We start from the raw sequence: 53,682 nt of genomic DNA, 5'->3' as shown, positions 1-53,682 counted from the left end.
TCGGTTCCGGCGAAGGACTGCTTCGTCTTGCCGATTCGCTGGTTTGTACTGCACTATCGATCCGGCGTTCCCTGAGACTTGTTTGAGCCTCGCAAGCGCTGATTGCTCAGCCTTCAGATCGTAGCTGTCAGTGGCGGGATCCGCAAAATACAGGTTCATGGCGGTCGCAAGGTCGCGGTCCATGTACCAGTCCGTGTCTCCCAACTGATGATTTCTCTCCCAAAGAGCCTTCTTACGGTACGTTCCCGTTTCGGGATCGTGCTGACTCGGGCGCAGTTTTGCGGGGACTGACTTTCACCACACAACAGCCGGTTATCAATCCTGCAATACCGCTTTTGCCCAAACTCTTGCCGTATCCGGCTCTCTGAAATGCTTTGTATGAGTTCTTCTCCACGATGACGGTGCCGGCCCTGCCGAACACCTGGTTAATCACTTCGCCGTGCAGGCAACGGCGGGTTTGCGCCTGGCGGCGATACAGATCCGCAAGTTTTGCCTTTGTTGCCTTATAGGTCTTGGATTCCTTCCAGACAATCTTTTTTCCAGCGGCTTTAACGGTGCCGTCCGCGTTGTAGCACTCCCGATTTGTGTCTCTGCGGGAGCGGTCCATGGCACGTAAAAGACGCGCAATCTCCTTTTCCTGAGAGACAGTGCCCGCGCTCACCAAAATCTTCTGCTGCCACTCGGGGCTGTAAAAAGTCAGTTGCCAAGGCGCTGGGGCTCTCGCTTGAGGCTCTCAACGAGTTTGCCGCCAAGCAGACGCACTAACAGTCGACGGGCCGAAACAGGATGCGTTTTCAGTGCTTTCTGTTTCGGCTGCTGTCTGACTGCGGGCGGATTTCGCTTTTACGGGTGACTTCCGCAATTTCCTGGACACAGGCCTGAAGATCGGCCAGTGCTTCATCGAGATTTGCAAAGGCAACATCGGTTTCAATATCGCGGAGGATGGTTTCCGTCTCGTTTTCTTCGGCGGACTCGTCCTCCGCGTTGTCTTTGCTGCTGTAGCGCATGATGCCGACAAGGGCCGCCTGCACAGCCTTATTCTTGCTGCGGACTAGTTCCGGCCACAGAGCGCAGGCTGTGGCAAAGCCGTCGGCAAAGGGGCTTAAAGCGGCAAGGGACTCTTCTCCTTCAAGAGGTTCTCCCGTCAACTCATCGGTATCGTACAAAATGGGATCGATCGGCTTTTCGGACAGTACCGTTTCCTCAATTTCCCGGCCCCGCCGCAGAATCAGTTTCTGAAGCTGTGCCTGCTCATGCTGACTAAGACGGGCGCGGGGGTTACCGTCGATATCAAAGACGTAGTTCATCCAGTCCGGCTGTGCAGGAGGGTTTTTCATGAGCGTGAGCGCCGTGAGAAACCCATCGAGTTTGTCCGGTTCCATCGGGGTAAACGCTTCAGGAATGCGCGCAAGCAGCTCTCCGAGCTGTTCAATTTCTTCAAGCGACAGGCTGACTTTGCTCATTTTGTTTGGTCTCTTTGTTGCTTTTTCCGACGGGATAATCATTTTGCAGCGCGGTGTAGGACACGACCTGCGTCGAGCTGTTGACGGCTTCGTGGATACTGATCGGATTGTGCATGCGGTGAATGCGCTGCAGAAGTTTTTCGGCTTCGGCGCATGACATCGCAAGGATCATTTCCTTGAGTTCGGGAATACGGCCGCTTTCCATGGAAAGCCTGCGGGCACCCATGCCGATCAGCAGCCGGGCCAGAGTCGGGTCGCCTGCGATTTCACCGCAGATACTCACCGGTTTTTTTGCTTTGACGGCGGTCTTAATGACGCTGTACAGAAGCGAGAGAACGGCCGGATGCAGGGGATCGTAGAGTTCGCTCACAGCCGGATCGTGACGGTCTACGGCAAGTGTGTATTGAATCAGATCGTTGGTGCCGAGGCTGATGAAGTCAAGGTCCTTTAAAAAAGAGGGCAACGCAATGGCTGCGGCTGGTACTTCAATCATGCCGCCCAAGGCGATTTTGTCAGCGCAGGCTATGCCGCGGTCGGTGAGCTGCTCACGGGCCTTGCGGATAAAACCACGGGTAATGGCAATTTCCGAGGGGCGGGACAAAAGCGGCAGCATGATCTGCACGTTACTGTCAACGGCGGCGCGCAAAATCGCTCTGAGCTGCGTGAGAAAGAGCTCGGGCTGATGGATGCTGAAGCGGATGGCCCGGCGGCCGAGAGCGGGATTGGGGACTTCTTCTCCGTCATCAAGATTGAGGCTTTCTAAGGCCTCATGCGAGGGCAGTTTGTCGCCGCCCAAATCCATGGTGCGGATCGTGACGGGCTTACCCTTCATTGCGCGTATCACGCGCAGATACGTTTCGTACTGCTCATCTTCGCTCGGCAGCGTCGGGCGGTTCATGAACAGAAATTCGGAACGGAAAAGACCGATACCGTCAGCGCCCGTGCGTTCGGCATCCCGGACGTCTTCGGGAAGGGCGATGTTGGCACAAAGGCTGATTTTCACACCGTCCTTGGTTTCAGCCGGACGGGAGTTAAGGCGCTTTTGCCGGATTCGGGCATTGTTGAGATCACGGATTCTCTGCGCAACCTGCGGCAGCAGGGACGGATCAGGATGCACGGTGAGAACACCGTGATCCGCGTCCAGAAGCACCACATCGTCACTGCTGATGTTTTCGGTAGCCCCTTCCACGCTCACCAGGGTCGGAATTTCAAGTGACCGGGCAAGAATCGCAGCGTGCGAAGTGGGAGAGCCGGAAGCGGTGACAAGGCCTGCGATGGAAACATCCCTGCGGCGCTTCAGAATCAGAATATCGGCGGGATTGAGGTCATCGGCAATGAGGATGATTTTTTCATCACTCATGGTCAGCCGTACGGTGTCGGCCGGGCGCCGCCTGCCGCTTAAGACCCGCTGAATACGCTCCACGACGAGCGCGACATCGTCGCCGCGTTCGGCAAGGTACTCGTTGTCAATTGCATCAAAGGCCTTGCGGAGCTCTTCCATACGAAGCGACAGAGCCCATTCGGCGTTGACGAGGCGTTCGCGGATGATGGCCTGCGTGTCGGTTACAAGAGATTCATCGGCCAAAATCTGCCGGTGCAGATCAATAAAGGCGATGGCTTCGGGCGGCGTATCTTCGTTTTGCGCGAGTGTCTCGGAGAGCTCTTCAAGCTCTTTGGCAACGGTCGTGACTGCTGCTCTCAGACGCGTGGATTCCGCACGGGTCTGTGAGCCATCAATGGGGAAGCGGGGAATCTCGAGGTCGCCCTCGGAAAGAATCTGAGCCTGCCCCAGGGCAACACCGGAAAATACGGCGATACCCTTCATGGCAATGGAAGACAGTTCCGGCTCACGGGAGCTCTCGGCCACAGTCTCCTGGGCCTGCGGCAGCGCTACGGGGACTTCCCCGGGAAGCTCTTTTTCTCTGCCGGCGGCTTTGTCCGTTACGTTCGGCGGGGTATTGGCCATGATCTTTATTCCTCTTCACCGAAGCCGGACTCAATCAGTGAAACCATGGACTCCATGGCGGCGGCTTCACCGGGGCCGTCGGCGGTGACGGTAAGTTCTGTGTCGCATTTGGCAGCAAGCGTCATGACCGAAAGAATGGATTTGGCGTCAATGGTTTTGTCGCCCTTACGGATCGTGATGCGACAGTCAAAAAGATTGGCGGTCTTGGTAAGAAGCGCCGCCGGCCGGGCGTGCAGTCCGAGTTTGTTAACGATGGTCACATTGCGCGTCAGCATGGTGCAAAACCCGATGAAAAGAGGCTTCGGTTCTGATGCGCAGGAGCGCACCGCCTCTACTGTTGGAGTGTTTCCTGCATGATACTGCCGGAACCGGCTTCTTTCACAAGAGCCGTCACTTTTTCAAGCGAATCATCCCAGTGACAGAGCGCCGTGAGAACCATCGGCAGGTTGACGCCGGCAATCACGGCGGTGTTGCTGAGCGAAAGCAGTTTGACGGCAATGTTTGAGGGCGTTGCTCCGACCACATCGGTGAGGATGAGCGCTCCGTCATGATCGCTGTCGGCACTGACGGCCGCCTTGGCAAGATCGGCTACGGCATCGGCATCGGCATCAGGCAGTACGTCAATGGCCCGGATACGCTCAGCCGTTCTTTTGTCGAAGCTGTAGACATGCGCTGCACAGGATTTGAGTGCGCTCGCAAGCGGGGCATGAGCAATAATGAAGACGGAGACGGACACGATGCGGATAATTAGCGCTCCGGACAGGAGCCTTTTTTCAGACAGGCGTAAGTCTACCTGAGCAAGCGATCGGCTGCCCGCACCGCTAAAATCGCTGAAAATGCAGTGAAGATGGTGTTTGTTTTGAGGGTAAACTGAAGAAGATGGTTTGATTTTTATTTAAAACTATATAAAAACATCGTAATTTACGTTATCTCTCGTTAATTTTGTTGAGTGGAAACATGGCGTTAATCGAGTTTCGTTCAAAGGCTGCCGCTGGCTTTTACATGATGCCGGCAAGTTTTTCTCAGGTCTGCAAAGTCTGGGGACGGGGGTATTCGGAGCAGGGCAGTATTCCGCCGGAAGACCTGCCGGATCTCATTACCAGGCTTGAAGCTGCCGTCAAGCTTGAAAAAGAGCGTCTAGCCGAGGAAAAGCGTCAGCAGGAACTCGAAGAGAAACAAAGCAGCCGTTATCTGAGCTACGCCGAAGAAGACGAACGCGAGAAAAAACGCACCGAGGCCGCGCAGCGGGTGCCCTTTTCCGTACGGGTGTACCCTCTGCTGGAAATGATGAAAAAGTCGCAGGATGCGGGCGTGAGCATCATGTGGGGTGTGCCCTAGCCGGGAAACAACGGCAGTGAAACAGCGCAAGGCTCATCTCTTAACACAGAGATGAGCTTTTATCCGAGGGATGAACTCTGCGCCGGTTCCCCGTCTTCTGCGCTTTCGGACAGTTTTGCGAGAGGCTCGTTGGCGGCATGGCGCGGAATAGGAATATTGAGCGCCTTGAGTTTACGGTACAGATGCGTTCTTTCCAGACCGGCTCTGCGGGCAACACGCGTCATCTGGTTGTTTTCGTAGTTCATCAGAGCCTTCAGATAGGCTCGTTCCGTGGTTTCACGGACTTCCCGCAGTGAGTTATTAAAGTCAATGACGATGCCCGTGCCCTTGATTTCAAAAATCGGGAGCTCTTCCGGAATCGGCATCACGGGTTCTTCAGGGAGCTTCACTTCCGGGGCTTTCTTCTCTTCGGGACGGTAGCGGGCCATGGACTGAATCCGCTCGTGTACCTGAAGGCCGTGCTCCACGCTTTGCAACAGTTTCTGCATGGAGATGGGCTTTTCAAGACAGTTGAGCGCCCCGAACTTCGTTGCTTCAACCGCTGTTTCAATCGTTGCGTGGCCGCTCATCATCAGCACCGGGCAGTGCAACAGGTGCCGGACATTGAGCTCTTTCAGAAGCGACACGCCGTCCGTATCCGGCATCCAGATGTCCAGAAGGATCAGATCAAACGGTTCAGTCGTAATCAAACGACGTGCCGTTTCGGCATTTTCTGCGGTCTCTACGGTGTATCCCTCGTCGGAGAGAATATCCGACAGAAGTTCGCGGATACCAATTTCATCGTCCACGACCAGAATCTTTGCCATTGTTCTAGAAATCCTCGAAATCAGACGGTTTAAGCGAACAGTGTTTGATTTTAACTGTAAAAAACGGAAGCGCATACGTTGTGACAACAACGGTTCTGCGCAAAAGGTCCGGTTCTTTTCTGTGCTTATGCCGGCCGGTTCTCAGTATGCGGCATCGGACGTTCGTGATGCCGCGGACTGCAGGCCGGGAAAGATCATTGTAATCGAAGCCCCGCAGACATGACCGTCCTTATCCGTACGGTTCATGACGGTGACTTTGGCGTGATGCTCCTCAATAATTTTTTTCACCATAGGAAGACCGAGCCCGGTACCGGTGGCCTTGGTCGTGATGTAGGGCTCAAAAGCCCGAGACAGGATATCCGGTGAAAAACCCGGGCCGTTGTCTTCCAGAACGACACGGACGGATCCGGTTGTCTCCACAATCCCCGTGGAGATGCGGATTTCCGGTTCCTTCGTTTCAACCGTTGCGTCAAGCGCATTGCCCACCAGGTTGTGGATGACCTGCCGCAGCTGGTTGCTGTCGGCATTGACGGCCGGAAGGGACTCGGTCAGGTTGAGTTCAATCGGTGTGCCTGCAGCGCTGTAAAGTGCTTCAAGCTCCTTTAAAAAGGCATTGATGTCAAGGGGAGCAAGCACGGCCGCAGGGAGCCTTGCATAGTCACGGAAGTCGTTAACCATCTGCTTCATCGCATCGACCTGGCTCACGATGGTGCTGCAGGCTCTGTGAAGCAGAGTCTCGTCTTTTGCATCGAGCTTACCCGTGAGTTTGATGTTGAGGCGCTCGGCGGCCAGCCGGATCGGTGTGAGCGGATTTTTAATTTCATGCGCAAGGCGTCTTGCCACTTCACCCCAAGCAAGCGCCTTCTGCGCGTCAATCATGGCCGACATGTCGTCAAAAACAATCACCCAGCCTTCACCGTTATCAAGGTCAATCCGGGCGCCTCTTAAGAAGATGACAAGAGGCTCGGCCGTTTCTCCCTTATGCAGCTCGAGTTCAGTGTGAATGCTGTCTTTGTCGGCAAGCCGGATTTGATTGCGGATGGCTTCGGCCAGTTCCGGTTCGATGTCGGGGAGGACCGCGCCCACGCCGATCCGTTTGTTTTTAAGAATGGTGCTTGCCGCGACGTTGGCGGTACTGATATGCAGTTTTGAGTCGACCACCAGAACGCCGGAAGAAATATTGCTCAGAATCCGTTCAAGCGAAGCACGGGCCTGCTCTGCCTGCAGTCTCTGATTTTCCACGAGGGTTCTTGCCTCGGCAATCTGGAAAATCATGGAGTTAAAGGACTGCGTGAGCTCATTGATTTCATCGTTGCCCGGGTACTCGCGGATCGGCCGCAAGTCGCCTTCAGCGACTTTTCGTGTGCCTTTGGCAAGCTGTAAAACGGGAGCGGCCATATTGCCGGCAAAGCGCAGTGCCGCGGTGACGGCGCCGAGAATTGCCATGAGCATGGCCAGTGTAAGCGTTACGCCGTAAATGTCTCTGAGTGCGCCGCGGGTGAGCACAAGCTCCTGGTAGTCTCGAAAACCGTTGACGAGATCGGAGACGTTGGAGGCAAGGCCTGGGGGCACCTGTTGAGTGAGCTGCAGGTATAGCCGGGTCGTTCCCTGCGGCGTACGGACAGTGCCTGCCGGAACCAGGGCCCGGATTCTCAGAGGTTCATCCCCTTCGGCGGAGTCGCCCTCAAGCGAGGTGATGCCTCTTTGCTCCCGGGCTTTGGCGAGTTCATCTTTTGACGGAACCAGGCCGCTTTGTGGGGCATCATCGGCCGTGGTGAAAAGCCGTTTGGCATTGCCGTCAAAGAGTTCGGCCGTCGTAATGTCAGCGGTTTCCTTAAGCCGTGTGAGCTCAGACGTGAGGTCCGCGTAGGGAACAGAGGAAAGACTTTTTGCCATCCGCAGCGCCGTCAGTTTCACGAGCTGCTGCTCGCGCTCGATGATTTCGCCGGAAAGTGCTACGCCGGAATCTAGAGCGTGTTCGACACGGACATCAAACCAGGAGTCAATCGAGCGGCCGATAAACTGGCTTGACACGAGGTAAATAAGAAGACAGGGAAAAACCGTGATGAGCGAAATCACCAGGGCGAGTTTCCCGGTCATGCGTGAGCCGAAGAGCTTTTCCCGGTAGCGTTTGACCAGACGCCAGATCACGGCGGAAACGAAAATAAAAAGCGTTACCGCGGCAAAAATGTTGCAGACCAGAAGGATGGGAAACCACTGGTCAAAGAGAACGGAATTGGCGCCGCCCGCAGCAACCAGAAAGAGCAGAACCGCGGCTATGCAGATCAGTGAGCCGACACAGTAGCGAAACCAGCGCGGCATAAAAGACTCCTAGCGTCTCGTAAGCGCAGCCGTAAGAGGGATTTCTTCCCAGCTGCTTTCAACAGCCCAGTCGGAATTGCCGCCGATACTGACCTGAAGCGGCTTTGGCAGACGGGAGACATCAAGGCTCATTTTCGTTTCGGCAATGAATTTGTCTGTGTCGTCAACGGCATTGGCATCAGCCACCCGCCAGTCGCCGATGTGTTTTAAGAGCGGAAGGACTTCTTCAAGCGTCCCGAACGACTGCGTGAGACCGCCCCGGGAGAAGCGGTACTGACGTGAGAGCGGGCTGTAGCCGATACGCTGCACGAGCTGGGAGGACGTAACCGTTTTGTCCATCCAGTACCAGCGGGGCTTCTCCAGTCTGAATTCGTAGAGAAAATAAAGGGCGATGCCGCGTCGAAGACTGTCGACAAGACCGTCAGGAAGATCAAACTCCCAGTCGGCCGTCAGGTAAAGTCCGGGCGTTGTATCCCGCACGATGCGCTCAAGCCCTGCCTGCATCAGCTGTACTTCTGCCGTTGCTGCGCGCACGGACGTGCCTGCCGACAACAGAATCGGCGACAGGGCAATACCGGTACAGAGCGCACGGCGCGAAATCATGGCGGCAGTCAGTCAAGCTTTGTTATGAGGGCATAGAAGAAGCCGTCATGCGGACCGGCAAAGCCGTAGGAATCCTTTCCGGATTCGTGCGGCATGAGCGTCAGCAGTTCAGCCCCGCAGGCCGTTTTGACGATGTCTGCATCAGCGTGCCGGGAAAGAAAGGATCTGACCTGGCCGCGGCCTTCTTCCTCAAATACTGAGCATACGGCATAGAGCAGCTTTCCGCCAACCTTTAGGCACGGCCACAGTGCTTCAAGAAGCCGATACTGTTGCTTTGCCAACGAAGCGATGTCTTTCGGGGTTCTCGAAAGCACAATGTCGGGGTGACGCCGGACGATGCCGCTTGCGGTGCACGGGGCATCAAGCAATATGCGGTCAAAGGGGCGCTTATCCCACCAGGAGGCGGTGTCAGCGGCGTCAGCGGTGCGGACTTCGGCCGTAAGACCGAGTCTGTCCAGATTTTCCGTGATTCTGCCGGCGCGCAGGGGATCGACTTCAAGCGCCGTTACTGAGCAATCAGCCAGTTCCAGAAGATGTGCTGTTTTGCCGCCGGGTGCAGCGCACGCGTCCAGTATCCGGTCTCCGTTTTCAGGCGCCAGAAGATGCGCGGCAAGCTGTGCGCCGGCATCCTGAATGCTGACGAGCCCTTCGTTAAAGCCCGGAATTTTTCCGACAGGCACGGCCTCATTAATGACCACGGCTTCATTTTCCACGGCAGCGACCGTAAGCCCCTGACTGCGGGCTGTTTCACACCAGGCGGAAACGGTCGTTCTGCGGCGGTTCACCCGGACCGTGAGCGGCGGTTTTTTCTTCTGTACGGCCAAAATTTCATCGGCAGCCGCACGGCCGAATTCCCGGTCAAGACGCTCAATCCACCAGCGCGGCGCATTAAAACGCACGCAGGGATCGCGGTTTACAAAGTCCGTGAGTTTTTCGGCCTCGCGGGTAAAGCGCCGCAGACAGGCATTGATGAAGCCCGCGGCAGGCGCCGTTTCCGGATCGGCTTTGGCTGCCGTCACAGCCTCGTTGAGAATGGCATAACTTTTCTGCGGAAAATCGCAGAGCGCGCATAAGCCCGCAGAAAGGAGATTACGCACCGCGGGAAGCGGAGGTCTCTGCGCGAGCTGATCAATCAGGGCTTCACACAGGTAGGCGCGGCGGGCACAGGAGTAAAGCATGGACTGAACGGCTGCTTTTTCTTCAGGCCTGGCCTGAGCGCACGCAGCTGACAGGGCTTTTTCAAGTGTTGAGCCGGTGCGCATCAGCTGCAGTGCATCGGCCGTGAGCTTCAGAGAGCGCCGAAAGGCAATGCTTGTCATGAGAGCACCTCACCGGGCTGAATGCCTGAACTCTGAATAAAGGCCTGGGCGGCAACGGCGGGTTTACCCGGTCGCTGAAGCCGGGTGCAGCAGACTGCACCGCTGCCGCAGGCAATCACGACGCCGTCGGCAGAGCAGCTGAGGACTTCCCCGGGATGTCCCTGACCGCTGCAGACGCCGGCAAACCAGATTTTGAACGTTTCACCGTTACGCTGTGCGGTCGAGCCGGGGAAGGGGCAGAAAGCCCGGATACGGGCGGCGATTTCTTCCGCACTTTTTGTCCAGTCAACCGGGCTTTCGGACTTAAGGATCTTGTGAGCGTAGGTCACGCCTTCAGCGGGCTGAGCCGCTGCCATCAGCCCGGCCGGACGCGAAAGGGCGTCAGTGATCATCCGGGCGCCGAGTTGCGTGAGCTTTTCCGTCAGAGTCTCTGAGGTATCCGTTGCCGTAATTTCCACGGCGCGGCTTTCAATCATGTCGCCGGTGTCAAGCCCCGCATCCATCTTCATAAGCGTGATGCCGGTCTGCGCGTCCTGCGATTCAATGGCCCGGGTGATGGGCGCGGCGCCCCGCCAACGCGGCAGAAGCGAAGCATGAATGTTGATGCTGCGGATCGTGCCGTCGGCGCCGATGCCCTTGGCAGCGTCTAAAGCCCGCTGCGGCAGGATCAGTCCGTAGGCAGCCACAACAAACACGTCGCAGCCGCAGTTTTCCAGCGCTTTAAGGGCTTCTTCGGCTTCTTCGGGCGACTTTTTCACCGACAGCGTCACCGGAGTGAGAACCGGAAGTCCCAAGGACACGGCAACAGTTTTGACGGCACTCGGATGCAGCTTCATGCCGCGTCCGCTCGGTCTGTCCGGCTGTGTGAGCACCAACACGATTTCGTGACCGGCCTCATGCAGTGCGGATAAAGCGGCGGCGGCAAAAGCAGGCGTTCCAGCAAAGGCAATGCGCATACGTGAACTCTCTGAGAAGAACCGGCAGAAAATGCCGGTGTCCGGGGACTTCCGGGGAAAGAAACTTCAGCGGGAAATTGTACCTGCACAACCGTCACAATACGGACGTTTCTGCTAGTCTCGCAGGCAACAGTATTGTTCGTTTATCCGGTGGACAAAAGTGTCAGAGCAGAATCAGATTGTGGATTTGGCCTATAAAACTTACGGTGACCCGCATCTGCCGCCGATCATTCTTCTGATGGGGCTCGGTACGCCTGCGGCAGCCTGGCCGCGGCAGTTTATTGCTGATCTGGTGCAGGGCGGCCTGTATGTGATCGTTCCGGATAACCGTGACAGCGGGGCAAGCCCCGCCGCAGAAGGAGACGTGAGCCGCCGGCAGGTTGTGTGCGCCATTGCCCGTTATCTGATCGGCTGCCGGGTTAAGGCGCCTTATCGGCTCGAAGACATGGCCGCCGATGTGTTTGCACTGATGGATAGGCTCGGACTGGAAAAGGCGGCCGTGGCAGGAATTTCCATGGGCGGCATGATCGCTCAGTGTATGGCCATTGAGGCGCCGCAGCGCGTGAGGTCTCTTGTCTGTATGTCAACGGCTTGCGGAAATCCGAGAACAGGCCTGGGAAAACTTAAGGCCGTGGCAGCGGTTTTGCCTGCGTCAAAGCCGCCCGCTGACGCGGCCGAAGCCAGAGAGGCACTGAGAAAACTTTTTGCCGTGATCGGAACGAAGGGAAATACGTACCCGGACGATTATCTGGATGCGGTCCTCAGGGCGGCGGCTCAGCAAAAAGATCCGGAAAAAGCCACGGCCCGGCAGCTCATGGCGATTCTTGCCTCCGGTAACCGCGTAAAGGCCCTGCGGCAGCTTTTTGTTCCTGCGCTCGTGGTGCACGGACTGGCGGATCCGCTGCTGCCGAAGGCTGCCGGTATGGAAATTGCCAAAAACATCCGGGGTGCCCGGTTTTTAGGCATTGAAGGCATGGGGCACGACCTGCCCCCTGCTCATATCGATGAGATTGCCCGTGCTGTCGCGGCCCACTGTTACGGAGCGGGACCGGACTTTTCCGCCAAGTAAAAAGCGCACGCCGGCTACGGGTGCGCTTTTGTAACGGTTAGCAGAGTAAGGCCTGATGCATTACTGTCTTTTTTCCTTGGCTTCGCGGGCTTTCTCACGCCGCAGTTTGGCAAGCTTAGCGACGGTGCGGCTCTTTTTCAGGCGGCTTAAGTGGTCCACGAATACGATGCCGTTTAAGTGGTCTGTTTCGTGCTGAACGCAGACACTCATCAGTTCATCGCATTCCATCTCAAAGGGTTTACCGTCGAGGTCCTGTGCCTTGATGAGGACGCGGGCGGGGCGCTCTACTTTCTCATAGACGCCGGGCAGCGACAGACAGCCTTCCTCACAGTCAACGACTTCATCGGAAAGCGGCTCAATTACCGGGTTAACGAAAACTCTCAGGTCGTTTTTGTCTTCACTGATATCCACGACCATCATACGGATGAGTTTGCCGATCTGGGGGGCGGCAAGCCCCACGCCCGGTGCGGCGTACATCGTCTCGGCCATGTCGGCGGCCAATTGTTTTAATTCATCATTGAACTCGGTCACCGGCTGCGCCTTTTCGGCCAACCGGGGATCGGGGTACTGTACGATAGGCAGTAAAGCCACGGAGTTGTCTCCAGAAAAAATTCGCGTTGGCTGACAGAATACAGCAAATACAGTGTTCTACAGGTATAAAACCGCTGATGGAAACCATAGATAAAGCAGAAAAAGGCGGCAAAAGCCGAGAGGAGATTCTTGCCTGGCTCAAAATTGCCTGTGTTTTCGGAGGCAATGTGCGCGCCGTGACGGCGCTGATCCGGTCTTTCGGCACGCCGGAGGATGTTTTTGACGCGCCGAAACGGCTGCTTGCAAAAGTGATCGGGATGGACGATGCCGCCGCACTGCTTTCGATGCAGACTGAGGAAACGGCGCAGAAAAGTTTTAACTGGCTTGAAAGTGCGCCTTCAGCCGATATCGTGGTTCTTACCGATGACGATTATCCGCAGGCACTGATTCATGCGGGGGAACCGCCGGCGCTGCTTTTTATCCGCGGGCAAAGAGCGCTTCTGAGAAAAGAACGAGTGCTCCTTGCCGTTACCGCAGCGGCCGACAAAGAGGGACAGGAGAATGCGGCTGATTTTGCTGCGGCACTGTCGGCTTCAGGCGTGGTGCCCGTTTCATTTCTTGAGACGGCTGCTGAAAAGGTACTGGTGAGTGCTGCCGCCCGTCCGGGGCTCGGCATCATCGTGTGTTCGGCAGGCGGCCCTGACAGGGTTTCAGCTCAAAGGCTGCGGGCCTATGAAGCCGTCGAGAGCAACGGACTCATCGTGACGGCGGAATTCCCCGGAACCGGTGCAACAGACGTAAGCCGCGGACGCTGCCGGTGGCTTGCCGCGGCTCTGAGCCGCGCTCTTTTGGTGATTCAGGCTGAGCGCCGCAGCACAATCCTCGGACTGGCCCGTGAGGCAGGTAACCTCGGACGGGATGTGGCGGCCCTGCCAGGGTCGGTTCACTCGCCGCTGTATAAGGGTAATCATCAGCTCATCCGGGAGGGCGCGCGCCTGGTCGAAAATATTGATGATCTGAAGGCAGATCTGCGCCTGGACTGAGGTAAATAAGCACTTTTACGCTCTGTTGCGGTTATCACGCGGCGGCAAAAGTTGATATCCTGAAAAAAGGAGCAGCGCCGAAAAAGGCAGTCAGGAGGGCAAGGAAAGACCCCGGCAGCCGGTGTGCTGCCGTTCTTTTTTCGGCCGGTGCCTTTGGCCCAGAATCATTGACATGAAAACACTCATTATTGCGGAAAAGCCCTCGGTTGCCACGGACATCGCCCGTGTGATCGGGGGAATGAAGAAAAACGGCGACTATTACGAAGGCGATGAATACATCGTCGGCAATGCCCTCGGGCACCTTCTGGAGCTTGCCTGCCCGGAAAAGTATGAAGTCAAGCGCGGCAAGTGGACTTTTGCACATCTGCCCGTGCTGCCGCCGGAATTTGATCTCAAGCCCATCGCCAAGTCGGCAGAAAAACTGAAAAACCTCGGCAAACTCATCCGCCGCAGTGATGTCGGCACCATCGTCAACGCATGCGATGCGGGGCGTGAAGGGGAGCTGATTTTCCGCTACATCATGCAGGCAACGAAGGCAAAAAAGCCGATTAAGCGCCTGTGGTTGCAGTCAATGACGCCGGGCGCCATCCGTGAGGCCATGCATAACCTTCGCAGTGATGAAGAAATGCAGCCTCTGGCGGAAGCCGCAAAATCCCGTTCGGAAGCTGACTGGCTTGTCGGCATCAACGGTACGCGCGCGATGACTGCCTTTAACAGTCAGGGCGGCGGCTTTTTCCTGACAACGGTCGGTCGCGTGCAGACGCCGACGCTTGCGATCGTGGTGCAGAGAGAAAATGAAATCCGCGCGTTTAAGCCGAAGGATTACTGGGAGGTTAATGCCGACTTTTCCTTTGCGGGCGGCTCTTACAGCGGCCGTTGGTTTGACGCAGAATTTAAGAAGGATCCGAAGTATCCGGAATTAAAGGCCGAGCGTCTTTTTTCCCGGGATGCGGCTGAGGCTGTTGTGGCACGCTGCCGCGGGAAAAAGGGGACGGTAACGGAGTCCAGTAAGCGCACAACGCAGCTTTCTCCACAGCTTTTTGACCTCACAAGTCTGCAGCGTGAAGCCAACAATAAGTTCGGATTTTCCGCAAAGACCACGCTTTCTATTGCCCAGGCGCTTTACGAAAAGCACAAGGCACTTACCTACCCGAGAACCGACAGCCGGGCATTGCCGGAGGACTATCTCGGCACGGTGCGCGACACGCTTGCGGTCGTGGCGCACTCACCGGCTTTTGCGCCTTACGCTCAGGGCATTTTGCAGAATAACTGGGTGAAGCCCTCCCGCCGTATTTTTGATAATTCAAAAATCAGCGATCACTTTGCCATTATTCCGACCCTGCAGCCGCCGGCTTCGGCGCTCACGGAAGCTGAACAGAAGGTCTATGACCTTGTTGTCCGCCGTTTCATGGCGGTGTTTTATCCGGCTGCCGAGTATGACGTCACAACCCGCATCACAAAGGTGGGTGAGGACAGCTTTAAGACCGAAGGTAAAGTTCTCGTCAAAGCCGGCTGGCTTGAGATTTACGGCAAGGCCGGGGGAGGGGAAGACCTCGCCGCGCTGCAGGGCGCCGCGGAGGTTCTGACGGACCATATTCAGTCGGACGCGTTTCAGACGAAACCTCCGGCCCGCTATACCGAAGCAACGCTTTTGTCCGCAATGGAAGGCGCAGGAAAACTTGTCTCCGAGGGTGAACTGCGTGACGCCATGGCTGAAAAAGGGCTCGGTACGCCGGCCACGCGGGCTGCCATCATTGAAAACCTGATTGATCAGAACTACATGCTGCGCGAAGGCCGTGAACTGCGGCCCACCGCCAAGGCCCAGCAGCTCTTTTCGCTTTTAAAGGGCCTGGGAATTTCCGCGCTTTCGGATCCGAAACTCACCGGTGAGTGGGAGTACAAGCTCTCGCAGATTGAAAAGGGCCGTCTCTCGCGCGAAGAGTTCATGAATGAAATCCGCCGGATGACCACGGGCATTGTGGATTCGGCCAAACAGTACAAGGGGGACGATGTGCCGGTCGAGCATCCCGTGCACATCAAGCATCCGTGTCCGAAGTGCGGCGGTGCCGTGGTGGAAAACTACCGCGGCTTTGCCTGCACGAATCCGGACTGCGATTTCCATATCAGCAAGCACCCGGCCGGACGTACATTCGAGCCGGCTGAAGTTGAGGAGCTGCTTGAAAAGCGTCAGATCGGACCTTTAAACGGTTTTATCAGCAAGATGGGGCGGCCCTTTTCCGCCCTGCTGCGCCTTAATGCCGACAACGCGCTTGAGTTTGACTTCGGCGACCGTGAAAAAGAAGACGACGGCACGGATGTGTCCGAGCTGCCGGTCGTGGGGGTCTGTCCCAAGTGCGGAGGTCGCGTGCGCGCGGGTGCTGCCTCTTACTTCTGTGAAAACACACTCGGCGCCAAGACCTGTGACTTCCGCTGCGGGCGTGTGATTCTGCAGCAGCCGTTGGAGCCCGCAGAGCTCGAAAAGATCCTGACGGAAGGAAAATCAAGCCTTCTGACGGGCTTTGTCTCCAACCGCAGCCACCGTAAGTTCAAGGCCTATCTGGTGCTCGATAAAAAGACCGGCAAGATCGGGTTTGAGTTTGAGGAGCGCCCGGCGGCCGGAAAAGCCGCAGGCAAAACTGCAGGAAAAACCACGCGCAGAAAAACGGCGGCAAAAAGCTGAAAAACGGCCGTCTGACACCCGGTCCTCAACGGATAAGTACTCAGTCGTGTTGACGCAGGCCAATACGACCGCACACAAAAAGTTATAAAAATATCCCGGACGGGCAGCGGTTGTTAAACTCAGAAACCGTCTGATTTGCCGGAGACTTACTCCGGCGGATCCAGTTGTGTTTTTTGCGCTCAATGCGGGCGGGACAATGCCTGCCGCGGGCAGGATTTATGGAGATGAACAATGCAGGTTAAGTCTGTTTGTTTGGCTGTTGCCTTGGCCGGTGCCGCACTGTCAGTGCAGGCTGGCCCCGTTTTGGACGCGGTCCGCGCCCGAGGCCAGGTGATTTGCGGTGTCAACACCGCTGCTCCCGGTTTTTCCAGTGTGGACAGCCGCGGCAACTGGAGCGGTCTTGATGTCGATACGTGCCGTGCGGTGGCGGCTGCGGTTCTGGGGGATGCTTCCAAAGTAAAGGCCGTGCCTTTGTCGTCTCCGCAGCGCTTTACGGCCCTGCAGTCCGGTGAAGTTGACATGCTCGCGCGCAACACGACCTGGACGCTGACGCGTGATGCGAGCATGGGTGCCGTTTTTGCCGCCATCAATTACTACGACGGTCAGGGCTTTATGGTCCCGAAAAAGCTGGGCGTGAAAAGCGCCAAGCAGTTAAACGGCGCTACGGTGTGTCTGCAGGCCGGCACGAGTTCCGTGCAGGCTTTGGCTGACTACTTTGCCGCCAACCGCATGAAGTTTAAGCCGGTGATGTTTGATACGACGGAAGCCACGCAAAGCGCGTTTCTGTCCGGCCGCTGCCAGGTTTATACGACGGACATGAGTGACCTTGCGGGCGCCCGTACGCGTGCCCGCAATCCGGGTGACTTCGTGATCCTTCCGGAGACGATTTCCAAGGAGCCGCTCGGGCCCTCCGTGCGCCGCGGCGATGATGAGTGGTTCCAGATTGTGCGTTGGTCTTTCTACACGATGGTGGAAGCTGAGGAAAACGGTCTTACCTCTGCCAACGTCGATGAAAAGCGCAAGACAAGCAAGGTGCCCCAGGTGATGCGTCTGACCGGCACCGGTGACGATACCGGCAAGCTTCTCGGCCTTGACAAGGACTGGTCCTACCGCATCATCAAACAGGTCGGAAACTACGGAGAAAGCTGGACGAAGAATTTCGGACCGCAGACGCCTCTGAACCTGCCCCGCGGTTTGAACAACCTTTGGACCAACGGCGGTATTCTGTACGCGCCTCCGATCCGGTAAGCATTGTTTGAGCTTCTGACTGCGGCACGGGTTTGTACGCTTGCCGCAGTAAAAAGGCGGGGCATCTTTTTTTTAAGGTGTGCCCGCTTTTGCGTATGGCGCACGGAGGCGCTTTTTTATAATCCTCATTTTTCAGGAGCTGCCGCAGTACCGGCAGCCGGCGTTCTCAGACGGATCAGCAGATGCAGACAGATGAGCTACAGACAATCGGTGATGAGGCCTACAGAAAAAGAGCTGCGCACGAAAAACGAAAAAACCGGAGTCTGCAGCTTTTGGTGCTTGTGATCGTGGCGGCTGTTGTCTGGTGGCTTGCCGGTAACGTGGCCGACAATCTCGAGCAGCGCAATATCCGCAGCGGCTTTGAGTTTCTGAAAAATGCCGCCGGTTTTGAAATCGGCGAGGCAGTGTTGCCTTTTGCGTCGTCTGACTCCGTTGCGCGGGCGTTTTTCATCGGTTTGCTCAACACTCTGAGAGTGTCCTTTTTCGCAGTGATTTCCGCGACGGTTCTGGGGGTTGTTGTCGGTCTGATGCGGCTTACGGCCCATCCCGTGATCCGCATGCTCGGTACCGCGCATGTTGAGTTTTACCGCAATATTCCCCTCATCATTCAGCTTTTTGCCATTTACCTGCTCATTACCGAACTGCTGCCGATGAGCACCGAAGCGCTGCACGCCGGATCTTGGGCCCTTTTGTCCAAGGCCGGGCTTCAGGTGGCCGTTCCCAATCAGGAAATGCTTTCGCTTTTGGCAGCTTTGGTGGCGGCTCTGCTGACGCTATTTCTGGTTCGCCTTTACTGCCGGCAGACGATGACCGATCTTGCGGCGAATTTGGCTGGGCTCGGTGCGGCTGTGCTGATGGGCATTGTCATATGGGTTCTTTTCGGCTTTGTGGGCGGCTGGAGTAAGCCCGTGATCAACGGCTTTGCCATTGAAGGCGGTGCGGCTTTGTCCCCTGAATTTCTCGCGCTCTGGCTCGGGCTCACGCTCTTTACGTCGGCCGCGATTGCCGAAATTGTCCGTGCCGGCATTCTGGCGGTGCCCGTCGGACAGTGGAATGCGGGCAGGGCGCTCGGCATGAGCAAAATGCAGGTGGTGAGTTATGTCATCTTCCCGCAGTCCATGCGTCTGGCACTGCCGCCCCTGGCAAGCCAGTACATGAATCTCACGAAGAACTCGTCGCTGGCGGTGGTGATCGGCTATCCCGATCTTGTGGCGGTGGGTAATTCTTCCATCAATATTACCGGACAGGCGCTTGAAATCATCGTCATCATCATGGCGGTGTATCTGTGCATCAACCTTGTGATCAGTGTGCTGATGAATGCTTTAAACGCCCGCGTTGTCGGCGTCTCACGTTAGGAGCGGCAGACATGTTTGACAGCACTCAGACCTTAAGCCCTGACTTTCGGCCGACCCTCACCGACCGGATCAAAAACCGGTTTTTCTATTCGAAAACGGCCACGGGCGTCACCATCGTCGCCGGTTTTTTCCTGGCGGTGGTTTTTGTGTATCTCGTCCGCTGGGGCATTGTTGACGCTGTTTTCCGGGCCGATGCCAAGGCCTGCTATGAAGCGGGCGGGGCCTGCTGGGGCTTTATCACTGAAAAGTGGCGGCTGATTCTGTTTGGCCGCTACAACTACGATGAGCAGTGGCGCCCGGCACTGGCAACACTTCTGATCCTTGTCATGCTCGTTGTGACGGCGTGGCCCGTCACATGGAAAAAACCGTATGTGAAGTGGCTCATTGCCGGATGGGTTGTTGTCATGGCGGCGTTTTTCACCCTGATGGCGGGCGGCGTTTTCGGGCTTAAACCCGCTGACAGCGACAGCTGGGGCGGTCTGCCTCTGACGGTCATTCTCACGCTTCTCGGAATGACGGTGTCGGTGCCCATCGGCATTGTGCTGGCTTTGGGAAGGCGCAGCTCTCTGCCGCTCGTGAGAATGGTTTCGGCAGGTTACATTGAGATCGTCCGCGGGGTGCCCCTCATCACAGTCCTTTTTGTGGCTAGTTTCGTGTTTCCGCTGCTTCTGCCCTCTGACGTACGCATTGATCCGTTCTGGCGCGTGGCCTGGGGCATTATTCTTTTTCAGGCTGCTTATATGGCTGAGACCGTCAGAGGTGGCCTGCAGACCATTCCCAAGGGGCAGTTTCTGGCCGCGGATTCGCTCGGGCTTAAAGCCTGGCAGAGTCAGCTTTATGTGATCCTTCCGCAGGCGCTTGCCGCGGTGATTCCGGCCTTTGTGAATTCGCTGCTTTCAACCTTTATGGATACGTCGCTTGTGACCGTGGTTTCCATGTTTGATCTCACGGGCAGCCTTGCGCTTGCGCTCGGCGACGCTCAGTGGCGGGATTTCTTCCGGGAAGGCTACATTTTCATTGCCGCTATTTATTTTTCCGCGAGCTTTGTGATGAGCCGCTACAGTCAGTGGCTCGAAGTGCGTCTGCGCGGCAGCCGCAGAAATGCCTCTTTTTCGCTGTAGGAAGTGAGTGTTTTTATGACAGAGGATCTGCAGCCTGTTTTTGAGCATGAAGTCCTTTTGGGCAGCGTGGTCTGCGCGGATGCCGGAGCTTCTGAGGCACTGCGTTCACGTGTGATTGACGGGCTTGTCCGTTTTGTGAAAAACCCCGAGATGCACGCCGAAGGGCTTCAGATGAATGCTCTGACGCAGGACAGCTCTGAACCGGAAAAAATCGTCTTTCACCGGTCGCTGCAGGCCGGGAAAGTCAGTTTTGAGGATCGGGTGACCGTGACGCAGGACGCCGTCATCTTTGACGTAAGCCGTCAGCAGGCGCTACCGGCCTCCCGTCTGACAGTGCGTCTGATTGAAAGAGAGGGTGTTTTTCTGCTGAGGTTCTCCTATGAAGGAGAACCCGGACAAAAATATCCGGAATATGTGGAAGTGCTGCGGAAGAAGGCATGGGTTGCAAAAGACCAGGCACTTGCCTCTGCCGTTGCGCACGACGCAGGTTTTTAGTTTTGTTTTTTATTCAGCATGACAGAAATTGATTTGGCGGCTCAGGCCCGCATTACCCGTCATATTGCCGAAACGATCGGGGCCCGCACGGCGCAGGTAAGCGCTGCGGTGGCGTTGCTCGATGAAGGTGCAACGGTTCCGTTTATCGCCCGTTACCGTAAGGAAGTCACGGGCGGACTTGATGATACACAGCTCAGAAACCTGCAGGAACTTCTCATTTACGGACGTGAGCTTGAAGAGCGCCGTGCCGCCGTGATTGCTTCGGTTGAGGAGCAGGGCAAGATGACGGAAGAACTGCGGCAGGCCTTTGAGGCAGCCGACACCAAGCAGCGTCTAGAAGACCTTTACCTCCCCTACAAGCCCAAGCGTAAGACGCGTGCGCAGGCTGCCGTCGCGGCCGGCCTTGAGCCGCTTGCCGATAAGCTCTGGAAGAACCCCGGGCTTGATCCTCAGGCCGAAGCGCAGGCCTTTGTTTCGGCCGATAAAGGTGTGGCCGACACCAAGGCGGCGCTTGACGGTGCGCGCGATATTCTGGCCGAGCGTTTTGCGGAAAACGCCGACATGCTTGAGATGCTGCGGGCCTGGCTCTGGAAGCATGCCTTTATTGTTTCTTCGGTCGATGAAGCAAAGAAAGCGACGCCCGAAGCGGCCAATTTCCGTGATTATTTTGATTACAGCGAAGCCTTAAATGAGGTTGCTTCCCACCGTGCCCTGGCCCTTTTCCGAGGCCGTCAGGAGGGGGTTCTCACGCTCAAGATGCTTCTGACGGAAGAAGAGGAAGCGCTGCCGGTACATCCCTGTCAGAAATTGATTGCGGATTTTCTCGGCTGGCATGACGAGGGGCGTGCGGCAGATCAGTGGATTGCGTCCGTGATCCGCTGGACGTGGCGCGTGAAGTGCCTTACAACCCTGGAAACAGAGCTTTTTTCGCGGCTTCGGGATGAAGCTCAGGAAAAAGCGATCAGCGTTTTCGGCACAAACCTCAAGGATCTGCTGCTTGCCGCACCCGCGGGGCACAAGGGCGTGATTGGTCTTGATCCCGGTATCCGTACCGGTGTGAAAGTGGCCGTGATTTCTGAAACGGGCGCCGTGCTGGAAACCGGTGTGATGTTTCCGCATGAGCCGCGCCGTGAGTGGGATAAGTCCATCAAGATGCTCGCGCTTTACGCAAAGCATCACGGCAGCAAACTCATTTCCATCGGTAACGGCACAGCAAGCCGCGAAACCGACAAACTGGCCGGGGACTTTTTGGCTCACTATCCCGAGCTCGGGCTCACAAAGGTAGTGGTCAGCGAAGCCGGGGCCTCCGTTTATTCGGCTTCTGCCGAAGCGGCGGCGGAACTGCCGGAACTCGATGTCAGTTACCGCGGTGCCGTTTCCATTGCCCGGCGCCTGCAGGATCCCTTGGCCGAACTGGTGAAGATCGATCCCAAGGCAATCGGCGTGGGGCAGTATCAACACGACGTGAATCAGACGGAACTTGCACGCAAGCTTGACGCGGTGGTCGAAGACTGCGTCAATGCCGTCGGGGTTGACGTCAACACTGCGTCAGCCGCTCTTTTGGGGCGTGTTGCCGGATTGAGCGCCTCGCAAGCCAAAGCCATTGTTGCCTACCGTGACGCCAACGGCGCTTTTGCCGACCGTCAGTCGCTGATGAACGTGCCAAGGCTCGGCGCCAAGACGTTTGAGCAGGCCGCGGGCTTTCTGAGAATTCCGGGCGGGACAAATCCGCTGGACGCCTCGGCCGTACACCCCGAATCGTATCCTGTGGTTGAAAAAATCGTTGAAAAGACGGGACTTTCCGTGACTTCTCTGATCGGCAACACGAAAGTGCTTCACGGTCTTAATGCCGCAGACTTCACGGATGACCGTTTTGGGCTTCCGACAGTGACCGACATCATTGTCGAACTGGAAAAGCCGGGGCGCGATCCGCGTCCTGAATTTAAAACGGCCAAGTTTGCCGAAGGTGTGCACGAACTTAAGGATCTCACCCCGGGCATGCAGCTTGAGGGCGTCGTCACGAACGTGGCGGCTTTCGGAGCCTTTGTTGACATCGGTGTGCATCAGGACGGCCTGGTGCATGTTTCGGAGCTTGCCGACCGCTTCGTGAAAGACCCCCGGGATGTGGTGAAGGTGGGTGACATTGTGCATGTGCGCGTGCTTGATGTGGATACGGTAAGAAAGCGTATTGCCCTCAGCATGAAAACCGGTAAGGGCGCACCGGTGAAACACCACAAGCCGGCCGCCAAACATGAGCTTCACATCAAGCTTCCTGCGAAGATGCCGGCAGGCGCCATGGCTGCGGCTTTTGCCGGTCTGAAACTGAAACACTGATTCTGCCGGCTTAGGTAATAGTGTGTAGTATCATGCGGTGAGTTATTTTTGGAGAATGACGTATGACAAAACCTTCCGAACTCGCCGCAGTGCATGCGGATGTGGCGGCAGCGGCCGCCAAGCTGAAGGCGGATCAGCGTATTGCCGACTGTCTGGAGGCAGTAAAGCGCGATGCCGATCTGACCCTGAAGGACCAGATTGCACTCACCGAGATTGAGTCGCCCCCCTTTCATGAGACTGTTCGCGGTCAGGATCTGATGCGCCGCCTGAAGGAGCTGGGCCTTACCGAAGTGTCCATGGACAGTGAAGGCAATGTCATCGGCATCCGCCGCGGCACCTTAAAGGGCGAAGGCCCGCATCTGGTGCTTGCAGCGCACCAGGATACGGTTTTCCCGGCCGGCACCGACGTCAAGGTCCGTATCGACGAAAACGGTGTCTGCCATGCCCCCGGCATCAGCGACGATGCCCGCGGTCTTGCGGTCATTCTTCAGGTGCTGCGCACCCTGCAGGAAAAGAAAATTGAGACCGTCGGCGACATCTATTTCACCTGTACGGTCGGTGAAGAAGGCAACGGGGATCTGAGAGGTTCCAAGTTCCTTTTCCACAAGTCCGGCATCAGAATCGACGGCTTTATTTCCGTTGACGGTGTGGACGTGGGGCGTCTGCTCTGCGCAGCCACCGGTTCCAAGCGCTACCGTATTCACTTTGACGGCCCGGGCGGACACTCCTGGAAGGATTTCGGTACGCCCTCAGCGATTCATGCCATGGGTCGGGCCATTGCCAAGGTGGCCGATGTGCAGCCCTGCCCCGATCCGAGATCGACCTTTACCTGCGGCACCATCGCGGGCGGCACCACGGTGAATTCCATTGCGGCGCACTGCGAGATGGAACTTGATATGCGCAGCGCCGGCAGCAAGGAACTCGATGAACTTGAAGCGAAGATCCTGCCGCTTTTTGAACAGGCCTGCAAGGAAGAAAATGCACGCTGGAACGCCGAAGGCGAGAAGGCGGTGAAGCTGCGTCTTGAGCCGATCGGACACCGTCCCGGCGGCCAGCAGTCCGATGATTCGCCCGTGCTGCAGGCAGCGCGGGCGGCCATGCAGGAACTCGGCCTTGAACTCAAGCGCTATGACGCGGCCTCCACGGATCATAATATCGCCATTAACTGCGGTGTTCCCGCCACCACGATCGGCGGGGGCGGCGCTGAAGGCAACAACCATAACGTGAAGGAATGGTATGACCCGAAGGACGGATGGCAGGGTCCGCAGCTTGCGCTGCTGATGTCGCTCGTTCTCACCGGTGTTGCCGGTCTCACGGAGCCGCTGCTGCCCAGACGCTCCTGACAGCCTGAAAAATGAGGCCGGGTTTATTTCCGGTCTCCGGCATGACGCCGTTTCGGCGCAGAGATGCTCATCGGCTCTGCGCTGAGGCGGCGTTTTCTTTTTCCCGTTTTTCCTGAGCTTCCCGACGCTTGACGGAAACCGTGGCCAGGATGCCGGCCGCCACAATGAGGCCCATGCCGCAGGCCATCGTCAGTGAAATCGAATCCGAGAAAAAGAGGCAGCTTAATACCGCTGAAAACGGGATGGAGGAAAAGCCCAGGCAGGATGAAAGAAGCATATTGCCTGAGGCATAAGAGCGCGTTGTGCAAAGCTGCGCAAGTGTGGCGCAGACGCCGATGCCGGCAAGCAGTAGCCCCGACTCCGTCGTAATGGCATGAAACCCGGTTGTCAGCAGCGTGCCGATCAGGCCGAAGACGGTACCGAACACTGTGAAATAAAAAACGATGCGCCAGGAGGGTTCGTGCATCTCTCCGAGCTCTTTGATCTGCCAGTAGGTGACAAGGTCAATAAGCGCAACGGAAAGGCAGAGCAGTCCCGGCAGAAGCGTTTCCTTGCCGAAACTCGGCTGCAGCGTGATGAGAACCCCCATAAAACCCGCAACAATCGCAACCGACAATGTCCAGGGTGCCTTTTTGTGCCGTAAAAAAGCGAGCACGATGATATTTACCGCCATGAATAGCGGTGTTGTGTAGGTCAGCGTGATGTTGGTGCTTAACGGTAAAAGGCCGAGCGAAAAGAACCAGACCGCCACCGAAAGCGTTCCCAGTACCGAGCGTTTGATGTGTCCGAAGACATGCACGGTTTTTAAGGTGAGGCCGTGCATCCAGACGTAGGACGCAATAAAAAACACGCCGAAAAGCGACCGGTAAAACACCAGCTCAAACGTGCCGAAGTGTCCTGCGCTCATTTTGATGAAGGTCGCCATCAGGGAAAAGAGCGCGGCTGCAGCGAGGGCCCACAAAGACTGGGAAAACATAAAAAGCTACTGCAGTAAACGTAAAGGGCAGGCAGCCGCAGGCTTCCTGCCCGTAAAGAAAAACTACCGGCGTGACCGGCTCATTACGGCATTAAGAATGATGGCACCGAACGTTGCCGTACCGATACCGCCGAAGGTAAAGCCGAAGAGGTTGAGCGAAAAGTCACCGCCGCCCAGAATGAGCGTCACGGCTGCCACAATGAGGTTGCGGTTGTCGCCGAAATCGACCTGGTTGACAACCCAGATACGGGCACCTGCAATGGCAATCAGACCGAAGACCACGATGGAAGTGCCGCCCAGAATCGGCTGCGGAATCGTCTGAATGACGGCGCCGAACTTGGGGGAGAAACCCAGCAGGATGGCAAAGCATGCGGCAATCACAAAAAGCAGCGTGGAATAAACGCGGTTTGCGGCCATAACACCGATGTTTTCACCGTAAGTCGTCACACCCGTGCCGCCCACACTGCCAGCGAGGATCGTTGCAAGGCCGTCACCGAGAAAGGCACGGCCCATGTACGGATCGAGGTTTTTGCCGGTCATTGCCGTGACGGCTTTGACGTGGCCGAGGTTCTCGGCAATCAGAATGATCACGACCGGAGCAATCAGAAACATGGCGTCCACCGAGAAGACCGGAGCGTGAAACTGCGGCAGACCGATCCAGGCAGCGTTGGCAATGATGCTGAAATCAATGGGTTTGCCAAGGCCCAGGCCGTTGGAAAGGATCATGTAGATGAAGTAGGCGAGCACAAGGCCGGCCAGAATGAGGAGCTTTTGCAGCAGGCCCCTCGTATAGACGGCAACGCCGCCCACGCAGAGCACCGTGAGAAGCGCCATCCAGTGGTCAAAGTCCGTGCCTCCCACGCTGCGCACGGCTGTGGGAGCCAGGTTCAGACCGATGACCGCCACAACGGCACCCGTCACAACCGGAGGCATGAGCTTTTCAATCCAGGCGACGCCCGTCCACATGACGATCAGGCCCACAACGGCATAGATGATGCCGCAGGTAATGATGCCGCCCAAAGCCAGCGGAATATTGGCGTTGGCGCCGCTTCCGGCAACGTAACCCGTTGCGGCGATCACGACGCCGATAAAGGCAAAGGAGGAACCGAGGTAACTCGGGACGTGGCCGCCTACGATCAGAAAGAAGAGAATCGTGCCGATACCGCTCATGAGGACGGCCACGTTCGGGTCAAACCCCATCAGCAGCGGAGCCAGGATGGTGGAACCGAACATTGCCACGACGTGCTGAATACCCAAAGCGACCATCTGGCCGGAGGGAAGTCTTTCATCGGGTCCGATGATGCCGTCTGTTTTTAAGCGCCACTGCGGGAAGTAACTCATGATGCCCCTTTGATTATCCGAGAATTGTTCTTTTGTTTTTTCGACCGGTCCGAACCGTTCGAACGGTTTTCGGAATTGTAGGTGAAAGAAAAAGGAAAACTGCCGCATCAGACCGCTTTTTGTTTGGCACGGACAGCCAAAATGCGGGAAAATACGCCGCCTGCCGTTTTCCCCGTACGTTCAGAGTTCTTAACCTCATTTCCCGGTCCGGGAATATGTGAGTCGAAGCGCTTTATGTTTTTTTACGGGACGGCCTGAGAATTTTTCACCGGAATACATTACGGATGTCCAAGCAAGCCATTCTCCGCGAGGTCAAGCGTCGCCGTACGTTTGCCATTATTTCGCACCCTGACGCTGGTAAAACAACACTGACCGAAAAGCTCCTGCTTTTCGGCGGCGCCATTCAGCTCGCCGGTGCCGTCAAGGGCCGCAAGGCCGCCCGTCATGCCACGAGTGACTGGATGGAAGTGGAAAAGCAGCGCGGTATTTCGGTCACCAGTTCCGTGATGCAGTTTGAGTATCAGGATCACATCATTAATTTGCTTGATACCCCGGGGCACGAAGACTTTTCCGAAGACACCTACCGTGTTCTTACAGCTGTGGATGCCGCTGTGATGGTAATTGATGCGGCAAAGGGCGTGGAAGCGCAGACCATCAAGCTTCTCAATGTCTGCCGTCTGAGAAAGACCCCGATCATCACCTTCATCAATAAGCTCGACCGCGAAGTCCGCGATCCCCTCGATCTGCTCGGTGAAATTGAGGATGTTTTAAAGCTGCAGTGCGTGCCCATTACCTGGCCCATCGGCATGGGCAAGACGTTCCGGGGCGTTTTTTCTCTGCTGCACAACCGCCTGCACCGCTTTGCGCCGGGTACGGAAAAGGTGGCAACGGAATCGGAAAATATTGAGGGGCTCGATAATCCGAGACTTGACGCACTGTTTCCGATGGAAATGCCCTACGTCAGAGAGTCCATTGAACTCGTTCAGGGCGCAAGCGACCCCTTTGACCTCAATAAGTTTCTCTCCGGTGATCAGAGCCCCGTCTTTTTCGGTTCCGGTGTGAATAACTTCGGTGTTGAGGATGTGCTTCAGGCCCTGGTGCAGTGGGCGCCTTCGCCCCAGCCCCGTGACGGCGGCGTACGCCGGGTTGAGCCCACGGAAGAGCCCTTCACAGGTTTTGTCTTCAAGATTCAGGCCAATATGGATCCGCGCCACCGCGACCGTATTGCCTTTTTCCGTGTCTGCTCGGGCTGCTACAGCCCCGGCATGAAGGTGCGCCATATCCGCGAAGACCGTGAGATGAAGATTGCCAATGCGCTCACCTTTATGGCCAATGAACGCGTGCATATGGATGCGGCCTATGCCGGTGACATCATCGGTATTTACAACCACGGGCAGCTGCATATCGGTGACACGCTCACCGAAGGGGAAACACTCGGCTTTACCGGAATTCCTTACTTTGCGCCGGAACTCTTTCGCTCGGCCCGTGCCCGCGACCCCTTAAAGGGCAAGCAGCTGCATCAGGGTTTAAAGGAACTGGGTGAAGAAGGCGCTATTCAGGTCTTTGAAGGTGAATTCGGCAATCTGATGCTCGGTGCCGTCGGTCAGCTGCAGTTTGAAATCGTCGCGGAACGCTTAAAGACGGAGTACAAGGTTGATGCCATTTATGAGGCGACCGATGTGTCCACGGCCCGTTGGCTGGTGTTTCCGGACGAGCAGACAAAGAAAGACTTCATTGACGAGCAGTCGGCACGGCTGGCCCGGGATTGTGAGGGCAATCTCTGCTACATGGCAACCTCGGTATATAACCTGATGACCACCCAGAAGCACTGGCCGCAGGTGCAGTTTCTGACAACCCGCGAGCAGGGACAGAAGTTTGAGTAAGAGGGAGTGACTTCATGGACAACGACATCACAATCCGTCAGGCAACGCTTGAGGACCTTGATTTGGTGACGGCCATTGAGGCCGAGTGTTTCCCTGCCGCGGAAGCCGCGACGCGGGAGCAGTTTGCCGCAAGACTTGCCGCTTATGCTGATCACTTCTGGATTTTCTTTTACCAGGGTAAGCCCGTCGGGTTTATTGACGGCATGGTCACCGACAGTGACGTGATTGATGACGAGATGTTTGCCGATGCGTCACTGCATGTGCCCTCGGGCGCCTGGCAGGCGATTTTCGGGCTGAATGTTCTGCCGCAGTACCGCAGGCGCGGTTTTGCCGGGCGGCTTATTGAACAGATCATTGCACAGGCTCGCAGTGAGGGACGCCGCGGTGTGATTCTCACCTGTAAGGAAGCGCTGATTCACTACTACGCGCGCTTCGGATTTAAGAACTGCGGGCTTTCAGCCTCCGTGCACGGCGGCGCCGTCTGGTACGACATGCGCATCACGTTTTAGCCGGAGGCAGTGCGATGCAGACAAGGGCCGTGTTGTTTGATCTGGACGGGACGCTGGTGGATTCGCTGCCGACGCTCACCTGCAGCTTAAACGCCTATCTCGCAACGCTCGGTAAGGCGCCTTTTACGGAAAAAGAAGTCTCCGACATGGTGGGTAAGGGCGTCCGGGTACTGCTGCAAAAGGCGTTTGCCTGCCGGCAGGTGAGACTTGCCGGGGCATCGTTTGACGCGGCTGTTAAAGACTACATTGCGCAGTGCCTGAAAACCGGTAACGGGAAGACCCGGGTGTTTCCGGGCGTTGCTGAAGCGCTCGGGGCTTTGCGATCCAAAGGCATTAAGACCGCGCTTGTCACCAACAAGAGCCGGGCAATGACGCTCTCGCTTTTGGCAGACAAGGGCCTTGCTCCGCTTTTTGATGTGGTTGTGGCCGGAGATGACGGGCATACGCCGAAACCGGCACCCGATATGCTCCTGGCTACGGCCGCGGCGCTCGGGGCGTCTGCCGCGGATTGTGTGATGGTCGGAGACTCCCGCAACGATGCGCTTGCGGCACGCAGTGCAAAGATGACCGTGCGCCTTGTTGCCTGCGGGTATAACGAAGGTGAGCCGATCGGACAGTGGGCTCAGGCCAACGGCTTTGACGCGCCGTTTCCGGCGACAGCACAGGCCGTCGCCGGACTCTGTTGACCGTCAGCGGATGCTGCCCTTGGTTTTCAGATTTTCCTGCGCTTCCCGGAATGCGGCGTAAGCGGCCGGATGCAGCTCAAGCGCTCTTTCCAAAACACCCTGCAGATAACTGATGGCCACACCGTAGTTGGTCATGGGGACGTTCTGCGCAACGGCGGCGCGTACCCGCGAGAGCATATGGCGCCGCGTGACCACACAGCCTCCGCATTGCAAAATGAGCTTGTAGGGCGTGAGATCCGCGGGGAAGTCCTTGCCGACCACCACTTCGATGTCGAGTTTTCCTCCCACGGTTTTTTCAAGCCACCGGGGCAGTTTTTTGCGGCCGATATCATCAGGCTGCGGATGGTGCGAGCAGGTCTCGCAGATCATGACTTTGTCGCCGGGCTTTAAAAAGCCGATCATGGCGGCGCCGCGAGCCATTTCCACAAGGTCAGACTTACAGTAAGCCATCTGAATGGAGAAGGTTGTCACCGGGATGGTTTTCGGTGTGGCGGCGCAGACCTTTTCCACGGCCTGACTGTCGGTAATGACAAACTTGGGCGGCACGGTCTGCTGACTGATTGCCTGCGCAACGCGGTTTTCACGCACGGTGAGGCAGAGGGCGTCACTGTCAAGCGTTTCGCGGATTGCCTGAACCTGCGGCAGAATCATCCGGCCCTTGGGTGCCCCGGTATCGATGGGGGTCACCATGAGAACGGTGTCGCCCGGGCTGATTAACCCTTCCATCATCGGGCGGTCCGGCTCCGTCTCTTCCTGAATCGTGCGGATGATGGCCGAGCGCAATGTGTCAATGCCGATGTGCTCAGAAGCCGAAACGCTCACAAACGGCAGATTAAAACTCTTGATGGTGCTGATGACCGGCGCTTCCGGCGCATGCAGATCCGTTTTGTTGAGCACCACAATGGCCGGCGTTTTGTTGGCGGTGACAATCCGGAAAAGTTCTTTTTCATAGTCTGTGATACCGGCCGCATCGCAGACAATGAGCGCAAGGTCCATCCAGCCTAAAACCGACATCGTGCGGTCGGTTCTTAAGTGTCCGAGCTTACCGACGTCATCGATACCGGCGGTATCGATGAAAACAACAGGACCGACGGGGGCGAGTTCACAGGCTTTTTCCACGGGGTCCGTGGTGGTGCCGGGAACGTCACTGACAATGGCAATCTGCTGATTCGTCAGCGCATTGATCAGGGAGGATTTACCGGCGTTGCGGCGCCCGAAAAGACCGATATGGATACGCAGTCCCTTGGGTGTTTCAAGCCGTGTAGGAATATTAAGTTCAGCAGGCATTTGCAGAAAGTCCGGTTGTGTGTCACACCACGGATTTTAGAAACTTCCACAAGCTGCGGATAAGAAAAACGCCCGAAGGCAGAAGTCCTTCGGGCGTTTCAGATGATCAGACCGGAATCAGATTACTTTTCGATATTCGTTCTGACAACATCCTTTTCAAGCCAGGTCGGCGCATGATGTTCAGCAGCTTCCCAGCTGATGTCGCCCGCACCGATACGCCAGATGCCGAGGAAGTGAGACATCGACAGCAGGGCAAGCGGAATGTGAGCGCAGACCACGAGCAGCGTGATAAAGAGCGAACCCCACACGTGCACGTAGAAGAACGTCACAAACATTTCCTTGCCGATGGCCGGAGCGAAGATCCACAGCAGCCAGCCGGTGACGATCAGAATGTAAATAGAAGCCATGAAAAGCAGATAAGAGGCCTTCTGACCGCCGTTGTAGCGGCCCTGCGGCGGCACTTCCACGGGTCCGAGCGGAATGTGGAAGAAACGACGCGGGTAACCGCCGAAGTTGCGGAACCAGAGGATCGTGTTCTTATCCCATGTCATGCAGGCATGCATCATCATGGCAAAGCGGTCCGGCGCAAAGAAGATGTAGCCGAACAGGCAGAACGTAAAGGCGATGCCGAGGCCGATATGCCAGGTCATCAGCATTTCGCCGGTGGAAGCATCCAGATCACACAGGTACACGATGGCGCCGGTGATGACCAGAGCAAACCACAGGATGGCATTCATCGAGTGGAACACCTTGTCGGGAAGGTGGAAGCGAAGAATGCGGGCATTGTTGTTTTCAGACATGACGTATTCTCCTGATTAGTGATGAAGTGCCAGCAGTGAACGCTGCGAGAAATGCGTGTGCAGCAGGCTGTACATTTTGTCGTCCATCGGAGAAGCCGAGAAGTCTTTGTAGATGCGGCGGACCGTGGGGTTGTCGTGCGAACTGGTGAGCTGCTGCTTCTGGCAGAGTTTGTCGTCCTTATAAAGGCCGGCCTGACGGGCCAGCAAAATGCAGTTGCGGTTGGCAAGCAGTTCGACAACGCCCCAGCCGGTGGCACCGGCTACGACCGCACAGACGCCGACAACCTTGATGAGGCCGCGACGGCCGAGAACAACGCCGCAGGGACGTTCGGTGTATTGGAAAGTACGGGACATCATTAAATCCTTTCAATCGGATAGACACTGGCAGACAGGGGGAACAGGGGATTGAGCCAGCCGGTTCCGACGGGTTGCACAGGCTGACCGCCGCCGTTGACGCAGCCGCCCGGGCAGTTCATGACTTCAATGAAGTGCCAGCGGTTGGGGTCGGAACGCACAGTGTCCAGAACGCGTTTGAGAGCCTGGTTGGAGCCGTTAACCACGCAGACGCGCAGGTCAAAGGTCTTGCCGCCGAGCTCAGGCAGGGGCAGCTTGATCGTGGCTTCAACGTAAGAATTGTCGAGACCGCGCACCGGGATGATGTCGGCGTTGTCGAGATCCTTGCCGATCAGAGCGCGGTAGGCGGTACGCAGTGCCGCTTCCATCACGCCGCCGGAGCAACCGAAAATCGTGCCGGCGCCGGTGTAGATATCGAGATCCTTGCGGGTGCGTTCCTTGGGCATTTCCAGCGGATTGATGCCCTTGCGGCGGAACAGTTCCGCAATTTCACGGGCCGTGATGACGGCATCAACGTCCGGGAAGCGCGGAGTATCGGTCGGAATGCGGCCTTCCTTACGCAGGAACTCCCAGGCAGAGGACAGTTCCGGACGGCTTGCTTCCTGAATCTTTGCCGTGCAGGGGGTCACCGCCACAACGCGGACGTTGCGGGGATCGGTCTTGTAGAGGTGTTCACTGCCCCAAACCTTGGCGAGAACGCCGCCCATGCCGATCGGGGACTTGGCGGTGGAGACGTGCGGCATCATGTCGGCCGCCATGATTTCCATCTCGCGGACCCAGGCCGGGCAGCAGGAGGTGAAGTGCGGCAGCGGATGGTGCGAGGCGCGTTCCAGTTCGGGGCCGCGCTTGCCGAGCACCCAGTACTGGATCTTCTTCACGAACTCCGTGCCTTCTTCCATGATGGTCTGGTCGGCAGAGTTGTTCACGTCGTAGGTACGGAAGCCGAGCTTTTCAAGCGCATTGAAGAACTGGTCCGTGGAGAGGGTGCCGGCTTCGGCGCCGAATTCTTCGGCGATGGAAACGCGGACAGCAGGCGAGGGATGCGCCACAACAACGAGAGACGGATCGGCGAGCATCTTTTCCACTTCGTCCACGAAGCTCATCTGTTCGATGGCATTGAACGGGCAGGAAATGAGGCACTGACCGCAGGAAAGGCACTTCTGGTCATTGATCTTGTGCTTGGCACCGATGCCGCCGTCAATGGCGTCAACCGGGCAGACCTTGCGGCAGGTGTCGCAGGCTTCGCACAAATCCTCGTTGATCTTGATAACACCGCGCAGTTCACCCTTGCGCAGCGTACCGACAAAATCCGGACCATTTTCGCCGCGGCAGCCGGGCTGCGGGGCAAAGGTCTTGATTTTGATTGTTTTTCCTGTCATTTTGACGGGTCTCCTGATTACTTTTGGGTCTTGCTCGAAAGCAAAAATTGCGTGTGCTTTATCTGAGTTCAAGGAACAAAATCAGCCGTGCCCCACGCTCCGTACCTGGGCACAGCTGCATTCAATTCTCTATCAGCAGGATATATTTCCTTTTAAACGCAAGGTAATTTTAAGGTAATGCAGGTACTTGTTGCTAGTTCTAAAGGAGTACTCGGAGGTACTCGGGTGAAAATGCACGGAAAAAACAGGGGCCTTTTTGACAAAAAGTTGCCTTCTGTCAAAAAAGCCCCTGTGTGCTGACAATTTGACGGGATTTCCCGTCAGCCTTACATGTCGATTTCCTTGAGCGGTTTTCTCAGTTCAGCGCGGACGTTGTCCATGCCGGAGTAAAACGCCTTCATCATCACCAGACCCAGGAATTTGCCGCGCTCGGTCACGATGATGTTGTCGGGGTCGTTGGGGTCGTCCTTAATGGCGCCGATCAGTTTAAGGCCTGCCATTTCCTTAAAGAGCGTCCGGTCGAGGTTGACGCCGTGCACTTCCCGGAAGTAACGCCGTGACAGACGTGCCGAGAAGATGCCGAGCATCAGGCGGTACTGTAAAACGGCGTGCTTGTTGAAGTAGCGCTGACGCTCCACTCCGGTCTGCCCCTTGGCAATGCGCTCCCCGTAGCGGCGCAGACTGAAGGTGTTTACGTAGAGGTTGGAGCCGAGGAAGGAAAAGGCGCCGGAGCCGACGCCGAGATACTCATCGTGATCCACCACGTACTCATCAAAGCCCTCGTCGTGGGTGCGGCCGAAGGTCCAACTCGTGAGCTGCCGGTAGTTGCCCCCGAGCGTATTCATGATGATGCGGTACTGTTCGGCAAGTTCGTTGCCGGGCGCGGCGATGGTGCCTTTGACGCTCTTTCGGGTCTGAGAGGTCACCATCAGCGGGTACGTTGTGATCTGGCGGGGATTGAGTTTGACGAGCAGATCCATGTCACGCTGCAGCATCTCCAGGCTCTGACCGCGGAAACCGAACATCATGTCGACGTTGGTGGTCGGAAACAGTTCCAGGGCTTCGCCGAGGCGCTCGTAAATCTGTGCGCCCGAACCGAACTTGTCGTAGCGGTCCGTGAGCTTGAGGATCGAGTCGTCAAAACTCTGCACCCCGATACTCATGCGGTCCACATAGCCTTTAAGCCGCCGGAAAGTGGGCGTGGCAATCTGCGCCGGGTCTGTTTCGCAGGAAATTTCTTTGATTCCCGGGAAAAGCGTGCGGGCGTGCTCAATTGTTTTGATGAGCTCGTCTTCAATGATCGTTGTCGTGCCGCCGCCGATATACATGCTCTGAAAGTCGTAGCCCAGGGCTTTCACGTAGTCCATCTCTTTGCGCAGATTCACAAAGTATTCACGGGCCTTGGGTTCCTTGAAAAGGAAGCGGTGGAAGGTGCAGTAGGTGCACAGCGTCTTACAGAACGGAATGTGCGCGTAGAGCAGATACTGGTGTCCCTCCTGCGGAGCAGGCGGCCGGTCCAGAATGACAGGGTCACAGTTGAGATAGCGGTCAATGTAGTACTGCATGATGCGTTCAGTACAGTTGATCATCCAGTCAGGCATCAGTTTGCCGACGGGGCGGTAAGTGCTCTCTGTCATGGTTCTGAATTAAAAAAGCAACGGTCAGTGGTCCGGAAAAGTGCCGGGTCTGCGGTTACAGTCCGGACATTACGGAAAAAACGAGGGTGCCATTGTAATGAGGCACCCTTATTTGAGTCTTTCGGTACAGCGGATTTTGTTAAGCCTGCCTGATTATTTGTGGGATGCGTACATCGCTTCAATCTGTTCGGCAAACTTCTTGTGAAGCGGTGCGCGCTTTAATTTCAGAGTCGGCGTAAGCAGCCCGTTTTCAATGGTCCAGGGCTCAAGCTCAGCCGTGACGTTTCGCGGCAGAGCATAGTGCGGGAAGTCACTTGCGGCGGCTTTTGCGCGGCGCAGCAGTGCGTTTCGCACAGCCGTTGTTTTCAGGGATTCCGGATCCTCGGGATTGAGGTTCAGAGTTGCCGCGAGTTTCTTCCACTCGTCGGGGTTAAGAACCGTCACAAGGCTGATAAACGGCCGGTCATCACCCACCACATAGGTCTGAGCAAAAATCGGATCCGTTTCAATCGCAAGTTCCAGATCCACAGGAGGAATCTTTTCGCCGGTACTGGTGACGATGATTTCCTTGATGCGGCCGCGGATACGGAGCAATCCCGTCTCGTTGTACTCACCGATATCGCCGGTCTTGAGCCACCCGTCCTCGGTAAAGGTGCGGGCCGTGTCTTCCGGGCGGTTCCAGTAACCCTTCATGACGGAAGGTCCCCGGACCTGAATTTCACGGGTCTGCTCGGCAAGGCGGATTTCCGTCCCGATGGGAATGCCCACCGTATCGGGCTGGTTAAGTGTCAGGCTGTTGCCTGCAATGATGGGGGAGGCTTCAGTCATCCCGTAGCCTTGAATCGGCGCAAGACCCAGCGCGCAGAATGTCCGGGCAACTTTGTGGCTGATGGCCGCACCGCCGGAGATGGCAATTTTGAGGTTGCCGCCGAACTGTTCGCGGATTTTTGCTGAAACCAGTTTGTCCAGAAGAGGACCGGTCACCGGGTCAAGAAATGACCAGGCGCTTGCCTCGGGCTTCATTTTGTTGGCACGGCAGAAGCGGCGCCAGCCTACGGCAACAGCGGTGTTGAAAAGCCAGCGCGCATAGGAGGGCGCTTTCGAAAGCTTGTCGTTGATGCGGGCATAGATGCGTTCGTAAATGCGGGGTACGGAGATCAGTACATCGGGCTTAACGATCTTGAGATCTTCGCTTAAAAGCATGATCGAACGGTTGTAGGTCACCGTACAGGCCATGCCGAGCGCAAGGTAATAACCGCAGGTTCTTTCAAACGTGTGTGACAGCGGCAGGAAAGAAAGAAACTTGAATCCGGCCGGAGGCATCGGCTTGATGTGATCAAGTGTGGCAATGACGTTGGTCACAATGTTGTGATGCGTCAGCATCACGCCCTTGGGTTTGCCCGTGGTGCCGGAGGTGTAGACAATGGCTGCAAGCTCTTCGGCTTGCGGCGACCGGGGAAGGTCTCTGACGGACTCACCGCGTTTGAGCCAGGCGGCAAGGCCGGAGATTTCAACGCCGTCAATGCTGCGGGGTTCCAGCGTCTCTTCCGTGAGCACCACGAATTTGAGCCCGGGCATTTCAATGCCGGCGGATTTGATCAGATTCCAGCGCTCGAGCTTGTTGGTGACAAAGCAGGAGGCACCGCTGTCGGCGATGATGTAGGCTGACGACGCAGGCGTATCAATTGCGTGCAGCGGCACGGGGATGAGCGCATCGGCCATCACGGCCTGGTCGGATAAAACCGCATCGACTGAATTATTCAGAAGGATGGCAACGCGCGCGCCTCTGTTCAGTTCAAGGGATGAAAAACTTCTGCGCCATGCCGTAATGCGGTCCTGGAGTTCTTTGTAGCTCACTTCAGTCCAGGCGCTTTTTGCGCGGTCGTACTGCCGCAGGGCGATCATGTCCGGATGGGTTTTAGCCCGCAACGGCACGAATTCACTCAGCGTGCTGCATTTCTTCAGTTGTTCCAGGCGTGCGTCAGAATTTACAGAATTGGTCATTTACGAACTTTCGATGAACAGTGAGCGAAACCGGCACAGACAAAAAAGCTGCGCGGCTTCGGGCGCAATTTCCGATGATCCTTATAAGTTACCCGTAAATCAGCATTGCAGAGCACATGAAAATTAGGTGATAACCCTTGGTTTTGTCTGCTCCGTCTGTGAAAGCGCGGCGCAGACAAAGCGGTTTGCGTCACTGATTACTCAAAGAGTTTCGTGGAAAGATAACGGTCACCGTTATCGGGCAGCAGGGCCACAATGAGTTTGCCGGCATTTTCAGGGCGGCGTGCGAGCTCAACGGCGGCAAAAAGCGCAGCGCCGGAGCTGATACCCACAAGGAAGCCTTCCTTGCGCGCGATTTCCCGGCCGGTGGCAAGAGCGTCTTCGTTGGTGACGTCAATCACCTCATCGTAGATCTTGGTGTCAAGCACTTCCGGCACGAACCCGGCGCCGATCCCCTGAATGGCGTGCGGGCCGGCCTTGCCCTGCGTGAGCACGGGTGAGGCGGCCGGTTCAACAGCCACCACGCGGACGGCCGGATTTTTGGACTTCAGATAGCGGCCCGTGCCGGTCACGGTGCCGCCGGTACCGACACCGGCCACAAAGATGTCGACTTTACCGTCGGTGTCGTCCCAGATTTCGGGGCCTGTTGCGCGCACGTGCGCTTCGGGGTTGGCGGGGTTGACGAACTGGCCCGGAATAAAGCTCCCCGGGGTCTGACGCGCCAGCTCTTCCGCCTTGGCAATGGCGCCTTTCATGCCCTTGGCACCTTCGGTGAGAACGATTTCAGCGCCGTAGGCCTGCAGCAGTTTGCGACGTTCCGCGCTCATGGTTTCAGGCATCGTAAAAACGGCACGGTAACCTTTGCTCGCGGCAATGCTTGCCAGACCGATGCCGGTGTTGCCGCTTGTGGGTTCAATGATGACGCTGCCGGGTTTGAGAAGTCCTTTTTTCTCGGCATCTTCGATCATCGAAAGCGCAATACGGTCCTTGACGCTGCCGGCAGGGTTAAAGAGTTCGAGCTTGACGAGAATTCGTGCCTTTAGACCGAGTTTTTCGGTGAAGCGGTTGATTTCCACAAGCGGCGTGTGTCCGATCAGACCGGTGATGTTGTTGAAAACGCGCATTTTTAATGCCTCCCTTTTTTTAGTCCCTCTAAACAACCCGCGCTTGAAAGCGCGGGGTTTCCTGACACAGTGCAGGCTTTCCCGTAGCAGCAAAGGTTTTTGAGGCCTTGTCTGCCCGGGCGTCCCCTGCACCACAGGAACATTTAAAACGCAACCGTTCTACGGGTACGGGCTTCATCAGCTCGATCCGTCGGTTCCGGCGAAGGACTGCTTCGTCTTGCCGATTCGCTGGTTTGTACTGCACTATCGATCCGGCGTTCCCTGAGACTTGTTTGAGCCTCGCAAGCGCTGATTGCTCAGCCTTCAGATCGTAGCTGTCAGTGGCGGGATCCGCAAAATACAGGTTCATGGCGGCCGCAAGGTCGCGGTCCATGTACCAGTCCGTATCTCCCAACTGATGACTTCTCTCCCAAAGAGCTTTCTTCCGGTACGTTCCCGTTTCGGGATCGTGCTGACTCGGGCGCAGTTTTGCGGGGACTGACTTTCACCACACAACAGCCGGCGCTTTCAGCCTTACTTGTCATCCGGGTTATCAATCCTGCAATACCGCTTTTGCCCAAACTCTTGCCGTATCCGGCTCTCTGAAATGCTTTGTATGAGTTCTTCTCCATTAAAAAATTTCGAAAGCCCGCATTCCTCCCGGGGCTCAAGCCCCGGGCTTCCTGCGGAAAATACTGTGAGAAATCTGTCGTTACGGCAGAAAGACGGGTTGTTCCGCTTTCGGATCAATGTCTCCGAGCATGTCCGACAGTGTCGTTTTGTTGCTTTTTTTGTAATAAAACGCGTAGTGCATCGTATTGGCCAGAACCAGTTTGACATAGTTTCTGGTCTCATTAAACGGAATGGTTTCGACAAAAACAGCCCCTTCCGTCCGATGATCGAGTTTTGCTCTCCAGCTTACGGCCCGCGAAGGACCGGCGTTGTAGGCCGCCGTGGCAAGGGGCTTGCTGCCGGAGAAAGCATCGGCAACCAGTCTGAGGTATTCGCAGCCGATGGTGAGATTGGTGGCAAGATCGGTGAGTTTGCCGTCTTCAAAATTCTGCAGGGCTTTTTGCCTGGCAACCCAGCGGGCGGTTCTCGGCATCACCTGCATCAGCCCCCGCGCGCCGACGGTGCTTTCGGCCACGCGCAGAAAGCGGGATTCCTGCCGGATCAGGCCGAAAATCCATTCGGGTTCAAGACCTGCATTGCGGGCAGCTGATTCGATTTCTTCCCGGTGCGGCCGCGGGTACTGCTGTTCAAAAACAAAAGTGCGGGTGCTCTCCGAGGTGTTGATCTGACGGTGTGTCAGTGCAAGGGACTCGGCAAATCCGGCAAAGAGTAGCCGCTCGGCCTTGTCCATTTTTCTTAAAGCCCAGTTCCATTCGCGGTTGCCTTCCATGGTGAGACCGAGCTCATAAAAGCGCAGCGCACGAAGAACGGAAGGATCGGAAGCAAAGCGCCCAAAGACCGCTGCATCGGCAGGAACCGGAGTTCCGGCATCATGGGCGTCGTAATAGCTCTTTTTGAGCGCATCCCGGGCAAGAAGTCCGTAAAAGCCGTTGGTGCGGCTCACTTTCTGCATCAGAGACCGTGCCGTGCGCGGCTGCCCTGTTTTTTCCAGAGCACGAGCCTTCCAGTAGAGCCAGTCATTGGTGTTTCGGATTGACGCGGGCAGCTCTTCAACAGCCCTTCTGACGCTGTGCCAGTTGCCGGTACGTAAAGCGGTACGCGCCTGCCAGAGCAGAATATTGCTTTGGCCGACCGTATCGGGGGCACTGCCCGGTTTGCGGCCGGCTTTTCTGTACCAGCGCGGTGCGTTGTCTTCCAGATCCAGGGCGGATTCATAGGCAACGCGGCTCCACAAAAGCGCAGCCCGGGACTGCGAAAGTTTTTTCTGAGCGGTTGAGGCAATGCGGGCTGCCGCTTCAGGATCAGTCCCTGCCAGACGCAGTCCGGCAAACAGCAAAACCGCGGCCTTTTGGCGCGCGAGCCGGTTTTTATTGTTCCGGTACCACTTGGACGGGTTATTCAGAACGGCAAGCAGTGTGCCGCGGGCGGCAGGAAGCTGCCGGCTGTAGCGGGCAATGATGTCACGCGCGGGCTGAAAGCGTTTTTGCTGTAAAAGGACCAGAAGCTGAGGCCAGGCATCTTTGGGGCGCAGCGCCAGATAGTCGTTCCGAAGGCGCACACAGGCGGGGTCAGCCGCAAGCGGCGTGTCCCGGAGCGTCGTACGGGCGGCGGCAAGTGCCGCGGTCTTTTTTCTGTCGCCGGTCTTCAGGTCAAAACGGGCCTTGCTGCAGACAAGATCCGGCTCTTCACGGTTCCATTCCAGTTTTTTGTAGAGGCGGTAAAAAAGCCGGGCATCGTCGTTTTTGGCGGCAATCCGTGCCCAGTCGGCACGGGCGCGTTCCGCAACATAATCGTTTTGGCGGGTGGAGATAAAGCGGTCAAGTTGCCGGACGGTTTCCTGATCCTTCGGGTTTGCCTGTGCATTTAAAAGCAGCACCCAAAGATCAACGTAGGAGGCAAGCGGGTGGCCTGTGAGCTGCGGCTGCAGTCTGAGAAGTTCGTCAAGATTTCCTTTACGGTAGGCCCGGTAGGCATCCGTAAAAAGGGAGTCTGTTACAAGCGGCCCGGATGGGATTTTGACGGATGCGGCCGCCTGCGCGGGCGTCACGGGAGCAACTGCCGGGGTGTGAGCTGCGGGCGGCGTATTTGGCGCTGCCTGCGAGATTGTGACGGAACCTTCTTCAGGCAGAGGAACCGGAATCGTGACCGCACCCTCGGAAAGCGTGGTGTCTTCAGGCTCAGTGAGATCCGGCGCAAGCTCATCGTAAGCGGCTACGGCGGGCGTGAGAAGTTCCCGCGCCGGCAGGACGTGTGAAGTCAGAGCGGCAGCAGCGGCAATACCGGCAGCAAGGAGCCTGAAAGTAGAAAAAACAGCCATTGACTTCTCATCCGAACAAAGAGTTGCCGTACCTGTGAATCCGCCCAATAATACCCGCGCAGCGCTTGCGATCGGGAGCGGGGATGGAAAAAAGTCTTTTAAGGAAACACTTTCTTGCCGTACGTCGGGGTATTACTGAAAACGACCCGCAGACGTCTGAGGCACTTTGCCGGGCCGTGAGCCTTTGGCTGTCGGACAAATATTTCCGGTGCATCGGTTTTTATGCACCTTTTCGCGGCGAGCCGGATATAACGCCGGCTGTGGTTGCGGCTCTGAGCTGCGGGCGGGCACAGTCCGCGGCACTGCCCGTGATTGATTCGGCCGAGCGCTCAGAGATGCACTATGCCCTTTGGTCGCCGGCGGGGGAACTCAGAAAGAATGTCTATGGGATTGCGGAGCCCGGGGAGACCGCGGAAGTTTTTCCGGATGTGATTTTTTCGCCCTGCGTTGCTTTTAACCGTCGGGGATTCAGGCTCGGTAACGGCAAGGGTTTTTTCGACCGGTATCTGATGCTGCCGCAGGTGCGTGCTGCGGCGCCGCAGACCGTTGCGGTCGGGTATGAAGCACTTTTAACGGATGCCTTTGCCTCGGAGCCCCATGATGTTGCCTTTGGTTGGACGGCAACAGAAAAGGGCGTTGTAAAGGCTCTCTGAGATCCTTCGCAACGCCCTTGGGAACAAGCGCTCACGGGCTGCGCGCAGGCGCGGGCAGCCCGAACGCAGCATCAGTAGCGGTAGTTTTCGCTCTTATAAGGACCTTCGACCTTCACACCGATGTAGTCAGCCTGCTTCTGCGTGAGAACAGAAAGTTCCGCGTTGAGTTTGGTGAGCTGCAGACGCGCCACTTTTTCATCAAGAATCTTGGGCAGCACGTACACGCCGACCGGATACTTGTCGGTGTGTTCGAAGAGCTCAATCTGAGCGAGCACCTGGTTGGCAAAGGAGCTTGACATCACATAAGAGGGATGCCCCGTGGCGCAGCCCAGATTCACAAGACGGCCTTCGGCCAGAAGAATGATGGAGTTGCCGGAAGGCAGACGGATGTGGTCGACCTGAGGTTTGATGTTTTCCCAGGGGTAGGCACGCATCGAGGCAACATCAATTTCACTGTCAAAGTGACCGATATTGCAGACAATGGCCTGATCCTTCATCCTGATCATATGGTCATGGGTGATGACGTGGTAGTTGCCGGTGGCGGTAACGAAGATGTCGGCCTTGTCACAGGCCCAGTCCATTGTCACCACACGGTAGCCTTCCATGGCGGCCTGAAGTGCGCAGATCGGGTCGATTTCAACCACCCAGACCTGAGCTGAAAGCGCGCGCAGTGCCTGCGCACAGCCCTTACCCACGTCACCGTAACCGACAACAACGGCCACTTTGCCTGCGACCATGACGTCCGTGGCGCGCTTGATGCCGTCAACGAGCGATTCACGGCAGCCGTAGAGGTTGTCAAACTTGGACTTGGTGACGGAGTCGTTGACGTTGATGGCGGGAAACTTCAGTTCGCCGCGGGCAGCCATCTGATAGAGACGGTGCACGCCCGTGGTTGTTTCCTCGCTCACGCCCTTGATGTGCGCCATGCGCTTGGAGTACCAGTGGGGATCTGCGGCCAGGTGGCGTTTGACGGCCGCAAAAAGCGCGGTTTCCTCTTCGCTTGCGGGCTGCGCCACAACGGAAGGATCCTTTTCAGCCTTAACACCCAAGTGCAGCAGAAGCGTCGCGTCACCGCCGTCGTCGAGGATCATGTTGGAAAAGCCTTCGTCATCCCACTCAAAGATGCGGTGGGTGTATTCCCAGTAGTCGTTGAGCGACTCACCCTTGACGGCAAACACCGACACGCCGTCAGCGGCGATCGCGGCCGCTGCATGGTCCTGCGTGGAGAAGATGTTGCAGGAAGCCCAGCGGACCTCAGCACCCAAAGCCGTGAGTGTTTCAATGAGTACCGCCGTCTGAATGGTCATGTGAAGAGAACCGGAAATACGGGCGCCGGCCAGCGGTTTTTGACCGGCATACTCCTTGCGGATTGCCATCAGGCCGGGCATTTCAGTCTCGGCAATGGCGATTTCCTTGCGGCCCCAGTCGGCCAGGTTCATGTCGGCAACGACATACTTAGGATAAGCATTCATGGCGAAAAATTAAGTGAGGTTGAAGTCCGTCGGAACCGGGGGCGCCGGCAACTTAAAAAACGCGCCGTATCAACTGCGTACCCGCGGGATGCGGCATTATAAGGCGAGGCTATCCGGAGGATTCGGGTGCGGGCGGCGGCCCGTCCATATAATCTTTCGTCCGGACAACAAAGAAAAAACTGTCTGAAGATGCAGGAAAACACACATAAACCGTCAGCACTGTTTCTGATCGGCATGATGGCCAGCGGAAAAAGCACGGTCGGTAAGGCGCTTGCCGCCAGGCTCGGCTGGGACTTTTTTGACGTGGACAGGGAAGTCGAACGGCGTACCGGCGTGACGGTGGCTGAAATCTTTGAGAAGGAAGGGGAAGCGGGTTTCCGCCGCCGTGAAACGGAAATGATGGCGGAACTCACGATCCGCCCCGGCTGCATTGTCGCCATGGGCGGAGGTGCCCCGCTTTTTGAAGTCAACAGAAAACTTTTAAAGCGCGGCCTGGTGGTGAGGCTTCTCTCAACGGTCTCTGACGTTTTGGAAAGAACACGCTTTGACACGACACGACCGCTTTTGAGGTCCGAGGATCCGGTGGCAAAAATCCGGGAGCTGATGCTGGCAAGAGAACCGGTCTACGCTGAGGTAAGCGACGTTGAGATGAGCACCACACGCACGCATCCTGAGGTTGTGGCTGACAGAATTCTCGCAATGAAGGAAGTGCAGGACGTTGTCCGGGAGGCTGAGAAAAGACTCGGCAAAGACAAACGGGAGAAACAATCGTGATTACTTATGTTGTGGATTTGGCTGAGCGCTCCTATCCGATTCATATCGGTTCGGGCACCTTATCGATGCTCGGAGCAGAACTGCAGCGCCTCAAAGCAACCAGGGCTCTGATCGTCACGAACACAACCGTCGGGCCTCTTTACGCGCAAAAGGCGGCAGCATCGGTTGCTCAGACAGAAATTCCGTTTTCAGTTTGTGAGCTTCCCGACGGTGAGGAATTTAAGGATCTCGGGCACCTGAATCAGATTCTGACGGCGGCGGCAGAGGCCGGACTTGACCGTCACAGCGTCATCGTGGCTTTGGGCGGCGGTGTTGTGGGGGATATGGCCGGGTTTGCCGCGGCAATCTGGATGCGCGGTATCCGTTTTATTCAGGTCCCGACAACACTTTTGGCACAGGTTGACAGCAGTGTGGGCGGCAAGACCGGAGTCAACGTTCCTGCGGGGAAAAATCTGATCGGTGCATTTCATCAGCCGGGATCCGTGCTGATTGATACGGATGTTTTGAAAACACTACCCGAGCGGCAGATCAGTGCCGGCATTGCCGAAATCATCAAGTACGGTTTTCTGGGAGACGAGACGTTTGTCGAAACACTGGAAAAAGTGATGCCGGCGCTCAGGGCGCTTGACACGGATGTTGTTTCGGAGGTGGTCGCGCGCTGCTGCCGCATGAAGGCGGAGATCGTACATGAAGATGAGCGGGAATCCGGCGTGAGAGCCAAACTTAATCTCGGACACACGTTCGGTCACGCCGTTGAAAAGCTCTCCGGTTACGGCCATTGGCTGCACGGTGAGGCTGTCGGAACCGGTATCGTCATGGCGGCTGTTCTGAGCGAGGAACTCGGCAACATCGGCCCGGCTGACGTAGAGCGGGTGAGAAAGCTTGTTGCCACAAGCGGTTTGCCCGTTGAAATTCCCGGAATCAGTCAGGAGGCGGCTTATAAGGCCATGCAGGGGGACAAGAAGTCGCTTGCCGGCGTGATCCGTTTTGTTGTGATGAACCGCATCGGGGACACGCAGATCCAGACAGTGCAGCCTGAACTTGTTTTTAAGACGATGAAGCGCTGCGGCTGGGTTTAGTTGCCCGGGCTTGCGGAAGCCGCCGAAAAACCTTCTCCGGAGAACCTTTGAGGTCGCGGCCGGAGAAGGTTTTTTTTGTCGCTGTTTTGTCAAAAAACAACGCTTTCTAATTTCAATACCTTAAGAAAAAAGGAAAAAATTAGGCAGATTGCCATCCCGTATATAGGGGATTGTGTGTCGAAATACTGCTGCCCGGCATTTATCGCAGCATCACCTGTTGCAATATGGTTATTCAAAAAGGACGGAGCCCGGCCCGTTTTGCGGCGGCTCACGGACAGACAATTCAAACAAGACAGGGGGCACAGTCAAATGTCAGCGACGCAGCAGCAGGCCGTCAGGATTGCTGAGGAAAAGGGGTTGTACCGCCGCAGTGAGGAGCATGATGCGTGCGGTGTCGGATTTGTGGCCAACATCAAGGGACGCGTGTCACACGACGTCATTGAGCAGGCTCTGGGGATTTTGCGCAATCTTGATCACCGCGGCGCCGTGGGTGCCGATCCCCTGTGCGGTGACGGCGCCGGTATTCTGATTCAGATTCCGGATGCCTTTTACCGTGAGGAAATGGCCAGGCAGTCGGTGGAGCTGCCTGCGCCCGGGGATTACGGCGTCGGCATGATTTTTCTGCCGCGCGAGAGGGCTTCAAGAGCTGCCTGCGAGCAGGAGCTTGAAAGAACAGTGCGCAGCGAGGGGCAGGTTGTTCTCGGCTGGCGCGATGTGCCTGTCGATGACACGATGCGCATGAGCGAGACCGTCCGCAAAAGCGCGCCCGTCATCCGTCAGATCTTTATCGGGCGCGGACCGGACGTTATGGTGCAGGATGCTCTTGAACGAAAGCTCTACGTGATCCGTAAGGCGGCTTCTCACCGCATCAAGGCACTCAACCTCACTCACGGGCGGGAATATTTCGTGCCCTCGATGAGCACCCGCACCGTGGTTTACAAGGGGTTGCTGCTTGCCGATCAGGTGGGGCAGTACTACACGGATTTGCAAAACCCCAAGGTGAAGTCCGCAATTGCCGTCGTGCACCAGCGCTTCTCAACCAATACCTTCCCCTCCTGGGAACTTGCTCATCCGTACCGCTACATCGCCCATAACGGCGAAATCAATACCGTCAAGGGCAACTACAACTGGATTCGGGCCCGCGAAAACACGTGGGAGTCGCCGGTTCTCGGCAAGGACGTCCGAAAGCTCACGCCGCTTATCTACGAGGGGCAGTCTGACACGGCCTGTCTTGACAACGCCCTGGAACTTCTCGTGATGTCGGGCTATTCGCTATCGCAGGCCATGATGATGCTTGTGCCTGAGCCCTGGGAAAAAGCAAGAACGATGGATCCGGACCGCCAGGCGTTTTATGCCTACTACGCGCCGATGATGGAAGCCTGGGACGGACCTGCGGCGATTGTCTTTACCGACGGTGTGCAGATCGGTGCGGCGCTTGACCGAAACGGGTTGCGTCCGGCGCGCTATATGCTCACGGATGAAGATACGCTGATTCTGGCAAGTGAAGCCGGGACCGTGAAGGTCCCCGAGAGCCGGATCCGCCGTAAGTGGCGTCTTGAGCCCGGCAAGATGCTTTTGATCGATACGGTGCAGGGGCGCATCATTGAAGACGCTGAAATCAAAAATCAGTCAGTGCTTGCCAAGCCCTACCGCGAATGGGTTGAGCGCCTTAATCTGCGCCTCGGGGATCTGGAAAACAAGGCGGGCACGCCTGAAGAAGCAGTGTTGCCGGCTGAACGGCTTTTTGAGTTGCAGAAGGCTTTTGCCGTCACGCAGGAAGACATCGATCTCATCCTGATGCCCATGGCTGAAAAGGGGCAGGAACCGATCGGCAGTATGGGTAACGATGCGGCGCTTCCTGTTCTTTCCAAAAAGAGCGAGTCCTTTTTTGACTACTTCAAGCAGCTTTTTGCTCAGGTCACCAATCCTCCGATTGACCCGATCCGGGAGGAGCTTGTCACGAGTCTCATCAGCTTTATCGGACCCAAGCCCAATCTGCTTGACGTCAACAACGTCAATCCGCCGCGCCGTATCGAGGTTCCGCAGCCCATTCTCACGGAACGCGATATGGCCAAGCTCCACGATATCGCCGACTACACCGACGGTAAGTTCCGCAGCAAGACGCTTGACATCACTTATCCGGCTTCCTGGGGTAAGGCCGGTGTTGAGGCAAGCCTTGCCGGCATCTGCGCGCAGGCTGTCGACGCCGTCAAGATGGGCTTTAACATCCTCATCGTCTCTGACCGTGCCGTAAGCCGCGACCGTGTGGCAATTCCGGTGCTGCTTGCGGTGAGCGCGCTGCATCAGCACCTGATCAGTGAAGGCATGCGCACTGACGTGGGTCTTGTGGTTGATTCGGGCGCCGTAATGGAAACGCATGACGTGGCGCTACTGATGGGGTACGGAGCGGAAGCCGTTCATCCGTTTCTGGCGCTGGCAACGCTCAGAGCCGGTGCGGCGCTTCGCGGCACGTCAGCCGATGAAGCCGTTGCGCACTACATTAAGGCGGTCGGCAAGGGTCTCACCAAAGTCATGGCAAAGATGGGTATTTCCACCCTGATGAGCTACCGCGGTGCCCGTATTTTTGAAGCCGTCGGCTTAAAGAGCAGTTTCGTGGAACGGTATTTCCGCGGAACTCCCTCGCGTATTGAGGGTCTCGGGCTTTTTGACGTCATGCAGGAAGCCGTTGACAAGCACGCCGCCGCTTACGGCATTAATCCGGACGCCAAGGGTGAACTTGACGTGGGCGGACAGTACGCGTGGCGCGCTGAAGGCGAAGAGCACATGTGGACGCCTCAGGCGATCGTCAAACTGCAGAAAGCGTCGCGTGAAAAGAATTACAAGACCTATCAGGAATACGCCCGCATCATCAACGACCAGAGCCGCCGTCAGATGACGCTGCGCGGCCTGCTGCGCTTTAAGACCGAAGGCCGTACGCCGATTCCGCTCGAGTCGGTGGAACCGGCAAAGGACATTGTCCGCCGCTTTGCCACGGGCGCCATGTCGCTTGGGTCGATTTCCGCGGAAGCTCACGCAACACTGGCTGTGGCAATGAACCGCATTGGCGGTAAGTCCAATACCGGCGAAGGCGGTGAAGATCCGCGCCGTTACACCGAGGAACTGCGTCTCGGCAAGAGCCCGGTAAAGGCAGGCCAGACGCTTGCGGATATTCTCGGTAAGGACCGCATTGTGGCGGAGGTGCCGCTTGAAAAGGGCGACAGTCTCAGAAGCCGCATCAAGCAGGTCGCCTCCGGCCGTTTCGGCGTGACGGAGCAGTACCTGATCAGTGCCGACCAGATTCAGATCAAGATGGCGCAGGGGGCTAAGCCCGGTGAAGGCGGTCAGCTGCCCGGGCACAAGGTGACGGAGTACATCGCCGAGATGCGTTACTCCGTTCCCGGCGTGGGACTGATTTCGCCCCCTCCGCATCATGATATTTACTCGATCGAAGATCTAGCGCAGCTTATCCACGATCTGAAAAACGCCAACAGCCGGGCAGATATTTCCGTCAAGCTCGTAAGCGAAAACGGCGTGGGTACGGTGGCTGCGGGTGTGGCCAAAGCCAAGGCCGATCACATCGTGATCGCCGGCCACGACGGCGGCACGGGGGCAAGCCCCATTTCTTCTGTTAAGCACGCGGGCAGCCCCTGGGAACTCGGTCTGTCTGAGACGCAGCAGACGCTCGTGCTCAATCATCTGCGCGACCGCGTGGTGGTGCAGGTCGACGGTCAGATAAAGACCGGGCGCGACGTGGTGATCGGAGCGCTTCTCGGGGCCGATGAATTCGGCTTTGCAACGGCACCGCTGGTGGTGGAGGGCTGTCTGATGATGCGTCAGTGCCATCTCAACACCTGCCCGGTCGGTATCGCTACACAGGATCCTGAACTCAGAAAGCGCTTTAAGGGTAAGCCCTCGAGCGTTGTGAATTATTTCTTCTTTGTTGCTGAAGAAGTCCGCGAGATCATGGCAAGCCTCGGCATTGCCCGGTTCGAGGATCTGATCGGCCGCAGTGATCTGCTGGAGCAGGCGCTGCCCGAAGGCAATCCCAAACTTGAAGGCATTGACCTCAACCGTCTGCTTTACCGTCCGGATACGGTTGCGGAGCATATCCGTCATACAAGCGGCCAGGATCACAAGCTGGAGATTTCGCTTGACGCACGGCTTTTGCCGAAGCTTCTGAAGTCCATTGAGGCAGGTGAAGCCGTGACGCTCACCACGGATATCTGCAACGTCAACCGTACGGCAGGCACGCAGATTTCAGCCGAGATCGTGCGCCGTTACGGCGCCGAGGGACTGCCTGACGATACGGTGCATCTGGAATTTCACGGCACGGCCGGCCAGTCTTTCGGAGCCTTTGCCTGCCGCGGTATGACGCTTGACCTCGTGGGTGAAGCCAATGACTATGTCGGTAAGGGCCTTTCCGGCGCCTGCATCATCGTGCGTGCGCCGGCGGACTTCCACGGCGACCGTCGTCAGAACATGATTGCAGGCAATACGACGCTTTACGGCGCGACTTCCGGCGAGGCCTACTTTAACGGCGTTGCCGGTGAACGCTTTGCCGTGCGCCTTTCGGGCGCGGAAGCCGTCGTCGAAGGGACCGGCGACCACGGCTGCGAATACATGACAGGTGGCACTGTTGTCGTGCTCGGTAAAACCGGCCGCAATTTTGCTTCCGGTATGTCGGGCGGCGTCGCCTACGTGTTCGATGAAAACGGGGACTTTGAAGCGCACTGCAACACGTCCATGGTTGCGCTTGAACGTGTTGTGAGCTCTGAGGAGCAGGCACGCATGAGTTCGTCCGAAACCTGGCATATGGGACAAAGCGACGAAGAAATTCTGCGCCGCCTTATCGGCAATCACCTCAAATACACGGGATCGGCTCAGGCTGAAGAGCTGCTCAGAAACTGGGCCAGTTCCAGAGCCCGCTTTGTGAAAGTGATTCCGCTGCAGTACCGCGAAGTTCTGCAGGCACGTGCCAAATAAGGAGACAAACGGATGATCCCGGTTAAAGAAACAAAACAGAATAAGCTCGTGCGTATTGAGTTCGGACATGAGCCCGTTGAAAAGCGCATTCAGCATTTCCGTGATTTCACGATTGCGCTTGATGAAAAAAGCGTGAATCAGCAGAGCCGGCGCTGCCTGCACTGCGGTACGCCTTATTGTTCGGCGATGTGTCCGCTGCACAACCGTCCAGTTGATTTCAATCTCCTCGTCCGTGAGGGTAAGTGGCACTCCGCCTGGGAGTGCCTGACGACCACGAATCCCTTTCCGGAATTCACCAGCCGCGTGTGTCCGGCCCTTTGTGAGCCCGGCTGCACGCAGTATCTGATGGAGGATGCAGCTGTCGGCATCAAGACGATTGAACGCGCAATTATCGACAGAGCATGGAAAGCGGGCTGGGTGAAGCCTCTGCCGCCGCTGGCAAAGACCGGAAAATCGGTTGCGGTGGTGGGCAGCGGCCCCGCCGGCATGGCCTGCGCCCAGCGCCTGGTCCGTGCCGGACACGATGTCGTGCTCTTTGATAAGGCACCCAAGGCGGGCGGTCTGCTGCGTTACGGTATTCCCGACTTTAAGCTCACGAAGGATCTCATCGATAAGCGCCTTTCTCAGATGCAGGAAGAGGGGGTGCGCTTTGAGATGAATACGGCCGTCGGAGTGCGCGAATTCGAAAAAGGGATTCACAGTGCGGCGCGCAAATTTGTGCAGGCAAAAACACTGCTTGCGCAGTTTGATGCCGTGGTGCTTGCCTGCGGATCAGAAACGCCGCGTGACCTTAATGTTCCCGGCAGAGACGGCAAGGGTGTTTACTTTGCGCTGGATCTGCTGCAGGAACAGAACCGTCAGGTTGCCGGTGAAGTAAAGAAAACGGCGGTTGACTGTGCCGGCTGCGACGTTGTTGTGATCGGCGGCGGTGATACCGGCAGCGACTGCGTCGGAACGGCGCGCCGCCAGGGGGCGGGCAAGATCTATCAGCTCGACCTGATGCCGATGCCGCCCGAAAAAGAGGATAAGGAAGCGACCTGGCCCGAGTGGCCCCGCATTCTGAGAACCTCTACCTCGCACGAAGAGGGCTGTGAGCGGATGTGGCAGACCTCCACCAAGGAAATCCTTCTTGATGACAAAGGCAATGTCCGTGCAGTGCGCTGCGTGAAGATTGAATGGGCAAAGGATCCGGCCACAGGGCGCTTTACGCCGAAGGAGGTTCCTGACAGTGCCTTTGAAATTCCCGCGCAGCGTGTCTTTCTGGCGATGGGCTTTACGCAGCCCTCTCAGGGGCTGCTTGATGCCTTTGCTCTGGCAAAGGACGCCCGCGGCAACGCTTTGGCGCAGCCGGAAAACGGGATGAACCCCTTTGTCACGTCGGACGCGAGAGTCTTTGCCTGCGGCGATACCCGCAGCGGACAGTCGCTTGTGGTGAGAGCCCTGCGCGAAGGTCTGCGCTGTGCTGACGCCGTTGACAGGTATCTTTCTCAGCCTCAGCAGGAAGCAGCCTGATCTGACCGCAGTCACCGCGTCTGAAGCGGGAGATTTTTTCCCGCTTCAGATGCGGATCGTTCCGTCAGGCTTCAAGCCACTTTTTACCGAGGGCAGTCGGTTTTTTCAGTGACACCGTCGAGCGGCACGGCTGAGAGTGCCCGAGCAGCAGTGCCCAGACCATCAGCGCATCATCCCGGAAGGCGTGCACCACCATCTCATCGCCTTCACCGTAGCGTGTAAGCAGCTTTTCGAGATTGTTGTTTTTGATCCTCACGCCGTCCAGGGCAATAAGGACATCACCGGCGGAAATGCCGGCCCACTGAGCGGCTTCCTTGTCGTAGACGTTTTTCACGGTAAAACCGGCTTCCGAACCGATGCCTGAAAGACCGAGCAGACTTCTCACCGTATCGGTTTTTGTTTCTTCAAAGGTAACTCCGAGGGGTTTCAGCAGCTTCTGATAGTCGGGGCGCTCCGTGGTGTGGATAAGCTTTCCGATGAGATCCGTGAGGTCACATCCGGTTGTTTCAGCCACTGTCTCAAGAAATGTTTCTTCCGTAAGCCCTGCGTAGTCTTTGCCGGCTTCACAGAACTGCTGCCAGAGAGCCCGCATCACATCGTCAAGAGAGGCTGCTCCCTTACTTTCTGCGCGGATTGCGGCATCAATGACCCAGGCAGCCAATGCCCCCTGACGGTAGTAGGAAACATTGGCGTTTGCGGTATTGGCGGAAGGCTTGTAGAACTTGATCCAGGTGTCAAAACTTGCCTGAGCGAGCGTCTGCACTGTCTGCGCATTGGTTTCAAGAACGGAGCGGACTACTGAAGTGAGAAGCTTGGCGTAACCGTCGTTATCCGTGAGACCGCAGCGCCGCACGATGAGATCATCGTAGTAGCTTGTGAACCCTTCAAAGAACCAGAGCAGTTCTGTCGGTATTTCGGTGCTGAAGTCGATATCGGTGAATTCGGCGGGTTTGATGCGTTTGACGTTCCAGGTATGGAAGTATTCGTGTGCCACAAGTCCGAGAAACTGTACATAGTCTTCGGTGCGGGACTTGTCGTGTACGGACGGCAGACAGCGCGCCGGAATCTGCAATGCCGTACTTGCACGGTGCTCCAGCCCGCCGTAGGAGGCGCTGGTGACATTGACTAAAAAGACATACTCGCGCATCGGCGCTTTTTTGCTCTCAGGGTCCCAAAAGGCGATTTCATGCTCGCAGATGGCCCGCATGTCTTCCATGGGTTTTTCAATGTCGAAGTTGACCGGTGTATCGGAAAAAACAACATCGTGCCTTGTGCCGTGCGCCTTAAAGGTGACGGCGGTAAAGGTGCCGAGTTCAACGGGGCTGTCAATGAGCTCATCGTAGTCGCTGGCTTCATAAAGTCCCCAGCCGAAGCGCTCCGTCCCTTTTGCCCGCTTTAACGCGGTGGCCACACTCCAGTCAGATTGTTCGGCACGCGTCTGATCCTCGGGCTGACGGATCATGACGGAAATTTTCTTTTCCGGTTTGATGCCGAGCACTTCCATAAACACGCAGCCGGGATTGAAAAATCCGCGGCATTCATCGAGGTAGGCGGTCCGTACGGAATTGTCAAATGCCCAGACTTCGTAGAAAACGTGCAGTACCTCACCATCCTTGATGCCCTTGGTGGGAATGCGCCACGTGCTCTTGTCGACTTTGTCCATCGGAACGGGACGCCCGGCAATGTCGGCTCTCTCGTTCTGTACGTTTCCAGCAAAGTCACGCACAAGGTAAGAGCCGGAAATCCAGGCGGGAAGCCTCAGAAACTGTTCGTTGGGCGTGGGATCTGAGACAGTGATGCCGATAATGAAAAGATGAGCTTCAGGATCCAGAGGACTGATGTCGTAGCGCAGCATGAGTGAACACCTTCGGGCTGAGAAAAGATTTGACAGGCGAAATTATCGCAGGGAGTTGACAGAGACTAAAAGAGTCTGCATAATGCGCACCCTTCGCCGTTAAGACGAAGGCGCAAAGCCGAAAGAAAACAAAAAATTTTCCGACGGACTTGCAAAACGAAAAACGGTTGTGTAATATACGCAACCTTGTCGCCGACGAAACGGCAACAAACGCTCTTTAAAAATCTGAAACAGACGAACCGATAAGTGTGGGTGCTTCTGAAAAATGCAGTTTCTTCATGGAAACGCAAAAAAAATCGGAAGTACTCAGACTTTAAGCCAAAGAAATGATTGAGATTTATCTCAGTCAGTTTCTGCGAGTGATTTGAGTACGACCAAAAAGCAGGATTCAAGTGAAGAGTTTGATCCTGGCTCAGATTGAACGCTGGCGGCATGCCTTACACATGCAAGTCG

At 56.7% G+C, this 53,682-nt stretch carries 42 protein-coding genes, 1 rRNA gene and 1 pseudogene; 19 read left to right on the top strand and 25 right to left on the bottom strand.

What is annotated here, in order from left to right; genetic code table 11:
- The 6 genes from BQ7486_RS11530 to BQ7486_RS00540 all read right to left on the bottom strand — a co-directional run.
- On the bottom strand, positions 1–204 hold a 204-nt coding region (locus BQ7486_RS11530), incomplete at its 3' end, for a hypothetical protein (protein ID WP_143182973.1).
- A gap of 28 nt (positions 205–232) precedes the next feature.
- A complete protein-coding gene (locus BQ7486_RS00560) occupies positions 233–661 on the bottom strand; it encodes a hypothetical protein (protein WP_143182972.1) in 429 nt (142 codons plus the stop codon).
- A 133-nt stretch (positions 662–794) separates the two neighbouring features.
- Entirely contained in the window at positions 795–1,463 is a 669-nt protein-coding gene (locus BQ7486_RS00555; protein WP_022372346.1) for a UPF0149 family protein, read from the bottom strand.
- Positions 1,438–3,429 carry a phosphoenolpyruvate--protein phosphotransferase gene (gene ptsP, locus BQ7486_RS00550; RefSeq protein ID WP_074008571.1) on the bottom strand — a complete coding sequence of 664 codons (1,992 nt, stop codon included), beginning with the start codon at positions 3,427–3,429 and terminating at the stop codon, positions 1,438–1,440. Before ptsP ends, BQ7486_RS00555 begins: the two co-directional genes overlap by 26 nt.
- 5 nt (positions 3,430–3,434) lie before the next feature.
- Positions 3,435–3,704 carry an HPr family phosphocarrier protein gene (locus BQ7486_RS00545; RefSeq protein ID WP_022372348.1) on the bottom strand — a complete coding sequence of 90 codons (270 nt, stop codon included), beginning with the start codon at positions 3,702–3,704 and terminating at the stop codon, positions 3,435–3,437.
- Between the two features lie 56 nt (positions 3,705–3,760).
- Complete coding sequence (locus BQ7486_RS00540) at positions 3,761–4,165, bottom strand: PTS sugar transporter subunit IIA (protein WP_022372349.1); 405 nt, start codon at positions 4,163–4,165, stop codon at positions 3,761–3,763.
- Positions 4,166–4,386: 221 nt separating this feature from the next.
- Here BQ7486_RS00540 and BQ7486_RS00535 point away from each other — a divergent pair, with 221 nt between their 5' ends.
- Positions 4,387–4,767: a DUF1840 family protein gene (locus BQ7486_RS00535; protein ID WP_022372350.1), complete on the top strand. Its 381-nt coding sequence runs from the start codon at positions 4,387–4,389 to the stop codon at positions 4,765–4,767.
- A gap of 59 nt (positions 4,768–4,826) precedes the next feature.
- Here BQ7486_RS00535 and BQ7486_RS00530 read toward each other — a convergent pair whose 3' ends face one another.
- The 5 genes from BQ7486_RS00530 to fmt all read right to left on the bottom strand — a co-directional run bounded on the left by BQ7486_RS00530 (position 4,827) and on the right by fmt (position 10,773).
- Positions 4,827–5,573 (bottom strand): response regulator, encoded by a 747-nt coding sequence (locus BQ7486_RS00530; protein ID WP_074008570.1) that lies wholly within the window; start codon positions 5,571–5,573, stop codon positions 4,827–4,829.
- A 141-nt stretch (positions 5,574–5,714) separates the two neighbouring features.
- Positions 5,715–7,895, bottom strand: a complete 2,181-nt coding sequence (locus BQ7486_RS00525; RefSeq protein ID WP_074008569.1) for a sensor histidine kinase — start codon at positions 7,893–7,895, stop codon at positions 5,715–5,717.
- A 9-nt stretch (positions 7,896–7,904) separates the two neighbouring features.
- Positions 7,905–8,498, bottom strand: a complete 594-nt coding sequence (locus tag BQ7486_RS00520; protein WP_074008568.1) for a DUF4390 domain-containing protein — start codon at positions 8,496–8,498, stop codon at positions 7,905–7,907.
- Between the two features lie 8 nt (positions 8,499–8,506).
- Positions 8,507–9,817 carry a 16S rRNA (cytosine(967)-C(5))-methyltransferase RsmB gene (gene rsmB, locus BQ7486_RS00515; RefSeq protein WP_074008567.1) on the bottom strand — a complete coding sequence of 437 codons (1,311 nt, stop codon included), beginning with the start codon at positions 9,815–9,817 and terminating at the stop codon, positions 8,507–8,509.
- Positions 9,814–10,773, bottom strand: coding sequence for a methionyl-tRNA formyltransferase (gene fmt / locus BQ7486_RS00510; protein ID WP_074008566.1), 960 nt, complete (start codon positions 10,771–10,773; stop codon positions 9,814–9,816). The genes rsmB and fmt overlap by 4 nt, the downstream gene beginning before the upstream one ends.
- Before the next feature lie 160 nt (positions 10,774–10,933).
- Here fmt and BQ7486_RS00505 point away from each other — a divergent pair, with 160 nt between their 5' ends.
- A complete protein-coding gene (locus BQ7486_RS00505) occupies positions 10,934–11,842 on the top strand; it encodes an alpha/beta fold hydrolase (protein ID WP_074008565.1) in 909 nt (302 codons plus the stop codon).
- 60 nt (positions 11,843–11,902) lie between these two features.
- Here BQ7486_RS00505 and def read toward each other — a convergent pair whose 3' ends face one another.
- Positions 11,903–12,433: a peptide deformylase gene (gene def, locus BQ7486_RS00500; RefSeq protein WP_022372343.1), complete on the bottom strand. Its 531-nt coding sequence runs from the start codon at positions 12,431–12,433 to the stop codon at positions 11,903–11,905.
- A 77-nt stretch (positions 12,434–12,510) separates the two neighbouring features.
- Between def and BQ7486_RS00495 the strand changes: the two genes are divergently transcribed.
- The 8 genes and pseudogenes from BQ7486_RS00495 (at position 12,511) to BQ7486_RS00460 (ending at position 23,992) form a co-directional block, all read left to right on the top strand.
- Positions 12,511–13,416 (top strand): DNA-processing protein DprA, encoded by a 906-nt coding sequence (locus BQ7486_RS00495; protein ID WP_022372342.1) that lies wholly within the window; start codon positions 12,511–12,513, stop codon positions 13,414–13,416.
- A 172-nt stretch (positions 13,417–13,588) separates the two neighbouring features.
- Positions 13,589–16,069, top strand: a pseudogene (locus BQ7486_RS00490) (DNA topoisomerase III); the annotation flags it as partial.
- 258 nt (positions 16,070–16,327) lie between these two features.
- Entirely contained in the window at positions 16,328–17,344 is a 1,017-nt protein-coding gene (locus tag BQ7486_RS00485) for an amino acid ABC transporter substrate-binding protein (protein ID WP_074008564.1), read from the top strand.
- A gap of 182 nt (positions 17,345–17,526) precedes the next feature.
- Entirely contained in the window at positions 17,527–18,699 is a 1,173-nt protein-coding gene (locus BQ7486_RS00480; RefSeq protein WP_074008563.1) for an amino acid ABC transporter permease, read from the top strand.
- Between the two features lie 11 nt (positions 18,700–18,710).
- Positions 18,711–19,820, top strand: coding sequence for an amino acid ABC transporter permease (locus BQ7486_RS00475; RefSeq protein WP_074008562.1), 1,110 nt, complete (start codon positions 18,711–18,713; stop codon positions 19,818–19,820).
- A gap of 15 nt (positions 19,821–19,835) precedes the next feature.
- The gene (locus BQ7486_RS00470) at positions 19,836–20,315 is read left to right on the top strand and encodes a hypothetical protein (protein WP_074008561.1); all 480 of its coding nucleotides are present in this window, start codon (positions 19,836–19,838) and stop codon (positions 20,313–20,315) included.
- Between the two features lie 18 nt (positions 20,316–20,333).
- Positions 20,334–22,649 carry a Tex family protein gene (locus tag BQ7486_RS00465; RefSeq protein ID WP_022372336.1) on the top strand — a complete coding sequence of 772 codons (2,316 nt, stop codon included), beginning with the start codon at positions 20,334–20,336 and terminating at the stop codon, positions 22,647–22,649.
- Between the two features lie 62 nt (positions 22,650–22,711).
- Positions 22,712–23,992 carry a M20/M25/M40 family metallo-hydrolase gene (locus BQ7486_RS00460; RefSeq protein ID WP_022372335.1) on the top strand — a complete coding sequence of 427 codons (1,281 nt, stop codon included), beginning with the start codon at positions 22,712–22,714 and terminating at the stop codon, positions 23,990–23,992.
- Positions 23,993–24,059: 67 nt separating this feature from the next.
- Here BQ7486_RS00460 and BQ7486_RS00455 read toward each other — a convergent pair whose 3' ends face one another.
- Positions 24,060–24,968 carry a DMT family transporter gene (locus BQ7486_RS00455; protein WP_074008560.1) on the bottom strand — a complete coding sequence of 303 codons (909 nt, stop codon included), beginning with the start codon at positions 24,966–24,968 and terminating at the stop codon, positions 24,060–24,062.
- A gap of 63 nt (positions 24,969–25,031) precedes the next feature.
- Positions 25,032–26,309, bottom strand: coding sequence for a solute carrier family 23 protein (locus BQ7486_RS00450; RefSeq protein ID WP_022372333.1), 1,278 nt, complete (start codon positions 26,307–26,309; stop codon positions 25,032–25,034).
- Between the two features lie 284 nt (positions 26,310–26,593).
- Between BQ7486_RS00450 and BQ7486_RS00445 the strand changes: the two genes are divergently transcribed.
- The 3 genes from BQ7486_RS00445 to BQ7486_RS00435 are packed head-to-tail and all read left to right on the top strand — an operon-like array spanning position 26,594 to position 29,387.
- A complete protein-coding gene (locus BQ7486_RS00445) occupies positions 26,594–28,192 on the top strand; it encodes a peptide chain release factor 3 (RefSeq protein ID WP_022372332.1) in 1,599 nt (532 codons plus the stop codon).
- Positions 28,193–28,206: 14 nt separating this feature from the next.
- Positions 28,207–28,701 (top strand): GNAT family N-acetyltransferase, encoded by a 495-nt coding sequence (locus BQ7486_RS00440; RefSeq protein ID WP_022372331.1) that lies wholly within the window; start codon positions 28,207–28,209, stop codon positions 28,699–28,701.
- Positions 28,702–28,715: 14 nt separating this feature from the next.
- The gene (locus BQ7486_RS00435) at positions 28,716–29,387 is read left to right on the top strand and encodes an HAD-IA family hydrolase (protein WP_074008559.1); all 672 of its coding nucleotides are present in this window, start codon (positions 28,716–28,718) and stop codon (positions 29,385–29,387) included.
- Between the two features lie 3 nt (positions 29,388–29,390).
- Here the strand turns inward: BQ7486_RS00435 and hydF are convergent, their stop codons facing one another.
- From hydF to BQ7486_RS00390, 9 genes are all read right to left on the bottom strand, one after another.
- On the bottom strand, positions 29,391–30,674 hold the full coding sequence (gene hydF / locus BQ7486_RS00430; RefSeq protein ID WP_074008558.1) for a [FeFe] hydrogenase H-cluster maturation GTPase HydF: 1,284 nt from the start codon (positions 30,672–30,674) through the stop codon (positions 29,391–29,393).
- 122 nt (positions 30,675–30,796) lie between these two features.
- Positions 30,797–31,474 carry a cytochrome b/b6 domain-containing protein gene (locus BQ7486_RS00425; protein ID WP_022372328.1) on the bottom strand — a complete coding sequence of 226 codons (678 nt, stop codon included), beginning with the start codon at positions 31,472–31,474 and terminating at the stop codon, positions 30,797–30,799.
- 15 nt (positions 31,475–31,489) lie between these two features.
- Positions 31,490–31,828, bottom strand: coding sequence for an iron hydrogenase small subunit (locus tag BQ7486_RS00420; RefSeq protein ID WP_022372327.1), 339 nt, complete (start codon positions 31,826–31,828; stop codon positions 31,490–31,492).
- Positions 31,829–31,830: 2 nt separating this feature from the next.
- Positions 31,831–33,207, bottom strand: coding sequence for a [Fe-Fe] hydrogenase large subunit C-terminal domain-containing protein (locus BQ7486_RS00415; RefSeq protein WP_022372326.1), 1,377 nt, complete (start codon positions 33,205–33,207; stop codon positions 31,831–31,833).
- Positions 33,208–33,533: 326 nt separating this feature from the next.
- Positions 33,534–34,844: a coproporphyrinogen III oxidase family protein gene (locus BQ7486_RS00410; RefSeq protein WP_022372325.1), complete on the bottom strand. Its 1,311-nt coding sequence runs from the start codon at positions 34,842–34,844 to the stop codon at positions 33,534–33,536.
- Positions 34,845–34,997: 153 nt separating this feature from the next.
- Positions 34,998–36,848 carry an AMP-dependent synthetase/ligase gene (locus tag BQ7486_RS00405; RefSeq protein WP_074008556.1) on the bottom strand — a complete coding sequence of 617 codons (1,851 nt, stop codon included), beginning with the start codon at positions 36,846–36,848 and terminating at the stop codon, positions 34,998–35,000.
- Positions 36,849–37,045: 197 nt separating this feature from the next.
- Positions 37,046–37,972, bottom strand: coding sequence for a cysteine synthase A (gene cysK / locus BQ7486_RS00400; RefSeq protein WP_074008555.1), 927 nt, complete (start codon positions 37,970–37,972; stop codon positions 37,046–37,048).
- A gap of 28 nt (positions 37,973–38,000) precedes the next feature.
- Positions 38,001–38,366 (bottom strand): hypothetical protein, encoded by a 366-nt coding sequence (locus tag BQ7486_RS00395; RefSeq protein WP_074008554.1) that lies wholly within the window; start codon positions 38,364–38,366, stop codon positions 38,001–38,003.
- Between the two features lie 297 nt (positions 38,367–38,663).
- Positions 38,664–40,901, bottom strand: a complete 2,238-nt coding sequence (locus tag BQ7486_RS00390) for a lytic transglycosylase domain-containing protein (protein WP_074008553.1) — start codon at positions 40,899–40,901, stop codon at positions 38,664–38,666.
- An 83-nt stretch (positions 40,902–40,984) separates the two neighbouring features.
- Here BQ7486_RS00390 and BQ7486_RS00385 point away from each other — a divergent pair, with 83 nt between their 5' ends.
- Positions 40,985–41,554, top strand: a complete 570-nt coding sequence (locus tag BQ7486_RS00385) for a 5-formyltetrahydrofolate cyclo-ligase (RefSeq protein WP_022372395.1) — start codon at positions 40,985–40,987, stop codon at positions 41,552–41,554.
- Positions 41,555–41,625: 71 nt separating this feature from the next.
- Here the strand turns inward: BQ7486_RS00385 and ahcY are convergent, their stop codons facing one another.
- Positions 41,626–43,026, bottom strand: coding sequence for an adenosylhomocysteinase (gene ahcY / locus BQ7486_RS00380; protein WP_022372394.1), 1,401 nt, complete (start codon positions 43,024–43,026; stop codon positions 41,626–41,628).
- A 189-nt stretch (positions 43,027–43,215) separates the two neighbouring features.
- Between ahcY and BQ7486_RS00375 the strand changes: the two genes are divergently transcribed.
- The 4 genes from BQ7486_RS00375 (at position 43,216) to BQ7486_RS00360 (ending at position 51,374) form a co-directional block, all read left to right on the top strand.
- Positions 43,216–43,800, top strand: coding sequence for a shikimate kinase (locus tag BQ7486_RS00375; RefSeq protein ID WP_074008552.1), 585 nt, complete (start codon positions 43,216–43,218; stop codon positions 43,798–43,800).
- Complete coding sequence (gene aroB / locus BQ7486_RS00370) at positions 43,797–44,879, top strand: 3-dehydroquinate synthase (protein ID WP_074008551.1); 1,083 nt, start codon at positions 43,797–43,799, stop codon at positions 44,877–44,879. The genes BQ7486_RS00375 and aroB overlap by 4 nt, the downstream gene beginning before the upstream one ends.
- Positions 44,880–45,188: 309 nt before the next feature.
- Entirely contained in the window at positions 45,189–49,862 is a 4,674-nt protein-coding gene (locus tag BQ7486_RS00365) for a glutamate synthase-related protein (protein ID WP_074008550.1), read from the top strand.
- 12 nt (positions 49,863–49,874) lie between these two features.
- Entirely contained in the window at positions 49,875–51,374 is a 1,500-nt protein-coding gene (locus BQ7486_RS00360; RefSeq protein ID WP_022372390.1) for a glutamate synthase subunit beta, read from the top strand.
- A gap of 64 nt (positions 51,375–51,438) precedes the next feature.
- On the opposite strand, the gene BQ7486_RS00355 is transcribed toward BQ7486_RS00360, so the two are convergent.
- Positions 51,439–53,229, bottom strand: a complete 1,791-nt coding sequence (locus BQ7486_RS00355; protein ID WP_074008549.1) for a M61 family metallopeptidase — start codon at positions 53,227–53,229, stop codon at positions 51,439–51,441.
- Positions 53,230–53,618: 389 nt separating this feature from the next.
- On the opposite strand from BQ7486_RS00355, the gene BQ7486_RS00350 reads away from it, so the two are divergent.
- Positions 53,619–53,682 (top strand): 16S ribosomal RNA (locus BQ7486_RS00350); the annotation flags it as partial.

The sequence above is a fragment of the Duodenibacillus massiliensis genome (assembly GCF_900128485.1).
GTDB lineage: Bacteria > Pseudomonadota > Gammaproteobacteria > Burkholderiales > Burkholderiaceae_F > Duodenibacillus > Duodenibacillus massiliensis.
This window is presented reverse-complemented; position numbering and strand designations above follow the sequence as displayed.

What these genes read in the sequence shown, in the direction of transcription:
- fmt (WP_074008566.1), bottom strand. Translation starts at nt 10,773, where the DNA reads ATGCGCATTGCCTTTGCTGGAACGCCTGCTTTTGCCGCCGCCGCTTTA.
- BQ7486_RS00465 (WP_022372336.1), top strand. Translation starts at nt 20,334, where the DNA reads ATGACAGAAATTGATTTGGCGGCTCAGGCCCGCATTACCCGTCATATT.
- BQ7486_RS00470 (WP_074008561.1), top strand. Translation starts at nt 19,836, where the DNA reads ATGACAGAGGATCTGCAGCCTGTTTTTGAGCATGAAGTCCTTTTGGGC.
- BQ7486_RS00420 (WP_022372327.1), bottom strand. Translation starts at nt 31,828, where the DNA reads ATGTCCCGTACTTTCCAATACACCGAACGTCCCTGCGGCGTTGTTCTC.
- BQ7486_RS00415 (WP_022372326.1), bottom strand. Translation starts at nt 33,207, where the DNA reads ATGACAGGAAAAACAATCAAAATCAAGACCTTTGCCCCGCAGCCCGGC.
- BQ7486_RS00475 (WP_074008562.1), top strand. Translation starts at nt 18,711, where the DNA reads ATGTTTGACAGCACTCAGACCTTAAGCCCTGACTTTCGGCCGACCCTC.
- BQ7486_RS00445 (WP_022372332.1), top strand. Translation starts at nt 26,594, where the DNA reads ATGTCCAAGCAAGCCATTCTCCGCGAGGTCAAGCGTCGCCGTACGTTT.
- rsmB (WP_074008567.1), bottom strand. Translation starts at nt 9,817, where the DNA reads ATGACAAGCATTGCCTTTCGGCGCTCTCTGAAGCTCACGGCCGATGCA.
- ptsP (WP_074008571.1), bottom strand. Translation starts at nt 3,429, where the DNA reads ATGGCCAATACCCCGCCGAACGTAACGGACAAAGCCGCCGGCAGAGAA.
- BQ7486_RS00520 (WP_074008568.1), bottom strand. Translation starts at nt 8,498, where the DNA reads ATGATTTCGCGCCGTGCGCTCTGTACCGGTATTGCCCTGTCGCCGATT.
- BQ7486_RS00355 (WP_074008549.1), bottom strand. Translation starts at nt 53,229, where the DNA reads ATGCTGCGCTACGACATCAGTCCTCTGGATCCTGAAGCTCATCTTTTC.
- BQ7486_RS00535 (WP_022372350.1), top strand. Translation starts at nt 4,387, where the DNA reads ATGGCGTTAATCGAGTTTCGTTCAAAGGCTGCCGCTGGCTTTTACATG.
- BQ7486_RS00365 (WP_074008550.1), top strand. Translation starts at nt 45,189, where the DNA reads ATGTCAGCGACGCAGCAGCAGGCCGTCAGGATTGCTGAGGAAAAGGGG.
- BQ7486_RS00405 (WP_074008556.1), bottom strand. Translation starts at nt 36,848, where the DNA reads ATGACCAATTCTGTAAATTCTGACGCACGCCTGGAACAACTGAAGAAA.
- ahcY (WP_022372394.1), bottom strand. Translation starts at nt 43,026, where the DNA reads ATGAATGCTTATCCTAAGTATGTCGTTGCCGACATGAACCTGGCCGAC.
- BQ7486_RS00460 (WP_022372335.1), top strand. Translation starts at nt 22,712, where the DNA reads ATGACAAAACCTTCCGAACTCGCCGCAGTGCATGCGGATGTGGCGGCA.
- BQ7486_RS00375 (WP_074008552.1), top strand. Translation starts at nt 43,216, where the DNA reads ATGCAGGAAAACACACATAAACCGTCAGCACTGTTTCTGATCGGCATG.
- BQ7486_RS00360 (WP_022372390.1), top strand. Translation starts at nt 49,875, where the DNA reads ATGATCCCGGTTAAAGAAACAAAACAGAATAAGCTCGTGCGTATTGAG.
- BQ7486_RS00385 (WP_022372395.1), top strand. Translation starts at nt 40,985, where the DNA reads ATGGAAAAAAGTCTTTTAAGGAAACACTTTCTTGCCGTACGTCGGGGT.
- BQ7486_RS00485 (WP_074008564.1), top strand. Translation starts at nt 16,328, where the DNA reads ATGCAGGTTAAGTCTGTTTGTTTGGCTGTTGCCTTGGCCGGTGCCGCA.
- BQ7486_RS00495 (WP_022372342.1), top strand. Translation starts at nt 12,511, where the DNA reads ATGGAAACCATAGATAAAGCAGAAAAAGGCGGCAAAAGCCGAGAGGAG.
- BQ7486_RS00450 (WP_022372333.1), bottom strand. Translation starts at nt 26,309, where the DNA reads ATGAGTTACTTCCCGCAGTGGCGCTTAAAAACAGACGGCATCATCGGA.
- BQ7486_RS00425 (WP_022372328.1), bottom strand. Translation starts at nt 31,474, where the DNA reads ATGTCTGAAAACAACAATGCCCGCATTCTTCGCTTCCACCTTCCCGAC.
- BQ7486_RS00530 (WP_074008570.1), bottom strand. Translation starts at nt 5,573, where the DNA reads ATGGCAAAGATTCTGGTCGTGGACGATGAAATTGGTATCCGCGAACTT.
- cysK (WP_074008555.1), bottom strand. Translation starts at nt 37,972, where the DNA reads ATGCGCGTTTTCAACAACATCACCGGTCTGATCGGACACACGCCGCTT.
- BQ7486_RS00410 (WP_022372325.1), bottom strand. Translation starts at nt 34,844, where the DNA reads ATGACAGAGAGCACTTACCGCCCCGTCGGCAAACTGATGCCTGACTGG.
- BQ7486_RS00435 (WP_074008559.1), top strand. Translation starts at nt 28,716, where the DNA reads ATGCAGACAAGGGCCGTGTTGTTTGATCTGGACGGGACGCTGGTGGAT.
- BQ7486_RS00455 (WP_074008560.1), bottom strand. Translation starts at nt 24,968, where the DNA reads ATGTTTTCCCAGTCTTTGTGGGCCCTCGCTGCAGCCGCGCTCTTTTCC.
- BQ7486_RS00390 (WP_074008553.1), bottom strand. Translation starts at nt 40,901, where the DNA reads ATGGCTGTTTTTTCTACTTTCAGGCTCCTTGCTGCCGGTATTGCCGCT.
- BQ7486_RS00440 (WP_022372331.1), top strand. Translation starts at nt 28,207, where the DNA reads ATGGACAACGACATCACAATCCGTCAGGCAACGCTTGAGGACCTTGAT.
- BQ7486_RS00555 (WP_022372346.1), bottom strand. Translation starts at nt 1,463, where the DNA reads ATGAGCAAAGTCAGCCTGTCGCTTGAAGAAATTGAACAGCTCGGAGAG.
- hydF (WP_074008558.1), bottom strand. Translation starts at nt 30,674, where the DNA reads ATGCCTGCTGAACTTAATATTCCTACACGGCTTGAAACACCCAAGGGA.
- BQ7486_RS00525 (WP_074008569.1), bottom strand. Translation starts at nt 7,895, where the DNA reads ATGCCGCGCTGGTTTCGCTACTGTGTCGGCTCACTGATCTGCATAGCC.
- BQ7486_RS00545 (WP_022372348.1), bottom strand. Translation starts at nt 3,704, where the DNA reads ATGCTGACGCGCAATGTGACCATCGTTAACAAACTCGGACTGCACGCC.
- BQ7486_RS00480 (WP_074008563.1), top strand. Translation starts at nt 17,527, where the DNA reads ATGCAGACAGATGAGCTACAGACAATCGGTGATGAGGCCTACAGAAAA.